Origin of the sequence: Pseudanabaena sp. lw0831 (assembly GCF_016584665.1) — a bacterium.
Taxonomy (GTDB): Bacteria; Cyanobacteriota; Cyanobacteriia; order Pseudanabaenales; family Pseudanabaenaceae; genus Pseudanabaena.
The window spans coordinates 1-47,416 of sequence record NZ_BBJB01000113.1 but is presented as its reverse complement, the minus strand read 5'-3'; the positions used below and the strand labels follow the sequence as shown (position 1 = coordinate 47,416).

The following is a 47,416-nucleotide window of genomic DNA, read 5'->3' as shown; positions in this document are numbered from 1 at the left end:
CCGCAACTCTCTTTTAGGTTTTATATCTTAACTTGAGTGACTACAGCTATAGTAAATAGGGCTTGCTGAAAAAGTCTACAGAGCGAATTTAAAGGCAATACAGCTTTAAAAATAGTATTCTGTCGCATATTTCCAAAATTTACCCAGCGATTTTCCACGGAAGTGCAAGGGTTTTGAGCCTCTAGACGCTATAACCTTGCACTTGTTATGGCAAAAAAGCTTAAAGTCCTTATGTAGCGAGCTTTTGTACTTTTTCAGGAAGCCCTAAATACTTTCAGGAATTTGTATAAATCAACTCGAACTAACACTCACGATAAAAAAGCAACGCCATTCCTATTCGGGAATGGCGTTGCTTTTTTACATTAAGCTTCACTACAATTTTTTAGAATCTATAGCAAAAGATCGGAGTTCAAAGTTACTGCTAGGTCAGTATTGGGATTGACAGAAGCAAGGGTGACACTATTACGACCTAAAAATAGACCGATCAATGCGGCAACACCAGCACCACCAAGTACTTCCTCAGTAGCGATCGCGCGATCGCCTGTTACCGCAGAGATCGCAGCAGCAGCAGCAGCACCAAGGGCAGCATTTTGCAGAAGTCCCCCAACGTTTACGCCTTTATCAACTTTCTCGGTTGTAGTAACAACTTTAGAAGTTGCATTGATCGCTTTTCTCTGACCATTGGCAAACACAAGTTCGCTGGCAAAAAACTGTGCACCACCAGATACAGTTCGCAATTCACCCACAACTTGAGTACCAGCAGGTATCAAAATGGTGCCCTGGGAATTAGCAATATTTTGTGACACATTGAGCACAAGAGGAACTTTTTCATCAGGCCCAAGCAAAATCTTGTCTTTGGAATACTGCACAGCGATTACATTGCCTGCGGGAATTCTGACTTGGTTTTGCACTGGAGGAGTCGTAGTTGTCTGCCCCACTATGTAAGGAGAAGCGATCGCATTGGCTTGTCCTGAGCGCACCAAAGATTGATAGATAAACGCGGCAACTTCTGCTCTAGTTGCTGTTTGATTAGGGTTTAGGAACTGCACATTGGGATAATTAACCACCAATCGATTCTCAGTAGCTGCCGCTACGCTATTTCTAGCATAGTTAGGGATGCCAGAAGCATCAGCATAGGTTTGGAGAATTGTTTCAGGCGATTGACTAGCAGAATAATTTAAGCCATTAGCAAGGGAAACTAAAACCTGTACACGAGGAATATTTTGGGTAGGTTCAAAAACATTGCCTGGGTAGCCAGACATAAAACCAGTTGTGTATGAAGTTTGAATGGCAGAAGCTGCCCAATAACTTGAAGCAACATCAACAAAAGTGACACCACCTCGAATAGGCGCTTTGTTTACTGCTTTGCTAAGCATCGCTGCAAATTGCGCTCTAGTTACTGGATCGTTTGGACGAAATCCCCCATCAGGAAAGCCTTTGATAATATCTCTAGAGGCTAACTCTTGAATAAAAGTCTGCGCCCAATAACCTGTAGGCACATCATTAAACGTGGTCTGAGCAAATGCAGAGGTTGCGCTGAATAAAGGAATTGCAGAGCTACCAATAAAGCTAACAGCAACAAGTAATGCAGTGCTATAACGTCTAGTTTGATTTGTCATTTTGAGTTTTTCTCCTATACATATTTATGTATATTTGCGAATGACTGTATATCTAAACTAAATGTTCCTAAAAGTTTGTGGGATATAGCAATGTCATATTCAAAATGTTTGCGCAACTTGTGTTTGTAAAAACAATAAGTTATACAAATCAAACATTAAGGTTCGTTAAATTAAGGTTTGATTCATTAAGTTAATTAAATAAATCAAGCAAATCAAACATTTAATTTATTTGGTAAATTTTTAAAAATGCATCAAATAATAATTTGCATAAAATCTGATGAATATAGCAAACCATTTAATCTCACAAATGAATTTTGATGTCTCAACGGATGCGGGAGCTATATCAACAACATAGTGAGGGCTTTGCCTCTCTCTTTGTTTTCTGGGTTAAGCAATATAGAGATTGCTATATGATGGATATAAATAGCTTGAAGCCCTGACAGTAAGCCTTGACTAAGTTTCAATTTGACTCTATTCCCGATGCTCTTAATGACCTCAAATCTGGTCGTCTCATTGTCGTTGTCGATGATGAAAACCGTGAAAACGAAGGCGATCTGATTGGGGCAGCCCAATTTGCCACCCCTGAAATGGTTAATTTTATGGCGGTGAAAGCGCGAGGTCTGATCTGTCTAGCGATGACAGGCGATCGCCTTGATCGCCTAGATCTGCCACTGATGGTTGATCGCAATACTGATAGTCAGCAAACCGCCTTCACCGTCAGCATTGATGCGGTAGAAGGTACATCAACAGGAATTTCGGCAGAGGATCGATCTCGTACAATTCAAGCGGCGATTAACCCCAATACACGCCCTAACGATCTGCGCCGTCCTGGACACATTTTCCCTCTCAGGGCAAAGGATGGCGGCGTACTCAAGCGCGCTGGACATACTGAAGCAGCGGTGGATCTGGCGCAAATGTCAGGACTATATCCCGCAGGGGTGATTTGCGAGATCCAAAATGATGATGGCTCAATGGCGCGTCTGCCTGAACTAATTGAATATGCAAAGTTGCATAACCTGAAATTAATTAGCATTGCCGACTTGATTAGTTATCGTCTGGCGCACGATCGCTTTGTGCAGAGAGAAGCGATCGCAAATTTACCATCGTTATTTGGCGACTTTAAAGTTTATGCCTATTGCAATACCCTCGACAATACGGAGCATCTTGCGATCGTTAAAGGCGATCTCCACGACTTTCCTGAACATGAAGTTTTGGTGCGCGTACATTCTGAATGTCTGACAGGCGACGCGCTTGGCTCTCTCCGTTGTGATTGTCGGGGACAGTTGCAAAGTGCTTTAAAAATGATCGAGTTTGCCAATTGGGGCGTAGTCGTTTATTTGCGACAAGAAGGGCGTGGCATCGGGCTAATTAATAAAATCAAAGCCTATAACCTTCAAGATGGCGGATTAGATACGGTCGAAGCTAACGAAAAGCTAGGATTTGGGGCTGATCTGCGTACTTATGGAGTTGGGGCGCAAATTTTACACGATCTAGGCATTAAGAAAATGCGCTTAATTACTAATAACCCTCGCAAACTAGCGGGACTTAAAGGGTTTGATATTGAAGTTGTTGGGCGATTGCCTTTACTCATTGAAACCAATGAGCATAATTTACGCTATCTCGAAACCAAGGCGGAAAAGCTAGGGCATTTGCTCTTGAAGACTAAACTCATCACCCTTGGGATTCGCTGGACCGATCATAAACCACCTGAATGGTTCGATCAATTACGGGAAGTTACTTCAGCTAACGATCTATTACTACAAGAGGAAACCTCTATAGCTTTTGCGAGTTTATTTGCCAATGCTGATACGCAAGATCCAAACCTATTAGCAAAAGAGTTTTCCAACAAGCTCTCGATTGTCCATTTAGGATTTGATCGCTCCAATGAAATTTCTAATGATTGGTATGAACAACCAAATCATCCCTATCGTCAGGCGATCGTGTGCGTATTCAAACATTTAAAACAATGGGAACAGGTTGCGACCTTTAGATTTTGCGTGGCGATCAATGATGATGATTTGCCTGAAAATTTTGTAGAAACAATCAACTTAGGTTTAGCGTGGCACACGCCTTGGTTGGAAGATCGGATGTATGAGTGGTTTAACTTTTTCCTCCGCGACGGCGACGATCTTGCCATTCTAGATAAGTGAGATAGCCAACGCCACTAGTGGCGATCGCCATTAGTACAATGGCAGACCAGAAGAAGGTATTGAGAAGAACGGTTTCTGACATAAAACTTGATTGATTTTTGCTAATTGATCATAATTTATCAAGTGTATCGTGATCGTCTTATCTGTTGACTGCAAATGCAAAAACGAGAGGTAGCGCTTTGCGCTACCTCTCGTTTTTGCATTTGCGGAATATCATTTATGGCAATTTGGGATATTGGCGAAAATTGGGTTTGCGTTTTTCGAGAAATGCTTGCTTACCCTCTTGTGCTTCCTGAGTCATGTAGAACAACATTGTTGCATTACCCGCCAACTCTTGAATACCCGCTTGTCCATCACAATCAGCATTAAAGGCAGACTTGAGACAACGAATTGCCAAGGGACTTTTATCTAAAATTTCCTGCGCCCATTGGATGCCTTCAGCTTCCAACTGCCCCACTGGTACAACCTTATTCACTAAGCCCATATCAAGAGCTTCTTGAGCATCATATTGACGACATAGATACCAAATTTCCCTTGCTTTTTTCTGTCCAACTAATCTCGCCAAATAGGAAGCCCCAAAACCACCATCAAAGCTACCAACCATTGGGCCAGTCTGCCCAAAAACAGCATTATCGGCAGCAATAGTTAGGTCGCAGACAACGTGCAACACATGACCACCACCGATCGCATAACCAGCAACTAATGCAATTACAGGTTGAGGCATTGTCCGAATTAAACGCTGCAAATCGAGTACATTTAAGCGCGGTACGCCAGACTCAGAGATGTAACCACCATCTCCACGCACTTTCTGATCGCCCCCTGAACAAAAAGCGTATTTACCATCGGTTGTAGGTCCTGCACCAGTTAGCAAAACTACACCTATCTCTACATCTTCTCGCGCGTCAGCAAAGGCAGCGATCATTTCTGTAATCGTTTTAGGACGAAAAGCATTACGAACTTGGGGACGATTAATTGTAATTTTTGCCATTCCATCGGCTTTGTGATAGAGAATGTCTTCAAATTCGGCGGCGATTTGCCAATCGGTCATGGTTTTGGGATCAAAAAGTACAGATACTCATTTTATCATCGGCTAAAGCTGCCTCATCTTTTTTATTCCAAATGCCATCAAAACCAATTTTGGGGTTTTCAGTGCCTGCGACGCTGAAAACCCCAAAATTGGTTTCACAAGTGAATTACTGGTTCTGGGCTTGCTGTTTTTGAACTTCTCCAAACCCGTGTTTTAAAACAGCTAGATAATGGAAAGCGCGTTCTTAAACATGAGTTTTAGGGAACAAATTAATTTGTTTCATCGTCTATGATCGATTGTTAATTTTTGTCAGCAATCGCACAGTTACTTTATAAAGTAATAAGCTATAAATATTATGTACAGTACAGCTAGAATTCTGTATTCAGGAGAAAAGCAAAATGATTATTGTTTGGAATAGCTTTTTCTTAGGAGTTATTTCCGCTTTTGCCTGCTCTAGCTTAGCGTTGTGGGTAATGGTTACGCTTTCATTGGGGAAATCCCCTTTGCAGTTTAAATAATTATTGGCTATCGAAATGTCTATAAAGCTAAAGAAGAAGCATCGCAATAATTGCGATGCTTCTTCTTTTTAGGTTTGATTTTTATATTATCGAAAGTGCGACTACATTCAGCAATTCTCATTATGAAACCGATTTTGGAGTTTCCAGCGCCTTTTGCGCTGGAAACTCCAAAATCGGTTTTTTGAAAGCCCGCCATAGGTGGGCTTTCAAAAAACCGATTTTGATAACGAGAATTGCTGGACTACATTTTCGAGAATTGGTATTAGTGATGCCGATTGCTATAATTAAGTTCGCAAACATTTTCAAAAATTTTAAGTAAGGGCAAATAATGGCGACTCCTCATAGGACAAAACAGGTAAATCTTCGTTTTCCTCTGCCTTTATTGAGCCAAATCAAAACAAAAGCTGATGCCAAACAACAGGCGATCGCTGATTGGATTTTAACAGTGGTCAGCCGCGAGTTTGAGCCTGAGACAATACCAGAAAAGCTACCAGAGCCATCTCCGTTCATTTTACATCCTGAGCTTTTGACATATGTCGAGAAATGTCTAGCTCCGTTACATGCTCAAATTAGCGAGATGAGAATGCAACTGGGGGAGTCCAAAGCCTGATTGACAATGGGAAATCTAGTCAGGCAAATGTCTCTATCCCCAAGGTCGCTAATGACCATAGTCAAGACGCTAATAGTGCTAGTGGCTTTAGTTCAACACCAAACTTGAAGCCATTGTTTAATTCGTTAGCAGGATTTGCGTTAGAAGTTGGCGATCGCTTAATAATTAATGACGAGGAAGTCATTTTTAAAGGATGGGTTGATCAGTCTCAGACGGCGATCGAGGTGAAGGCGATCGCAGGCGATCAGTCATCAGTTAGACAAATTCGGGCAAGGGCGATTAAAAGTCTATCGCGATCGCAGGATGCCTTCGCAGATTCGGCAACATCGAAGGATGTTGCTAGCAAATCTCGCGATGATGAAGATAGACCAAAGCCATCACCATCTAAATTTGAGGATCAGAGTAATGATCCTATTCGTGATAGCCAAAAGTCTACAGATCATGACGATCATGCTGAAATATTTTCTGAGCCTGAAGAAATCATTGAAACGCCCAAAGAGCCTGAATACAATGCTTGGGAAGTATGGACATATCTAGAGCGACAACGTCTAAAAACGCTCAAATTGATCAACACATTTCAAGCAGAATGGGAAGCTAATCGATTTGTGCGAGAAGCTGAACGCAGTGCTCCTGCAAATCTGCGAGTTCATTACGAGATTCGCCCAGTTTGGTTAGACGAGGCTGAAGTTATGGAATCTTATCAAAATGAGCAAGATTCTCATAAATCTAAGGATAGTCAAGCTAAGCGTGAGCAAGAAGATTATGCCGATGCGATCGATGTAGAAATCTTGTGATTTTTGTTAGCGCCTGCGGCGGTAACAAAAACAAAAATCAGTTTTGATGTAAGTCCGTCGGCGGCGGACTTGCATCAAAACTGATTTTTATACCGAATCTTTATGCGGTAAAATTTCTAAAGCAATACTATATTAATTTTTAAAAAGAGAACATCATGGGAGAAATGGTTAACGCAATGGTCTTATCGATGGTACTAATTCCTGTTGGTATTGCCTTCGGCTACTTCTTGCTAAAACTGCAAGGCGAAGAACAAGAAGAAGCATAAATAAATAAAAAGCGGCGCGATGCGCCGCTTTTTATTTATTTATGCGAGCCACCAGAAGGGTTGCAGGGCAAAGCCCCACAATGGGTTTTATATTCTGATTTATGGTAATAACAAAGCAGGTGACATGTAGTGTCACCTGCTTTGTTATTACAGTTCGGTAAACCACACTATAGCCATTGCAACCATTTCGGTTAAATTAGCACTCAGTCACCTAGAGTGCTAAACAACTCTAGACAAAGCCAAAAAATGCTAGTCAAATGAGTGAATACAAATGGCAACAACGACATTAAACGTAACTACCGTAAAGCCTTTAGCCGATCGCGTATTTATTAAAGTAAGCGCTAAAGAAGAAAAAACCGCTGGTGGAATTTTCTTACCTGAAACGGCAAAGGAAAAGCCTCAAGTCGGCGAAATTGCTGCAGTAGGACCTGGCAAACTCGACGACAAAGGCGAGCGCCAAGCCCTCGAAGTCAAAGTTGGAGACAAAGTTCTGTACTCCAAATATGCTGGCACTGACATCAAACTTGGCACAGACGAATATGTGCTGCTAGCAGAAAAAGATATTTTAGCGATCGTTTCATAGTCTCTTTGTAGAGTGCAAAGCACTCTACAAACTATTCACCAATCACCAACTTAAAAATATTATGGCTAAGAGAATAATTTATAACGAAGATGCTCGTCGCGCCCTTGAGCGTGGTATGGACATCTTGGCTGAAGCAGTCGCCGTCACCCTTGGACCTAAGGGACGTAACGTAGTTCTTGAGAAGAAATTTGGTTCTCCTCAAATCGTTAATGATGGGGTCACCATCGCTAAAGAAATCGAACTAGAAGATAATGTTGAAAATACCGGCGTAGCTTTGATTCGTCAAGCTGCTTCTAAAACTAATGACGCTGCTGGTGATGGAACCACTACCGCAACGGTTTTGGCTCACGCAATGGTCAAAGAAGGTTTGCGTAATGTTGCGGCTGGTGCTAACTCGATCGCCCTCAAGCGCGGCATCGACAAAGCAACTGCCTTCTTGGTTGGCAAGATCAAGGATCATGCTAAACCCATTGAAGATTCTAAAGCGATCGCTCAAGTTGGAACCATCTCTGCTGGTAATGACGAAGAAGTTGGCGCAATGATCGCCCAAGCAATGGATAAAGTCGGTAAAGAAGGTGTGATTTCCCTCGAAGAAGGCAAATCCATGTTCACCGAATTGGAAATTACTGAAGGTATGCGCTTTGAAAAGGGCTATATCTCTCCTTACTTCGTGACTGATACAGAACGCATGGAAGCTTCTTTTGAAGAACCAGTTCTGTTGATCACAGATAAGAAGATTGCCCTAGTTCAAGAACTCGTTCCAGTTCTAGAGCAAGTTGCTCGTTCTGGTCGTCCCTTGATCATCATCGCCGAAGATATCGAAAAGGAAGCTTTGGCAACCCTCGTTGTAAACCGTCTACGTGGCGTTCTCAACGTTGCAGCGATCAAATCTCCAGGTTTTGGCGATCGCCGTAAAGCGATGCTCGAAGATTTGGCAACTCTCACAGGTGCACAAGTGATCACCGAAGATGCTGGTCTGCGTCTTGATGCAGTTAAGCTCGATCAACTCGGCAAAGCACGCCGCGTGATCATCACCAAAGACAGCACCACCATCGTTGCTGACGGTAACGAAGCCGCAGTGAAGACTCGCGTTGAACAAATCCGTCGTCAAATTGAAGAAACCGAATCTTCCTACGACAAAGAGAAGCTGCAAGAGCGCTTGGCTAAGCTCTCTGGTGGCGTAGCTGTCATCAAGGTTGGTGCTGCAACTGAAACCGAAATGAAGGATCGCAAACTTCGTCTCGAAGATGCCATCAACGCAACTAAAGCTGCTGTTGAAGAGGGTATTGTTCCTGGTGGTGGTACAACCTATGTTCACCTCGCGCCTGAACTGCACGCATGGGCAACTGCAAACCTCAAAGGTGAAGAACTAACTGGCGCGATCATCGTAGCCAAGTCTCTTTCTGCTCCTGTTAAGCGTATTGCTGCTAATGCTGGCTTCAACGGTGCTGTAATCGCTGAGAATGTTCGTGAAAAAGACTTCAACATTGGCTTCAATGCAATGACTGGCGAATTTGAAGATATGTTTGTCGCTGGTATTGTTGATCCTGCTAAGGTTACTCGTTCTGCGTTGCAAAATGCAGCTTCGATCGCTGGCATGATTCTAACTACCGAATGTATCGTTGTTGATAAGCCTGAAGGTGCTAGTGCTGGCGGCGGCGGCGCAATGGGTGCTGGCGGCGACTTCGATTATTAATCATTAATAAAGGTTTGCAGAGCAAATCTTTATTAAAAAAAGAAAGGGAGTGCACTGCACTCCCTTTCTTTTTTTACCAAAATATGTACCGTCCGCATAGCGGGCGGTACATATTTTGGTTTTTGGGTTTTAATTGTGCCTAGCTATTAAAATTGTGATTACGCAAATGTGTAAGGTGAATGGATGCTCTGGAAATCGGCAGACAATGATGAGTTGCGCTTAGAGTGGAATTGGTTGCAAAGCGTTGCTATTTTTATGGTGATTAGCAATATTTTCATGCCAATTTTTATGGCAATACTGGCTTTGAGAGTTCTGATTTGCTATGGATGGAGAGCGATCGCAGCACCAGTTAATCAAGCTTATTTCGGGTTGTCGCTATGGATGATTTTCACTACCATCATCGCTTTCAACCCAGCAACTGCCGCAGGAGGACTAGCTAATTTCTTGCCATATTTTCTCTTGGCTGCTACTACTAGCTACATCATCCGTACCCCTACTCAATTTATTCATTTTCTCTGGCTACTAGTGCTGAGTTCCATAATGGTAAGTGGATTTGGTCTATTACAAGCCGTTCTTGATCGCCCCGATTTAATCTTTCCGAAAGTGATTTTTGATAGCTATCCGATCCCCATGGGATTTAGTCCCGATCGCCGCATTCAGTCATTTTTCGGGCATTTCAATGAAACGGCTGCTTACTTCTTAATGATATTACCGATCTCTTTTCATTTTGCTCTTGGCAAAGTCAAAAGTATTTCTAAATCCCAACAGATAATCGCTGCTATAGCTCTAGCATTAGGAACTTGTGTACTGATTCTGACTAGTTCGCGCAATGCTTGGGGACTGGCTATATTCGGCGCTGTCGCCCTAGCCCTCTACTACCGTCAATGGAAACTTGTCGCAGGATTTGGACTTGTTTTGACAATCATTGCGTGGGGAGTGTTCGGGCAAAAATTTGGTTTGGGTGGCGAAGCGGTGCGATCGCTATTACCAGAAGGATTCGTCAATCGCTTAGTTAGTAGCATCGATCCGCAATTAGGTGACTATGCATCCACGGCTGGTCGCCTAAATGTTTGGCAATTTGCGCTCTCTCTAATATCTCAACATCCGCTCCAAGGTTGGGGTTTACGTAATTTTCCACTGGTCGCCCAGTCTATCGGCTATGACTTGCGAGGGCTACCCCATGAGCATAATTTGTTTTTAGCGATCGCTGTTGCTTCGGGAATTCCTGCGCTGTTAGGATTTGTCGGCATCATCGGTTGGACAATCTGGACATCTCTCAAATCTGCGATCGCTAAAGATACAGACGGAATGATAGTCGTAGTCGTGATCAGCGTGATGCTTTTTTTGATGTCAGGGTGGTTAGACTTAGTACTCTATGAGCCACGACTGAGTATGTTGTTATGGTTTTTGCTCGGTGGCATGTATGGCTTAAGACCCAAATAAAGAAAAGCGGCGCTTTGCGCCGCTTTTCTTTATTTTTAGTAGGGTGGGCAATGCCCACCTAAAACCAAAACAAATAAAGGCGGCGCGATGCGCCGCCTTTATTTGTTTTAGCCTAGTGCAGGGATAACTCTGGGTAGCTCAAGGCGCTGTTGAGCCGCAGGACGACGAGTACGACCTGAGAGACGGAAACTAAGGCTTTGCAGCTCAATATGCAATTGGCGGTTTTCTTTTTGCAGTGCTTCGATCTTTTGTTTGATCGGAACAATCCGTTCGGCAAACTTTGCCCGATAAATATTTGGCAACTCCTGTACGACTTGCTCTAGCATCCGATTGCGATCGCTCATTTCTTGGATGGTGTGACGCAATTCTAAGGCTTCGCGATCGCGATCTTGGATTAGGGCTTGAGACAAAATTAATTGATTTTCGACCATAGCAAGCTTTTCTGCCAAACAGCGCATCTCTTCTGAATGATGCTCATGTACCTCAGCATTTGGCAAAAAGGCTGTATTTCCCTTTACCAAACGAAAAAGCTCTTCAGAAAGCTGCTGTACTAACAGATCCTTTTGTTCTAGATCAACCTTAAGTAAATTAATTTCCTTCTGAAGGTTGGCTGTCATGTCTTCTGAGGTATTCGCGAGGGCATTTACTGTGGCATTCATAGGTGCAATTCATTTAGGGAATTTAGGCTAAGATATATATCACAGAAGTACTCAATTGGCAATTTATATTTGTAGTAGCCAGAAATTTTTATGATAAAAATTGGTTTCATATCAAAAGCCAAAAGATGAGAGGCGGCGCGAAGCGCCGCCTCTCATCTTTTGGCTTTTGATATGTGTTAATCCAAGCGGTTATAGCTATATTATGAGATTTGCTATTTTTATATGCAAATAATGATTTTTGTGTAATAATTTTCAGTAAAATGCATAAAAAGCTTTTCTTGTGAGCTTGATATATGAACATATGGCAATTTAAAGATCAAATTTCGAGCTTAGTGAGCAAGTATAAATCTCATGTCGATTTTTTTGCGATTCGGTTAGAGCGAGATCAAGGGGCGGATATTTTTTTACGTAGTGGTAAAGTTGAAACTTTGAGTACGGGTATTTCGATTGGTGGACAGGTCAGAGCTTGTCATCGGGGCGGATGGGGATTTGCGAGTTTTAATGATCTACATAGTTTGGAAGCCAAACTCGAAGAAGCGATCGCATCGGCAAAATGGGTTGGCAATGCAGAAACTGTGCTTGCCAAAGTTGAGCCTGTCCAAGCGAAGGTATCGCTGATTAAAGAAAATCTGCATCAAATTGAACTCATTGACAAAAAGAATTTGTGCGCCCATTACACAGATATTTTGCGATCGGTTTCCGATCGCGTGGTTAGCACCGCAGTCCGCTATGGAGACTGCACGCAGCAAGTTGTATTTGCGACATCTGAAGGCACAATGATTGAGCAAGAATGGGCTGACTGGGAATTGCGATGTTCCGCGATCTCAAGGGATGGGGAAACGATCCAAACTGGTCGCGAAACTTTCGGATCAAGAATGGCTTATAAGGATTTGCTCAATTTGGATCGACAAGTACTTGGCGCGGCTCAACGTGCTGTTAGTGCGCTAGACTTACCCACGGTGCAAGGTAATACTTACACAGTAGTCATCGATCCGATTTTGGCAGGATTGTTTGTGCATGAAGCATTTGGGCATCTCTCGGAAGCGGATATGCTCTATGAAAATCCCGATATGTTAGAAACGATGAGCATTGGTAGAAGATTTGGCTCGACTGATCTACAAATTTTTGACGGAGCTGCTACTGCTGACCATCGAGGTAGTTATCTCTATGATGATGAAGGTGTACCTGCGACGACAACTCAGTTAATCGAAGATGGTGTATTAGTTGGGAGATTACATTCGCGGGAGACAGCAGGTAAATTGGGTGAAAAAGTAACTGGTAATGCGCGATGTTTGGATTATCATTACCCACCAATCGTAAGGATGACAAATACTTGGATTGGTCGCGGTCAAACACCTGTTGCCGATTTGTTTAACGATATTCCTATTGGTGTTTATGCCAAAAACTGGCAAGGCGGTATGACTAATGGTGAGATGTTTACCTTTACCGCAGGTGAAGCTTGGATGATTCGCAATGGTCAAATTGCTGAGCCTGTTAAGGATGTGACGCTCTCAGGAAATGCTTTTGAGACTTTGCAGGATATTGAGGCGATCGGCAATGACTTTGAGTGGGACGATTCAGGTGGTTGCGGCAAAGGAGGACAAAGTGGACTAGCGGTTGGTTGTGGTTCGCCAAGCTTAAGAATTAAGAATGCGATCGTAGGAGGTGATGCTCATGGCTAAAGTAAGGACAGAACTCAAAGAAGTTAACCTGCAATTAGTACAAACGATCGCGGATCAACAACTATCTGAAGATCGCTTGAATTTGCAGCTCAATCGCTTAAGGCTGATGTACGACTTTGTATCAGCGTTAAATGCTGCACAATCAGTTAATGAAATTTATCAAATTGCGATAAATGGAATCTGTACTGCTCTAAGAACTTCGCGTTCGGCCGTGATTACAACTAAAGCTAATCATTGTTTAAAATATCAAGAATCTGTAGGAATTAGTCAAGGTTACAGGCAATCTATTGAAGCATTCTTTGAAGATTCATCTCATCAAATTGAACTCAAATTCAGGACTTTTCCTTACTGTGCGATATTGCCTAGCGATCGCAGTTTACAAAGTATATGCCTAGCTGAAAGCATTGGAGCCTTGGCAGTATTTCCGCTACAGTACGAACGCCGACACTTAGGGGATATTGTTGCGTATTTTGATGCGCCAAGGCAATTTACGGAAGAAGAAGTCCAATTAACACAGACAATTGTTACTTATATTGCGATCTCGTTAACCCGTAAACAGACTGAACAAGCTCTCAAAAGCAGTCAACAATTTATTCAACGGATTGCCGATACTACTCCCAGCATTCTCTATATTTACGATATCGAAGAACATCGTAATATTTACTGCAATCAAGCTATTACACATCTTCTGGGATATACACCATCAGAAATTCAAGCAATGGGTGACTTACTACTGCATAAGGTCATTCATCCTGATGATCTAGAAAAAGTAAAAGATCATTACGAGCTTATTCGCAACAAAGAACCTGAAGAGAATCCTGAAGATTTATTTGTCTTTGAATATCGCATGAGAGATATTCATGGCAAATGGAAATGGTTTTATAGTCAAGAAACTGTTTTTTTCTGTAATGCTGATGGCACTGTTAAGCAGACAATTGGCGCAGCATCTGACATCACAAAGTTAAAAGAAGTTGAATCAAGGCTGCAATCATCACTTGCGGACAAGGAAGTTCTATTAAGAGAAGTACATCATCGGGTTAAAAATAATCTTAGTGTGGTTGATAGCTTGCTGTCGATGCAAGCTCGTTATATAAGTGATGCAGAAGCGTTGAGAGCGATTTCCGATAGTCAACGACGGATTCATACAATGTCGCTAATTCATGAGCAATTATATCAATCTCATGATGTGGATAAGGTTGATTTTTGTGAATACCTACAGCGTCTAGTCGGTAATCTCTATAGTTCCACAAGTTTTAATACTAGCCAAGTTGAATTAAAATTAGATATTAAGCCAACTCAATTGAATGTTGATACGGCCATTTCTATGGGATTAATCGTGAATGAACTATTAACAAATGCTTTTAAGTATGCATTCCCAAATAATAATGTGGGCTTAATTGAAGTAATTTTATATAAGTCGCTGGATGACGAAAACTTACATTTAATCATTCGTGATAATGGGATAGGGATTCCTGAAAATATTGACTTTAAAGCAACTGCTTCACTTGGTTTAAGACTGGTACGTATTATGACTCAACAATTGCGAGCTAGTTTAGATTTATCTTGTTTAGCTGGCACAAGTTTTCATTTTACTTTGAACCCCAATCTCTGCAAAACCTAAAACATATCAACGCAAACATAATTTCCGCACCAAAGTTTAATAGGATCGATAATATAGCTATCCTCGGCAGATTGTGAGAGTGTGCCCCAGAGGGTCATACTCTCACAATCTGCTATATCTCAATTACAGAATTAGAAATAACAACGTATGTTATCAGCCTACCGTAACCATGTTGCCGAACGCGCCCAGCAAGGGATTCCCCCTTTGCCCTTGAATGCCCAGCAAGCTTCGGCACTTTGCGATTTATTGCAAAAGCCTCCAGCAGGTGAAGAAGAATTTTTACTATCGTTACTACGCGATCGCATTCCCCCAGGAGTCGATCAGGCTGCCTATGTCAAAGCAGGATGGCTAACTGCGATCGCTAAGGGTGAATTGACATCACCATTGGTTACACCGTCAAGAGCAGTGGAATTGCTTGGCACGATGGTCGGTGGCTATAACGTGCATACTCTAATCGATTTGCTAGAAAATGATGATTTAGGCGATCTTGCTGCAACTGCTCTCAAGAAAACGCTCCTAGTATTTGATGCCTTCAATCAAGTTTTGGAATTATCTAAAACTAACGCTAGAGCCAGAGGCGTAATCGAGTCATGGGCAGCAGCCGAATGGTTTACCAGTCGCCCCGTATTGCCTGAGACTGTTACTGTTACTGTTTTTAAAGTAACAGGTGAAATCAATACCGATGACTTTTCACCTGCCTCTCAAGCTTTCTCACGTCCTGACATTCCCCTCCATGCGCTCTGCATGTTGGAATCAATGATGCCCACTGGTCTAAAAACCATTGCTGAACTTAAGAAAAAAGGTCATCCTGTCGCCTTTGTTGGTGATGTTGTAGGAACTGGGTCTTCGCGAAAATCGGCGATTAACTCGGTACTGTGGCATATAGGCAATGATATTCCGTTCATTCCTAATAAGCGATCAGGCGGGGTAATTCTCGGTAGCACGATCGCCCCAATTTTCTTTAACACGGCTGAAGATGCAGGCGCATTACCGATTCAGTGCGATGTCTCTAAATTGGAAATGGGTGATGTGATTACGATCCACACTCGCGAAGGTAAGATTACAAACGCAGCTGGTGAAACTATTTCCACCTTTAGCCTCACCCCTGATACGATCGCTGATGAAGTTCGTGCAGGTGGTCGCATTCCTCTCTTGATCGGTCGCAGTCTCACTGCCAAAACTCGCCATGCGATTGGTTTACCTGCTAGCGATATCTTCATCCTTCCATCTGTCCCAACCGACACAGGCAAAGGCTACACTCTCGCTCAAAAGATGGTCGGCAAAGCTTGCGGCGTGACTGGTGTGCGTCCCTATACTTCTTGCGAACCCTTGATGACGACCGTTGGTTCCCAAGATACAACTGGCCCCATGACTCGCGATGAGTTGCAAGAACTTGCCTGTTTAGGATTTAGCGCTGACTTAGTGCTTCAGAGCTTCTGTCATACCGCCGCCTATCCCAAACCTACGGACATCAAAACCCATAAGGAACTTCCCGATTTCTTTTCTACTCGCGCAGGCGTGGCGCTCCGTCCCAATGATGGCATTATCCACTCTTGGCTAAACAGAATGCTATTACCCGATACTGTCGGTACTGGCGGTGATTCCCATACTCGTTTTCCTCTTGGCATTTCATTTCCCGCAGGTTCAGGACTAGTCGCCTTCGCTGCCGCATTGGGAATTATGCCCTTGGACATGCCTGAATCCGTATTAGTACGCTTCACAGGTGAGTTGCAAGCTGGTGTCACCCTGCGGGATGTCGTGAATGCGATTCCCTATATTGCCATTCAAAAAGGATTGCTGACAGTTGAGAAGAAGAATAAAAAGAATGTCTTCGCAGGTCGAATCATGGAAATTGAAGGTTTACCCGATCTAAAAGTGGAACAAGCCTTTGAACTCACCGATGCCACCGCTGAGCGTTCCTGCTCAGGCAGTACGATTAAGCTTAGCACTGAGACAGTTGCCGAATACTTGCGATCGAATGTCGCTTTGATGAAAAACATGATCGCTCGCGGTTACAGCGATGCCAAAACACTGCTCCGCCGCATTGCCAAAATGGAAGAATGGCTCGCGAATCCTGTTCTCATGGAAGCCGATCCCGATGCCGAATATGCAGAAATCATCGAGATCGATCTCAATGAAATTAAAGAGCCAATCGTTGCTGCACCGAACGATCCTGACAATGTGAAGTTGCTCTCAGAAGTTGCAGGCGATCGCGTAGATGAAGTATTTATCGGCTCCTGCATGACTAATATCGGACATTACCGCGCCGCCGCCAAGGTTCTCGAAAAAGAACCTCCAGTCAAAACCCGTCTCTGGATAGCGCCACCCACGCGCATGGATGAGTTCCAACTCAAAGAAGAAGGGATCTACAGTACTTTCGGTGTCGCTGGAGCCAGAACGGAAGTTCCAGGATGTTCGCTCTGCATGGGTAATCAAGCCCGTGTTGCCGATGGCGCGACGGTATTCTCGACTTCCACTCGTAACTTCAATAATCGCATGGGCAAAGATGCTCAAGTCTATCTCGGTTCGGCGGAACTAGCATCCGTCTGTGCCTTGCTAGGTAAGATTCCTACGGTGGATGAATATCAAGCGATCGTCACGAGAAAGATCGATCCTTTTGCCAGTGAGCTTTATCGCTATCTCAACTTCGATCAGATCTCCAATTTTGAAGATCAAGGTCGGGTGATTGCATTAGAGGATATGCCGCGTATTGAGGACATTTTGGGTATGCCTATAGCAGCGAAGTAGTTAGTTGATTTGCTTATAATGTTAAGGTGAGTCTATAAACGACTCACCTTAACATTATTTATGATTTTTCTAATTTAAGGATAAGGTACAATGATTGACTTTCATCTATCTGTTCAGCCGCAAACAGAAAAAAGACTTAGAAAAATTTTAAGTCAGGTGCAAGATACGGAGATATTTGCAAGAACTATTATTTCCTATCAAATTTCAGAATTACAAAAAGGTGTCTTAAACTTGCGATTGGATCTAAAGGAATTTGAACAAAAACATCAAATGACTTCTGAAGACTTTCAAGAGAGATTCTCTCAAGGTATTTTAGGGGATGATGCAGATTTTATGGTTTGGTCAGGTTTGTACGAAATGCTTTGTCACAATCAGATGCAGCTTAGCGAATTGAGATGATTGAGACTTATTTTATCGAAATTGAGCAAACGATTCGGGATTTCCCAAATGTCCGTTTTGTCTCACTGACTAAGAAAATCTACAATGTTACCCAAGGTTATATTGGCGGCTCGATTATCTTTGAAAATAATCATCGTTTGGATTTTGTTGAGGTTAAAAATACTGAAATTCAACGGAAGTTAAAATATCGATATCATTACATGAATGAAAATCAAGTCATGATTTTTCGCTATGATAATGCCCCCCATCATGTTGAAATTTTTACATTTCCTCATCACAAGCATGAAGGGGATGATGTTAGGGAATCTCCTGAAATCATTTTGTATCAGGTACTTTTAGAAATTGCTCAAAAACAGAGATAATGAGTAAAAAATAGCGATCGCCTCTTGCTTATTGATAGGTTTATGAGCTTAGTGGTGCAGAAAAGTCTGGGAACCAGCATTATGTCCTAATCTTAACTTAAGATAGATTTTTAAAAGCCTTGATATAAAGCCTTGTAAATAGGCTATTCCAAGATGCTAATTTACCAAAACTAAGTCTCAAATAAGACCTCAAAAAGTTTTCTGCACCACTAGAGCTAAATATGATAAATTACTGAAATAGATAGCGATCGCTATTTGTGGGGAATTGAATTTGTATACGTTATCTTTGACAAATGATTAGAGAGAGTTACTAGTAAACTAAAGGAAACTTATATGGATTTCAGTGCAGCCTTACCGATTTTTGCGATTACTTTACGCGAAGGTGTTGAAGCCGCCCTTGTGGTGGGCATCGTGATGGCATATCTCAAAAAAGCTGATCGCAGTTCGCTTAACCCTTGGGTATTTGGCGGCATTGGTACAGGTATCTTGGCTAGCTTTGTGATGGGGATATTACTGAATTGGTTTCTCAAACAGGTCGAAAGTACTGACCCAGACCAAGCAGCTTTTTATGGGCAATTATGGCAAGGGCTTTTGGGAATTACTGCGATCGCCATGTTGAGTTGGATGTTGGTATGGATGACTGAAAATGCTAAAGCGCTGAAGGGTGAAATCGAAGGGCGAATTGGCAAGGCGATCTCGAATGAAAAGAATGCAGGCTTTGCCGTATTCACGCTGATTTTAATCGCAGTTTTGCGCGAAGGTTTTGAGGTGGTGATTTTTATCTCGGCAAAGCTGCAAGGCGGACTTGTGCCAATTTTGGGTGCGATCGCAGGTTTAGTTGGTGCTGTAGGGATCGGGATTGCGCTGTTTCAGTTCGGGATTCGCATCAATCTTAAAGTATTTTTTCAAGCGATGGGTATATTTCTATTACTAATCGTTGGAGGTTTAGTAATTAGTGCGATCGGGCATCTTGACAAAGCCGTAGCAGCCTACGCTGAACTCTCGCAAGCTTCGCTTTGTTTCCCAACGGATGCAACAACTGGATTAACTTCTTGTCTTCTAGGTGGTTTAGTTTGGGATGTGCATGAGATTCTTCCTGACCAAGAATTCCCTGGGATCTTGCTCAAAGCTTTGTTTGGCTTTCGCGATCGCCTATTTCTAGGACAAGCGATCGCTTACTTCACGTTCCTGACCTCTGCGGGTTTGCTATATTTCCAAAGCCTTTCGGATAAGCCTATTAAAAGTATGACGAATAGTTGAGGCTGCCGTAAATCGGTAAAATAATTAATTGAAAACCCAAATTTGTAAGGTTGCGCCCCTGCGGAGCGCAACCTTACAAATTTGGGTAATTCCCTAAATCAGCACGTTTAATCTCTATGCACGACAACTTAAAGCAAATTCTGGAAACAGTAGCGAAAGGAGAACTTAGCCCAGAGAAAGCTTTAGAAGAATTGAAATATCTACACTATGAAACAGTTGGAGATTTTGCCAAAATCGATCACCATCGCACTTTACGAACAGGATTTCCTGAAGTGATTTTTGGTTTGGGTAAAACTCCTGAGCAGATTGTCCAGATTATGCGGGTGATGGAGTCCAAAAATCCATTAGTAATGGCAACCAAAATATCAACCGTAGTTTATGAACTGATTCAGCCATCTTTGCGCGGTTTGCGATATTACCCGATCGCCCAAATTTGCTGTCTCGGTGAATCAACTATGAAAAAGCAAGGCACGATGACAATCCTTACCGCAGGAACTGCCGATCTACCGATCGCAGAGGAAGCTGCTGTGACAGGTGAGCTATGTGGATTTACGGTGAAGCGGCTTTGGGATGTGGGTGTGGCAGGAATCCATCGCTTGCTCAGTCATCGTGATGCGATCGCGGATGCTGATGTGATTATTGTGGTCGCTGGCATGGAGGGAGCGCTGGCAAGTGTGGTTGCGGGTTTGGCGGATTGCCCGATTGTGGCTGTGCCGACGAGTATTGGTTATGGTGCTAGTTTTAATGGGCTTGCGCCTTTGCTGACGATGCTTAATTCCTGTGCAACTGGTGTGGGTGTGGTAAATATCGATAACGGCTTCGGAGCGGCGATGTTGGCAGGAAAAATTTTACGCTTAGCAAGCGATCAGCAAGATTTTTAAAAATGTAGTAAAACAAAGCTAGGACTTTTATAATTTTTATTATGTATTGGCACTGGTCAGCTAAAACGTGATCAACGTATTTGCGTCTTTTTTGTCGGCATGAAATGTGAATTTCAGCACCCATCCCTCATTAACTGACCAGTGCCATGTATTTAGATTCGGGAACTCGTTAGAGATTTATCGGGATCGGCAAATTATAGAATCGCAGATATAAACTAAACATATATATTTCAAAAAATCCTTTCAGGAAACCTCACTTATGTGGATTCATCAAATAGCTCTAAAAAATTTTAAATGCTTTAAAGAAGTAGATATTTCCTTCTCAAAAATAACTTTGCTTACAGGTGAAAATAGTAGCGGTAAAAGTTCTCTGATATATGGAATATTAGCGCCGATTCAAAGCGTAAATTTCCATATAGTTTCCTTCCCTTTGTATTTGTCATTCAATGGAAATTATGTAAATATGGGTGGATTTGGGGAGGTTTCCTTTAATCATGATTTAAAAAACCAAATTGGAATTGAAATGACACTATCTGCTGATTACTTTAATCCGGAATTAGTGAGAACAAAATGGTATTTTGATCCCAACAGTAAATCTCCAAAGTTAAGCAGTTTAAATATATCAAAAACAACTCCTCCTTTTAGTGAAATTGAAATCAAGCAAAAAGAAGACTTGTCTTACATTGCAAACTATTCTAATCATAATTATGGAAAGGATGTCAGAAATCTGATTATTCAGGATTTCGATGATGATATTGGTGGTTGGATTGCTCATATACATGGAGGTCTATATGATAGCTGGATTTTAAACCCCGGTTTTAACTTCATAAGTTCTTTTAGATCTCATCCTGATCGTACTTACTACCAATCATTAGCAACTGATAAAGTTGATAAGTTTGGAGGTGGCTATATAGACCAGATTTTAGAATGGAATGATAACGTGGCAGATGAGTTATATGAATTAGTTTCTATTCTTAGAGCCTTGAAAATATTACATGACATTAAGCTTCAAAGATTATCTGGGGGTAGGTTTGAATTAAAAGTTAAGGTTAAAGGCAAAAGTAAATGGGCATCTTTAGCTGATGTTGGTTTCGGAATTAGTCAGTTCTTACCTATTATTGTCGCTGATTTGCAGTTGTCTGATGATTCCACTCTAATAATGTCTCAACCAGAAATACATTTACATCCTTCTGTACAAGCCAACTTAGGTAATTATTTAGTTAAGCAAGTTAAAGAGAGAAATAAAAATTATATTGTTGAAACTCATAGTGAATATTTGCTCAATAGGATGAGGTTGCTAATTGTCACAGGAGAAATTAAACCAGAAGATGTAGCTGTTTATTATTTTGAAAACTCGATTAAAGATGGCAGCATTGCTCATAGGATTGAATTTACTAAAGATGGACAAATCTTAAATGCTCCCAAAGGATTCTTTGAGACATATATGATTGACACAATGGATATTGCTCTCAATGCTTGATAGGTTTAACTTTTAAAAATTTCTAATGACTAGAAAAGATATATTTATCGACACCAATATAGCTAAAAACTTCTCTAATCCTGTCGATCCTGAATACAAGAAACTGATTAAATGGCTAATAGAATTTAATTCTGATTCCAAAAAACATGATGATAACGCTCATTTAGTTGTTTCCCAAAAATTGATAGCCGAATATTACAGAACGATGGGTCATGCAGCATCAGGTAATAATATTGCTGTGATTATTAATCTCTTAACCCAGCAAGGTAGGTTAAATCGAATTAGCAATGAGCAGATAAAAGAATTTAAGCAAGAGCATTTTACAAAAAAAGTAGAAAGAAAGTTAGTTTCTAATAAAGAAGATCGCGAGCATATTCCCGTAGTTTTATTGTCCGATCGCAAATATGCCCTGACTTTAGACGAAAAATTTACTGCGGACTTAGTGAAATTTCCTAGCTTTACGGTAACGGTTGGGAAAAAGCCATCAGATATTCCCTACGATAAATAGATTTACACGGTACAGGGATGGGCGGCGCTTCGCGCCGCCCATCCCTCTCTTATAAGGTAAATTGTCAGATCGTGTAGTTTGTGACTTAAACCTATGACAGTTGCGTTAAACTAAAAAGCTTAGTCTCTTAATATGTAGTTGCTTTACGATGGAGTCAATTTTTTCTACTCAAGGCATCATGGTTATGCTCCTCGGTGCATACGCAGTTGCCATGTGGATGTTTCTCACCAGCGCACCGAAAGTACATACGATCATGGTTTCCAACCTCGATCAAGCGCGATATTTTTATGAAGGCGAAATGAAACTGCCGATCGCTGATATACCGCTACATTATTACTATGGCTATGAATACGGCATGGGCGCACCTGCCGATCCAATTTATATTCCTGCTGAAGCTAGACGCTCTCAGTCCAAATATTCAGCAGACATGGATGGCGCATGGTATCAGCTCAAGAAAAACGTCCAATTGCACATTGTCCCTGGAGCCAATGTCACCGACGCAAACAGAGGACGACATATTTGCTTTAATCGTGACTGTGTGGAGCAACTCTTGTTGCAGATTCAAGTCAAAGGTATTAAGCACAAGGTTCGTAGTGAAAAGCCGCTCAACTTTTTGGTCAAAGACCCAGATGGTCAAGTAATTGAAATCGCTGAAGTTCTTAGCTAAATCAAAAGAAGGCTTGCATTGCAAGCCTTCTTTTTTGATCTTGTGACCTAGATAACGTTTAGAATGTTCGCTAGTGTCCAAAATAAGTATCTGAATAGTGGACAGCAACGAACGAGTATTTGAAGATATGGCAACAAAGCAAGCAGCGATTTTGGTCTTGGCGGATGGTACTTGTTACCGTGGCTATGCGTTTGGCGCATCTGGAACTGCGATCGGCGAAGTAGTATTTAATACAGGTATGACTGGCTACCAAGAGGTAATGACCGATCCCAGCTACCGAGGTCAAATTGTAACTTTTACCTGCCCTGAACTTGGCAATACAGGCGTAACCCCCGAAGATGATGAGTCCGATCGCCCACAGGTTCGTGGTGTAATTGCGCGTAACATTACGGCTGTGCCTAGTAATTGGCGATCGCGTCAGTCTCTGCCTGATTACCTCAAGGCACATAATGTTGTCGGTATTGCAGGGATTGATACTCGCGCACTTACCCGCAAGTTGCGATCGCTGGGTGCAATGAATGGCGGTATCTCTACGGAAATTCTTGACCCTGAAGTCTTATTAGCGCAGGTAAAAGCGGCTCCTTCGATGCAAGGTCAAAACCTCGCTCAAGCAGCTTCGACTAATTGCATTTATGAATGGGCTGACAAAACCTTACCTGAATGGGAATTCATCGAGCCAACTAAGTTAACTGGGGAAGCGCTGACAGTAGTTGCGATCGACTTCGGTGTCAAGCGGAATATCTTGCGTCGTCTTGCTAGCTACGGCTGCCGCGTGATCGTCGTCCCAGCCGACACCCCCGCCGAAAAGATTCTCTCCTACAATCCTGATGGGATCTTTCTGTCTAATGGCCCTGGAGATCCCGCCGCCGTCACTCAAGGCATTGAAACCGCTAAAGCCCTGCTAGCTTCTGATAAACCCATGTTTGGTATTTGCTTAGGACATCAGATTCTTGGCTTATCCATGGGTGGCGACACCTTCAAGCTCAAGTTTGGACATCGTGGACTCAATCAACCTGCCCAAAACCAAGCCGAAAACGCCGATCGCCGCGTGGAAATCACTAGCCAAAATCATGGGTTTGCACTCACAGGTGAATCCTTTGATGAGTCTCCCGCGATGTTGACTCATATCAACCTCAACGATCGCACTGTAGCAGGGCTAGAACATAAAACCTTGCCAATCTTCTCGGTGCAATATCACCCAGAAGCTAGCCCAGGGCCACATGATGCTGATTATTTATTCGAGCGTTTTGTGAACTCGATGCGAGAACATAAAAACAATCACAAGCAAGTTGCAGCTTAAGAACCCATTTAAGAGTTGTAGTTTTTGCCCCCCTAGCCCCCCAATTCTGGGGGGAACCATATTTAAGTCCCCCAGAATTGGGGGATTTAGGGGGCTAGACACTTAGAGCTTTAAACAAAATTTTAAGTGTCATATAATTCTTGAATGGGTTCAAAACCATAGCCTGACTTGAGTGCAGGGTCATGGTCTTAGAACCCGTTGAAACAGGTTGAAACGAGTTGATTTTATTTAGTCATCTTTAGATGACTTGAGCTTTTAGCCAAAAACTTGGGTTCTTGGCTATTTGTGTGGCTGGGGGATCAAGCCTCTAAGGTGAGATGATATAAATGTTATATGGCAGAGCAATGCGATCGCTCTCATTTCTAATTTACTTCCAGTTACAACTATGCCAACCCCAGTAGCCACACTTCCCACCGACTCTGAAGGACTTTTAAAACTCTTACGCCATAAAGAGGGAACTTGGGTGCAGTGGGGAATTGCTTGCCAAATGCTGCAAAAAATGGGAGAGAATTCCCTTGCAATTTTTGAAAACACGGGTTTTGAGCCAGTTCAACAAAATCAGATTGTCGTTGCTTCACAAGTCTATGCCAGCCTACAGGCAGGCAATGCTGTTGATATTGTCCTTGCTCATTTTGAACAAAAGGGAAGTGACATCCTCAATGAGTTGCGTGTACTCAATCAAGCTGAGAGAGTGACAATGGCAACTTTTGCCCTTGAGAAGAATCTTGATGTTTTGGAAGCCAAAGATGTCGTCAAGGCGATTAAAGAAGCTTCCTCTGTGGCAAATTTGCCCGAAGGATTTACTCGCCACCCTGGGGATGCAGTGGTATTGCAAGTCCTGAAAGCTGCTCAGGGTAAAATCGATCCGCAGGAACGAACTAGATTGATTGCGAGAGGATTACGTTTTGCTCATAGTGAAAAGGCAAGATCGGCGATCGAACGTCTACTCACCGACATGGCAAACCCCACCAAAAAGAAAGCTCCCAAGCTGCCTAACTTCCGTTACGATGCCGAAGATAGTATCCCTCGCATTTTGCCTGTCGTTGGAACTTTGCCAATGTCAATTGATCAGTTCAAATCAGTTTCCTCTGCTAATGAGATTGAACCTTTTGGGATTGTGCATTCCTCTAGTGAATCCACATGGGCAACTCTCCCAGGATGGTTTGTAGTACATGAAGCGGAAGATGGCGTGATCGTTTCTTGTAATACAGATACTTTGCAAGCTGCGATCGCGCAAGAAGAAGTGGTTAGTTCAATTCGCGATCGCGCTGAAGATATTTTAGTACTAGTGGATCGCGCCCAACAGGATTGGGATGAAAATGGCTATTTTGCGATCGCTGATGAAGATGGGAACCTCAAGTTTGCATGGTTTGAATCTTCACCAGAGGTGAAGCTATTGGGCAAAATCACCCTAACGCTTCGCCCTAAACGCTTTTTCGACGAAGCCGCATCTCAAGATCGTTGGCAGTTTGAAGAATAATATCAATCCTCAAAATGGCAACGTCATTTTGAGGATTGGGATAAAACGTCTGGATCAGTTTGAACTCACTAGTTTGAATATCTGGTAAAATGTTGTTATGTATAGATATGGACAGATTTAAAGCCATATTTATCGGGAGAAGATAGCAAGTGACTGTAACTATTCCCATCAAATCTATTGATTTACGGCATGGAAGTGCAATTGCAATTCAATCTCTTAGTTGGAATGATTGCGAAAACATCCTTGATGAGCTAGGTGAAGATCGGCAAACGCGCATTGCGTATCACAATGGCACTTTAGAAATTATGTCACCATTAGCTAGACATGAACGTCCCCATCGTATTGCTGGCTATGTTGTAACCGCAATTCTAGATGCACAGGGAAAAGATTGGGAAGACTTTGGTTCAACGACTTTCCAAAAGCATGGGTTGGCGGATGTGGAACCTGATACTTGCTTTTATATTTCTAACTCTGCGGCTGTGCGAAACTGTGAAGGAAGGATTGATGTAGATATTTATCCTCCACCTGAACTAGCGATCGAGTCAGATGTGACTTCTAAGACATTACTTTCTGCTTATGAAGCGATCGCTGTCCCTGAGGTTTGGATTTATCGAGATGAGGACTTGAAGATTTTTCTGCTGACCGATGGACATTATCTTGAGTCTGATAGCAGTTTGCTTTTCCCAGATATGTCAATCAAGACGCTGATTCCGCAGCTTGTTAGTCGAGCGATTAAGATTGGCACAAGTTCGATGTTAAGGGAGTTTCGCAAATCGCTAAGTAATACTTATGGATTGACTTAAAAGCTAAAACCTCGAAAGAAGATTTAGCTTTAGGGCTAAAGAGACAAAATGAGTTTAGGAATAAAGCTAAGGATTAACAATGACTAATAATTTCCTATTTATCATTTTTCTTCAGCAACAGAGTCTTCAGTAAACTGGTCGATCGCTTCTAACATTCCTTCAGAATATGGCTCTAGTATCGTTGAGCAGACATGAAGCTCTGCAAGAGCATTGCAAAACTCATCGGATTCTGGATCAGTATTTTCTAAAATAGCGATCGCAGCGATCGCTCGTTTGAGTTGAGGTTGATATTCTGCCATATGACGCTTTAGGCGATCGATGGGTTGTTTGTATATATTGTTCATTTCTTAAGTCTCCGCTCTAATTTTGCAATTTGATTATGACAATTTGCTACTGTTTTCTCCCAATGAGCAATTAAGCCTAAATCTTGATTTTCAATTGGTTTCTCTCTTTCTTTAGCTAGTTTTTGGAGATGCTCGTCTAGTGCTTTGTATTGTCCTTCTAACTGGATACGATATTTTTTATTGTCAGTCATATTTTCTCAATTTTAGTCGATGATTATATATTGTTAGAACATAGATGATCTCCCAAAAGTTAAAAATTATCTAACCTCGCGCACCGATAACGGGTAAGCCCTGCTTTTCGCGTTCTGCTAGTTGCAGATTTAGCTCCAGCAATTTGCTGAGGATGTCGTCATCTTCGCTAAATCCGTAGGCTTGCATGACGAGTTTATCAAGTTTGGCATGGAGTTTGTAGAGTTGGCTGGCGGGTTCGTGGAAGTAGGCGTTATAGAGTTTGGTGATGCCCCATTGTTTGCTTTCCATTTGTTGACTGCGGTATTGATGGAGTTCTTGCATAGTGGTGCGAATTTTCTCAATGGATTGTTTTGCTTTGGTTGAGGTATTGGGATCGAGTTGTGGGAATGGGAAGGTTTCAAAACAAGAATTATGGGTGTAACGAGTTCGATCTTCTAATGTAGAACTTTGCACTTTTACCCATTGACGATGTACTTTTGACGTCAAAACTCCCAATTCATAAAAATCATTAGAGGCAACTACTTTAGTAGAGTTATTGGGTAGCCAAGTCGAGTCACAAGGCAGAAAAATAAACCACTTAGAATGAGCAGGAACAGCAAAATATATATTTAAAGGAGCTATAGCTGTTCTCAATGCTTCATGAGTTCTCTTAAAACGCCACCATTTTTCTCTGAGAATCTCTTCTCGATTATTTTCACGTTCAGGTTTAACAAATTTTTTAGTATGCTCAAATGGTAATAGGTACTCACTTGCCCCTTCTATTGGTAGATTTGAAAAATCAATAACCCATCTACTTGGATATCCATTAGGAGATCTAGCAAGATCGCCAGCATCAAGAAATGGTTTAACTACAGTTGTATTTTTAGGATCTGCTTTAATCCAATCATGAGACTGAACTTCAGTTATAACAAAACCTTTTGCATTAGGCTTCGCTCCTTCAAAACAAATATTTAGATTTGCTTTTAATCTTGAAGCATCACAAACACTAATAAGTTGGCTTAGAGATGAATTAATAGAACTGACAATTTGATTATCAAGATAAAGTTTATTTGGTTTGATATACGACCAATTTACAATGCTTACATAAACAGCAGCTTCTCCAGACCAAGACTGAGTAGAAACTGCATCATGAATAAATCCTCCATTTTGGACAATATAATCTAAAGAACAAACTCTACTATTTCCTTGGCTAATAGTATTAGTCGCAACTAAACCTGCCCTGCCATTTTTTGCAAGGTTATCATGTGCTAAGCGAAACCAATAGCTGCAAAAATCTACTTGTGATTTAACATCTGAGAATTTTTCAAAAACCCTTTTTGCATAATCATCTCCTAACTCAAGCCTGATACGATTTCCACCCAAAAATGGTGGATTCCCAATAATCGCGTCAGTCTTAACCCAATCCGTAAACAAAGCATCCGTACAAACTATATTCTGATCCAACGTATCCAAAGGCAAAGAAGACTCAGGCAGATTTAACTTCCTGATCGCCACACCACGCCCGATCATCAGCGTCACCTTCGCCAACTCCACCGCAAACGAATTAATATCCATTCCAAAAAATTGCTGTGGAGTCACCAAAGCCGTAAATTCTCGCGTCGGATCAAGTCCCTGCAAACGTTGCAACAAATCAAACTCCACCGACTTCAACTCCTGATAAGCCACATACAAGAAATTGCCCGAACCACAGGCAGGATCGAGAATCTTGTACTCGCTCAACTCCTCATGTAAAGATTGTAACTCCGTTAAAGTATTTGCCGAATTAATGCGATCGCGCCAATAATCTGCGATCGTTGGTAACACAATCCGCTTAATATCCCCCTCAGAAGTGAAATGAATCCCATGCGCGTGACGCTTTTTCTTGCCCTCATCAGACTGAAAAGCACCCTCAAAAATATTCCCAAAAATTGAAGGACGCACCTTTGACCAATCCGCACCCGCCGCAGTTTCTAAAATCCTTAACTCACCTATTTCCAATTCAATCGGATGGATTTCCTTAAACAAACCACCATTAAAATACTGCACATCCTGATAGCGACCCGCAGGCGTTACGCCCATCGTATTCATCGCCTGAAACAAGCCACCCAAAACATCAAAAGAACTCAGCTTATTGTCGATGCAATCCTTCACACATCGAGTAAACAAATTATCAGGCAACAGATCCAAATCTTCCGCAAACATCGCTAACACACATTGCAATACAAAACGTTGCGCCTGTAACTCTGAATATTCGCGCCATCGGCGATCGCTCCCTCGCTCAATCAAAGCATTATACAAATCCCCCAACCGCCGCGCCGCCTTCTCGGTCAGCAACGTTTGATTATTCCGAAATAGGGGCGTAGTCTTACTGCCACGCATAAATGTAAAAGCAGATTCGCATTTTGGTAATTCTTCTAAACGAATCACATCAACGGGTTCATCGGACTGATTATCAAAATCGTAAATATGAAACTCATCAAAATTGCAAAACATCACATAGCGCGGACGATTCTCCTTTTTTAAGCGCAAATAGTAACGCCCAGCTTGCTCCCAAATATTGCGATCGCGTAAGTCCACACCCCGACTCTTCATCTCGATCAAGATCCGCCCATCCCAAACCAAATCTGCAAAACCCGTTTTCCCTGTCTTGCTACTGTTTTTGATTACCTCCTCATACCGCGCCCCCGACTCCAACACGCCGCAATGACCAAACGCCTGAAAAAATCGATCTAAAAAAGTTTGCGCCTCACTTTTCTCGCTCCCCTTAATATTTGCCGTGACAAAAGCCACAAAGGCTGCCAAATTTTCAATGCGATCAGCCATTAGCTAAACCTTGTTAATGCCAAAAATTTATCTATATAAAATATTAGCAAACTTAGAAGCTTTAAAGCGAACAAGGGGCTTAAGCCCCTTGCCTGTTAGAGTTGTTAATGGTTTACTGCCTTGCTAGCAGTCTCTTTAAGATTGGCATTAAAGAACATTGGAATGAACTTCTCCACAAAAGAAGAAGGATCTTTATCCCATGCTTTTTTGAAGATATCGATTCTAGTCTTCTGTAACTCTGTCGAGAACAAAGTCTCAGGAAGTTGATTGAGCAAGTATTGAGGACGTTCCCATAGCGGAAGAGTCTCGGAAATCTTCAACAAATTTTCAAGACGGCGTACTTCTGCACCAGCAAGAACATCCATTCCTGACTCAAAAGCTGCTTGCTCGATCGCTACATATTTGCGCTTAGCCACCTCAACCTTAGTACGATGAGCTTCACTCTTTTTGCTAATCTCAGCTAGCTTGCGATTACCCCAACGTACATGAGCCGCCTCTTCAGGAAGAATCTTCTCAATGGTTTCGCGAATTTTGATGTTCTCGTCAGTCTGTTCCGCTTTCTTGAGAGAGCGAATATGAGCAGCGAAATATTCACAACCACGCTTTTCGGCAACATTAATTCCCGCCAAAGCATCGATGACAATATCTTCAGGATTTGCCGAAGGTTCATACTTACTCAAGCGAGTAAATTCATCGATATACAAATTCCCATCAGGTGTACCGATTTCTTCACCAAGCTCATAGAGCAAATCGGTCAACCACATCGCATGACGCGCTTCGTCAGAAACATGATGGGAAAGGTCTTGAATCAAATCGCGAGGCTTGCCATTCAGGAGTTCAATCAGTCCAGTCAAATCTTTGCAGCTACGTTGTTCGCTAAAGCGATAGCGATTTAATGTTGTCATGTGAACTTCGCGCTGACGTACAACATTGTCGAGAATGTCTTCAGCGCTCAGTTGACCGCGAAATTTATGGGGATAAGCAACTGTCATCTTTAAACCTAAATCATAAATAATAGATTGCGGGGATTAGTTAGCCTAAAGCTATTCAGATCCTATTAGTCAATTTTAAACTGATTTGTAAAGAAGTGTGAAGATTGAACCCATATCTACGCCCTACGACTGGCTCGATCGCTCTTTAGACTCGATTCATAAAGCTAACTGGTATCGCTCTACGCAAACTATAAGTAGCAAAGCAGGGACGATCGCCACCATTGATGGACGCGAGATGTTGATGTTTGCTAGTAATAACTATTTGGGGCTAGCAGGCGATCGCAGATTGATTGATGCTGCTATTGCCGCTACCGAAATGTACGGCACTGGCTCGACTGGATCGCGCTTAGTTACGGGTCATCTCGCTTTGCATGAAGAATTAGAAACGGCGATCGCAGATCTTAAGAATACAGAAGATGCCCTAGTTTTTAGCTCTGGTTATTTGGCTAATTTGGGCGCGATCGCGGCAATTGTGGGACAGCGAGATTTGATTTTGGGGGATGAATATAATCACTCTTGTTTGAAAAAGGGCGGCTTACTCAGTGGTGCAACTGCGATCGATTATCAACATTTGAATTTGACAGATCTCACCGCTAAACTACAAGCAAATCGTGCTAAATATCGCCGTTGTCTGATTACGACTGATAGCGTATTTAGTATGGATGGTGACTTGGCGACCTTGCGGGAAATCATGGACTTAGCCAACCAATATGACTGCATGGTATTAGTCGATGAAGCGCATGGCACGGGAGTATTTGGCGATCGCGGTGGTGGCTTAACTCAGGCGCTAGGAATTCAGCAGGATTTAATCCAAGTGGGAACTCTGAGCAAAGCTTTGGGAAGTTTGGGCGGCTATGTGGCGGGTTCGGCTAAACTCATTGATTTTTTACGCAATCGGGCGGCTACTTGGATTTATACTACGGGGCTTTCGCCTGCGGATACGGGCGCAGCGATCGCAGCGATTAACATCGTCAAGTCAGAAAACACTCTTCGTCAGCAGCTTTGGCAAATTGTGAGATTCTTTAAACAGGGTTTACAAAGTTTAGGTATTCAGGCGATCGCGTTTGATTCACCAATAATTGCGATCGAGATGGGTGATATTGCTCAAACTCTAAAAATGGCAACAAATTTACGCGAAAATGGAATCTTTGCTCCTGCGATCCGTCCGCCCACTGTCCCGACTCCGCGCATTCGGCTCACTCTGATGACAAGTCATACCCACGAACAAATCCAGTATTTGATGCAATGTTTACAAACTTGGTAAATTTTGATATTCAGACAATGACCTTCATGCTAGGTATTGATGCAACTTTGCAAGTATTAATACTAGGTTTCTTAAGCTTGTTAGTAAATCAATATCGGGGAATCAAAACCTACGCGATAGGCAGGGCTTTTACAACAACGGGCTTTCTAATCAGCTTAAGTAAGGGCTTCCCTCTCTCCTTCACATTAGTTCTAGCGGGTATTTTCCTTTTAGTTGGCACTTCCATTTCTTGTGTCGGTGTTTCTCAATTTACAGACAAAAAGATTAAACTCCATTACCTATTCATAATTAATCTTTTGTTTCTTGGTGTTCAGTTGTATTTCTTGATCTTCAAGGATGTTTTTGTCTTTAAAACTATTAATCAAACAGTTTTTCAAATAATTATCTATACAATATCCACTTACTGCTTACTGACTACGCCCCATAAGAGTTTTATTGGATCATCTAGATTCATGGCGAGTGTCACGATCGCTTTATCAATGTCATTAGTCGCCAGAATTGTCGGTTTAGTGAGAAATCCGCCAGAACAGCTATTTGCTTCTAATGATATAAATGCTTACACCTTGGTCGTGGCGTTTTTATTCACATTTTTATTGACGACTGGATTTATCATGATGGTCTGTCAGAGACTTTACTATGATTTGAAGGTTGCAGCGAATACTGATGTGTTGACGCATTTGCTCAATCGCCGAGCGATGATGCATCAGCTTGAGATTGCCATGAATCAGTTTTACCGTAGCGATCGCACATTTGCGATTATTTTGATTGATGTAGACTTCTTTAAGCGTGTTAATGATGTCTACGGGCATGATGGCGGTGATATGGTTCTCATCCATCTTGCCCAAATATTGCAAACCAAGATGCGGAAAGCTGATTCAGCCAGTCGTTGGGGAGGCGAAGAGTTTTTGATTTTGTTGCCCGATACGACGCTCGATCAAGCCCATGAGCTTGCTGAGCGATTACGCTCTTATGTAGAGACAAATCCCACGCCATCAAATATTCAAATCACAATTAGTTTAGGAATAGCAGTAATCCGTCAGCATGGGAATTCAGTGGAAAGCTTAATTACGGCTGCCGATCATGCACTATATGCAGCCAAGAAAAATGGTCGTAACTTAGTAGCGATCGCGAACTAGAAATGATTTTCCATATCTTATGAAGATTTTCATTTGACTATAGCAATGCAATATGACTATGTAGCTACTATTTTTGGTTTCAATTATGTCAAAATGTTAAGCGTGAGAGTAATATTTGACCCAACCCAAATTTCTCGTCCCACTGCGATCGCCCTTGGTAACTTTGATGGCGTACATGTGGGACACCGTCGTGTGATTGCGCCAATTTTGCCGATATCTTTGCGCGATCGCGATCGCAATTTAACAAGTACGGTCGTTTCCTTTTCGCCGCATCCCCAAGAATTTTTTAGCCAAAAATCGCGATCGCTACTCGCACCATTTGATGAAAAAGTAGCCTTGCTCAAGTCTCTCGGTGTCGAGCAGCTAGTCTTACTGCCCTTTAATGCCGATCTTGCCAAACTAACCGCCACCGAATTTATCCAGAAAATTTTAATTGACTCCCTCCAAGTCGAATTAATTAGCGTCGGTTTTGATTTTCACTTTGGGCAGAAACGTCAAGGCAATATCACCGATCTGCAAAATATTTGGGGCGATCGCCTGACGGTGATTCCAGAGCAAACGATGAGTTTCGGAGATCTAGATCAGCCGCCCGTGCGCATCAGTAGCTCGAATATTCGGACAGCCTTAGCTCAAGGTGAAATTGATTTAGCCAACTCGTTGCTTGGTCGTCCTTACAACCTTGTTGGCAGAGTTGTGCAAGGCAAGCAATTAGGCCGCACAATTGGGTTCCCGACTGCAAATTTAGAACTACCGACACAAAAGTGTTTGCCGCGTGATGGAGTTTATGCTGTCCAAGCAACTATCAATCATCCTGATGCAGCAACACAATCGCAAACGCAATCTCAAATACTAGGTGTAATGAATATTGGATTGCGTCCAACTGTGAATGGCGATCTGCGATCGGTCGAAGTACATTTATTTGACTGGCAAGGCGATCTCTACGATCTGGAACTAAGTGTAAACTTAATCAGATTTATTCGCCCTGAAAAGAAATTTGATTCTCTTGATGCTCTCAAATCTCAAATTCAGGCTGATTGTCAGACCGCAAGCAACTATCTTGCACCAAACCAACAGATACTAGCAAAAGCCCTGCACTCAAGTGCGGGCTAATGGCTAAAACCCGTTGAAACGGGTTAATTGAAATATTCTGTAGTCCACTGAAGTGGAATTGAGCTTTTAGCCAAGAACTCAAGTTCTTAGCTAAAAGCTCAATTCCTAACTAGTTACCCCCTTTTAATACCAAGCAAAAATATAACCATGACCTTTACCGATCGCCTGTCTATCTTAAAAAATTGGCTAGGGTTGGTTTTGAGCTTGTTGGTTTTGGCTGTAGGTCTATGGTTGCACTTTACATTTTCTCCCTACAGCATCAAAACTGAAACTATTCGTATTGACCTCGATCGCGATCGCGTCCTAGTGGGTAAACTTTTCCAGCCAGTGCAAACATCAACTCCCTACCCAACGATCATGTTATGGCATGGGGTGAGTTCTAGTAAGGAAATGATGGAACCTTTGGCGGTGGAGTTAGCCAGACATGGTATAGCTGCACTTACCTTTGATTCGGGTGGATTTGGTGAATCCTATCGGCGTAACCATAGTGAGGAGGAAAATCTGCAAGACGCTCAGGCAGTTATGGCGTATGTCAGTAAACATCCCGATCGCTTCGATCTGCAACGATTGGGGATTGGCGGACACTCGATGGGAGCAAGCACAGCGATCGCCTTGGCGATGAACAGCCCCAAAATTCGCGTCACTCTCGATTTGGGCATGAATGCAGATGTGACCAAGAGCTTACCCGCTAATTTGTTTATGGGTATTGGCTTGTATGAGGAGTTTCATACCCCTGCTGATATGCGCGAAATGTTACAACAAGCCACAGGAGAGACAATTTCAGAGTTCTCTATTAAAGGAGATTTCCTCAAGGGAACAGCAAGACAATTAGTGATTTCTGCAACTGCTGATCATTTAACCGAACCCTTCGATCCAACGCTGATTCAAGAAGCAGTGACTTGGGCAATACAGTCTTTACAAATTCCCAAACAAGCGATCTCCCTGACGATGCCACAGGTGATGCTCGGTTGGTTTTGCATTTTTGTCGGTAGTATCCTCACTGTGGGTTATGGACTGCGAGATGTATCGGGTTTGCGATCGCCTCGTTTACTGGCTTTTGGGGTAATTGCGATCGTGAGCATACTCATCTATTTGGGAGCAAATGGCAGCATTCCCTCCCGCACCGCGACCAGTAGCATTTTGCTCTGTGCTGTTCTTTTGCCAGTGGCAACCTATGCAGTTAGAGTCCAACGAGCGATCTCGTCTTTCTTTCGATCATTTGGACTATATATCGGTGCGTTTCTGATTGCCTATGCGATCGAGTCAGTAGTAATTCGGATTGGTGACTTACTGGTTCGTCCTAGCTATTTTCTGGGTCTACCCCAATTTATTGTCTACCTGCCGATTGCACTGACTTATTCCCGTGTACAAGAATTTAATGCGGCGATGTTTCCTGTGTATAGCAATGGTTTGGTTCCTAGTTGGCAACTCTCTCTCTTATTTCTACCTGAACTAATTTTTCCAAGTCTATTTTTGCATTGGGGAACGCGAGGCGGTCGCTGGCTTGTGCATTGGTTGCGTCAGCCTTTGCGTTTGAATTGGCAAAAGCCAAATGCAAAGACAATGACTGTTCTGATTGTTGCTGTATTGTCGCTAGTTGCGATCGTGTCCTATCAGGCAAGTTTAGGGCTGGTTTCTTTAACCTATGCTTTATTAGCGTTCCGAGTTCTTTTGCAACTATTTTTAATTCCTGCATTTTTGTTTATTGTCATTGTGCGATCGCGCCAGTTCCAAAGGTTAGAGAATTGGTTTGTTTAGTATCGAAACCAAAAGAGAGTTGTGGAGCGAAGCCCCACAACTCTCTTTTGGTTTAACAATGGCTATGGGTCTAAAATTGATGGTATGAAGCGAGGCTTCATACCATCAATTTTAGAATGGAAATGGAGTAATTTTATTCGCTAGAACTTCAACATTTTTACGCTGATATAGATTAATTTGTCTACGGCTTGAAAACCTTGATTTGATTGCGGGGTCTGCCAAAAGCTCTTCAACTTGACAAAGAGGAAGTTGCAAAATCACGGCTATATCTTCTCCAGAGAGCCATTGTTGCCCAAATAGATTCAAGATTTCATCATCCTTTGCCCTGAGTAGTTGAGTCAATAGCTTTTCTAGAAGTAACCAACAAGCGATCGCATCGGATTCGGCTCGATGCGACTTACCAACATTAAAGTCATAATGTTTGACTAACTTAGGCAGCGATCGCGATGGTAAATGTGGCAATAATAGCCTTGATAGCTTGACGGTGCAAAGTTGTTGAGGAGCGATAAATTCAGTGCCTAGTCTTTGATATTCAGCTTTGAGAAAAGAATAGTCAAAGCCAATATTGTGAGCAACAAGAACGCCAGATTGTAGCATTGGCAAATATTTGGGCAAAATCCGATCGCTGACATCAACATCAGCAACCATATCCTGCGAGATGCCTGTAAATCTGACTATTTGTTCAGGAATCTGGATTTGAGGATTGATTAGGTCAGTAGATATTTGCTGAATTCCGTCTTTGAGTGTGGCTTGAAGAACAGAAATTTCGATAATGCGATCGCGATCGCCTTTTCCTCCTGTTGTCTCTAAGTCAACTACCGTGAATAGCTCTGTACTAATCTGGCGATAGTAGGTAAGGAGTTCTATAGATAGATTGGCATTAATTTTCATTGATTCAAATCGCTTAAACTTCTCATGACATTGAAAGCTGCTTTTGACACAAGGCTTTTGGTGCAATTATAGCCTTAGCCAATTGCTATCAGCGATCGTCTATTCAACAGAGGCTAAAAATAAGGTGGATAAAATCTTAGCTATCTCATACAATTTAGCATTACAAATTATAAAAATTATTTGAGGCAAATCAAATGAATATAAATGAAATTTTGGCTGGATTTGAAATATATGATGGTGAATATAAGCACGAGCATGTTGAAGCTGCTTTAAGCAACAAAGAAGAAATCACTCCTCATCTCATTGCGATTCTTGAAAAAGTCAGAGAAGATCCACAAAAATATGCAGAAGATGTCGATTATTTTGCATATATCTATGCCTTGATGCTGCTGGGACATTTTAAAGAACCTAAAGCTCATCAGGTAATTGTTGATTTATTCAGTTTACCAGTTCCTCTTCCAAACGATCTGTTTGGCGATACAACCACAGAAGATTTGCCAGTCATTTTACTGCGAACTTGTGGAGGCTCGCTTGAAGGAATTAAAAGTCTTATTCAAAACAAAAATGCCTATGAATTTAGTCGTGGTTCAGCACTGACTGCAATGGTATATGCAGTAGTTGAAGGCATGATTACTAGAGAAGATGCATTGTCTTTCTTTGGTGGATTGCTTACGGGTGATGAGGCTCCTGAAGATTCATCTTTTCATAGCCAACTAGTTTGTGACATCTGCGACCTTTATCCTGAAGAGTTGATGGATAAGATTAAGGAGGCTTTTGACAAGGGACTAATTGAAGAGATGTGGACTGATCTTGAAACAATTGAGAAGATATTGGAGGAAGACGATGTAGAAACATGTCTTGCTCGGCTCAGAGAAAATCTATCTAGAAAATCATTAGATAATATCCATAAAAATATGTCATGGTGGGCTTGTTTTAACCCAGAAGAAATCGAGGAATCAGTTTCATCTAAGCCATATACACCTCAATTTTGGGAGCAGCCAAAAACTAAATCCAAAAAGAAAAAAGCTTTTTGGGAGCTATAGCAACAATCCAAACTAATTTGTAAGCGATCGCTTACAAATTAGTTTGCTTGTCATTTGCTCGATCTATTATTGGAACTATCTTACAGCAGTTATCGATCGAACCAACCACAAAAAGGGTCGCAGGGCAAAGTCCAGCAATGGGTTTTATATGCTTATTTGTGGCGAGTTTGAAAGCAAATGGCTGTAGATTTGAACTAAGCCCCAAAGGAGCATATATATCAATGCATAAAGGTAGATTAGAAGCATTTAGTGATGGTGTGATTGCTATTATTATTACCATCATGGTGTTGGAATTGAAAGTGCCACATGAAGCAGACTTAGCTGCATTACGTCCATTAATTCCAGTATTTCTGAGCTATGTACTCAGCTTTATTTATCTAGGAATCTATTGGAACAATCACCACCACATGTTACAGGCAGTTAGACAAGTCAATGGGAAGATATTGTGGGCTAACATGCATCTGCTATTCTGGCTATCGCTAATTCCCTTTGTCACCGCATGGACAGGTGAAAATTTCTTTGCCCCTGTGACTGTTGCGTTCTATGGGATCGTGCTTTTAATGTCAGCGATCGCTTATTACATTCTTAGTCGTGTGCTTATTTCTCATCATGGTAAAGAATCCACACTAGCGATCGCGATCGGTAGAGATTTTAAAGGCAAGATATCGCTGGTGATTTATGCTGTAGCGGTTCTACTTTCCATAGTGAATTCATGGTTAGCTTTCTTGTTGTATGTCGCAGTGGCGATCATGTGGCTGATACCCGATCGCCGTATTGAGAAGACGATGAGTTCCTAAATAAATCAATAAGAAGTAGTGCTTTGCACTACTTCTTATTGATTTATTTTGCTTCCATCCAATTTTTACCTGTGTGAATGTCCACTTCCAGCTTTACCGAAAGCTCTACAGCTAATTCCATCGCTGCTTTGATTTTGGGCTGTAATTCGGCAACTTCATCAGGTGGTACTTCAAATACAAGTTCATCATGGACTTGTAATAGCAATCGCGCTTGATAGCCTCGCAAAAGATCATCCACATGCAACATTGCAATTTTAATGATATCGGCACTAGTTCCCTGTATGGGCGCATTAACAGCCGATCGCAATAGAGCCGCCTTCTGATATCCACCGCTCTGACTAAGCCCGCCGAAATAACGCCGCCTACCTAATATTGTTTTCACATAGCCATCACGTTCTGCTTCAAACTCTACATCCTGCATGTAAGCAGAAATCCTCGCGTAGCGCTGATTGAATTTGTCAATAAATTGCTTGGCAACTTTTACTGGCACACCGATATCACGGCTAAATTTCTGCGCTCCCATGCCATAAATCACACCATAATTAATGATTTTCGCTAGACGACGCTCATCGCTAGTTACTTCTTCTTTCTCTAAGAGCAGTTGCGCCGTGACAGTATGCACATCTTCACCAGCATTAAAAGCCCTCATCAATTCAGGCTCTTGACTCAAGTGAGCAAGAATTCGCAGTTCAATTTGCGAATAATCCGCTGCCATTAATATCCAATCTTCTTTTGGCAAAAAGCCAGCTCTAATCCGCTTACTAAAAGCTGTACGAATGGGAATATTTTGCAAGTTAGGATTAGAACTACTCAAACGTCCTGTTGAGGCAACAGTTTGATTAAAATCTGTATGTACGCGCCCAGTTTTTGGCTGAATCAGCGATGGCAAAGCATCAACATAGGTGGATTTGAGCTTGGCAAGTGTACGGTTTTCGAGAATCGTGTCAATGAGTGGATGATCGCCTTCTAATTTATTGAGAACTGCCACATCAGTAGAATAGCCTGTGGCACTTTTACGCGATTTCTTGATAAATTTCTCGCCTAATAATTCGAGTAAAATTTCGCTCAATTGCTTAGGTGAATTGAGGTTAAATTCTTTGCCAGCTTGGGCATAGGCTGCGATCGCTAAAGTATCTAAATCCTTTTCTAATTCCTGCGAGAAAACACTCAAATATTCTTTGTCGATCCTAATACCACGCCATTCCATTTTCGCAAGGATTGGCTCTAGAGGCATCTCGACATTTTGGAATAAATCCCACAGTTCGGGAACCGCAGTTAATTGCTCTTGCAGAATCGGTCTAATGTGATAAGTAAGATAGGTATCCATCCCGCAATATTGAGCAACCAAAGGAATGGCAACTTCTGCGATCGATTTGCGCTTACCGACTAGCGTTTTATAACTAACAGTGCGAATCTGGAGTAAGTTCATCGCCATATCATCGAGCTTATGACTTGCTTCTGGATCGATGACATAACTAGCAATCATCGTATCGAATACCACACCTGCTAGCTCAATTCCCGCCGCCTTAAACATTAAGCGATCAAACTTGGCATTCTGTAAATATTTCGGATAACTAGCATCTTCAAGAATGGGTCGAAGAATCTCTCTAACCTCTTCCCATTTGAGATTTTGTCCTTCACTATGACTTAAAGGAATATAGGCAACCTCACTAATTGAATCTCCCCAACAACAACCAATTCCTACTAATTCGGCTTCAAAGGGATTTAGTGCCGAGGTTTCCGTATCCCAAGCCACAGGCTGTTTAGTGCTGCGAAGATTTTCCACTAAGTGCTCTAACTTTGCGATCGCATCAATAATCTGTACATCCAACTTTAACGATGCAGAAGCGGAGATCGCCCGATCTGCCTCTTGCTTAGCAAAGTCAAACCACAACTCCTCATCTTCGCCATTATCCTGCTTTTGAGAAGTCTTACTCCCCTCTCCCAGAGGGAGAGGGGCTGGGGGTGAGGGTTTCTTCTCATAATTTCCCGACAACTTTGCCTGAATCTGATCGACTCTATTCACAAAAGCTTTAAGCTCAAGCTCTTCTAATAAAGGGATTAACTCGGCAGTATCAAAACCCGTCAATTTACAATCAGAGATCGCCATCGGCAGCGGTACATCGGTTTTGATCGTCGCCATAAATTGCGAATGTTTTGCCGCTTCAATTCCTTGCTCTAGCTTAGTTTTAACGGCTCCCTTCATCCTTGGTACAGCCGCTAAAACATTCTCTAAACTGCCATATTCCTCTATTAATTTAATCGCCGTTTTTTCGCCAATCCCCCGCACTCCAGGGATATTGTCAGAAGCATCACCACAGAGAGCTTTATAGTCCACGACTTGCGTAGGTAAAACCCCTAACCGCTCTTTTACTTGATCGGCATGATATTCAACAATCTTATCTTTTTGTCCGATGTTCAGCACTGAAATGCGCTTATCAATATCGATTAATTGAAACAAATCGCGATCGCCACTTAATATCTTGACGGTATAGCCCTCAGCACTCGCCGCCTGTGATAGAGTTCCCAATACATCATCCGCCTCAAAACCTGCTTGGGTAATCGCTGGCAGATTCATCGCTGCTAAAACCCTTTGTAAGTTCTGCATATCGGGAATAAAACTTTCAGGGGTTTCCAAACGATTTGCCTTATAAGTATCGTCAATCTCATGACGAAATGTGGGTGCTGCGAGGTCAAAGGCGATCGCAACAGCAGCAGGTTTTTCGCGATCTAGCATCTCGATCAATGCTTTCAAGAAGCCAAAACAAATACTCGTGGGGATTCCTGTCGAGGTGCGCAAGCCGCCTTCTGGGTGTTTACCAAAGGCATAAAAGGCTCTGAAGGCAAGGGAATGTCCATCAACGAGTAAAAATGTGGGGTGAGTTTGTGCGCTTGAAGTCATGATGCTCGTTTTAAAGTTTTGGCGATCGCTAATCTTAGGTTAACCGATTGCTATGACATTGACATTAATCTGTACCTCCCCATGTCCATGTCGGATTACCATCTTTCACACCCTTATTCAAAATCACAGGCGTTAACCCATTCGCATCACTCATCCCTGTCATATCCAAAATCAAATAAACCTTGTCATTAACAAACCTCATCCGCAAATATGAATGCCCTTCAAACGTCTCACCGTTATACTTAGTGATTCCAGCAGTAGCCTTACAGTTGTGATACTTGATCTGCAACTTCGCCACCCAAGTCACACTAAACTCATCACTTTTCTCAACCCGAAACTCCCTTGCAAACCAACCCAGCGACGCTGAGCCATCGGTAGTATAACCACCCTCAGCATAGGGACGCGGTGTTTGAGTAAGACTCACCTGAGTAGGACAAATTGGAAAAGCTCCACGCGAATCCGTCGGATGAACGTTAAGTGTGATATTGTTCGGCGCGGCAAAACTGGGATTTGTAAATAGAGATAATTGCGCGATCGCAGCACCCCCAACGCCCAAACATATTTGCTTAAAAATTTGACCGAAAGCCTTAACCCTAGAATTTTTCATGTAATTTTTTACTGATACAGTAACCCAGTCTATGCATTTTGGATCTACAAAACTTAGAAGTCAAAAGAGCTTTTGTAGTTCCCTCAGCCTTCTGGATTTGGTTACAGCAATTTTCGATAGCAAAGAACTAAAAAATTTAAAAGTGGTGCGAAGCATCACTTTTAAATTTTTTAGTTCTTTGCTTTGAGTGCAAAGCGCTGCAAGCACGTAGCACCATGAATCATAATATTGAATAGATCTTAAAAAACGCTATATTGATCTGCCTAGGCTAAAAGCGACAACTAACCCATGACCACTTCCGTTTTATCCGATTTAAAGATACGTTTTTCTAAGGCGATCGCAGCCGCCTTTGGTGCGGAATATACTAGCCACGATCCAGCCGTCGCCCCATCCAAAGATGCCAAATTTGGCGATTATCAATGCAATGCGGCTCTAGGCTTAACCAAAAAGCTCAAACAAAAGCCCCAAGATGTCGCAGCACAGATAATTGCAAATTTACAAGTTGACGATATGTTCGAGGCTCCGACGATCGCAGGAGCAGGATTTATTAACTTAAAACTGAAACTTAGCTACCTAGAATCACAATTAGCGAAAATGCAAAAAAGCGATCGCCTCGCGATCGCCAAGGTCGAGAAGCCCGATCGCGTCATCGTCGATTTCTCAAGTCCGAATATTGCCAAGGAAATGCATGTCGGACATTTGCGATCGACGATTATCGGTGACAGCATTGCGCGGATTCTAGAATTTCAAGGACATGAAGTCCTGCGCCTCAACCATGTCGGTGACTGGGGGACTCAATTTGGGATGTTAATTACCTATTTGCGCGAAGTGTATCCAGATGCGTTGACGAAAGCTGATGCGATCGCGATCGGCGACTTAGTAGAACTCTATCGCGCCGCCAAAAAACGCTTTGATGAAGACGCAGAATTTAAAGAGATTTCTCGCGCTGCGGTAGTGGAACTGCAAGCAGGAGGATCTGAAGCCAAACTGGCATGGCAACTGCTTTGCGAACAATCACGCCGTGAGTTCCAAAAGATCTATGACACCCTCAATATTCAATTAGAAGAACGCGGCGAATCTTTTTATAATCAGTTCTTGTCTGATGTCGTCACAGATTTACGCAAAACTGGCTTACTCCAAGAAGATCAAGGCGCATTATGTGTTTTCTTAGAAGGATTCAGTAACAAAGATGGTCAGCCCTTGCCCCTGATCGTTCAGAAAACTGATGGCGGCTATAACTATGCGACCACCGACCTCGCCGCCCTGCGTTATCGCATTCGTGAAGACAGAGCCACGCGCATCATTTATGTGACAGATATCGGTCAGTCGGGACATTTCGCCCAAGTCTTCCAAGTTGCTAAGCGAGCGAATTGGATTCCTGAAACTGTGCAGACTACTCATGTTCCATTTGGATTGGTGATGGGTGACGATGGCAAAAAATTTAAAACGCGATCGGGTGACACGATCGCTCTCAAGAGTCTCTTAGAAGAAGCGGTCACCCGTGCACGGGCTGATATCGAAACCCGCAACCCTGAAGCATCTGATGAATTCAAGCAAGATGTCGCTGAAGCCGTCGGACTTGGTGCAGTGAAGTACGCCGACCTGTCGCAAAATCGCACTAGCAACTATATCTTCAGCTTTGATAAGATGTTAGCCCTACAAGGCAACACAGCACCTTATATGCTCTATGCCTATGTGCGGGTGCAGGGAATCGGGCGTAAAGGCGAGATTGATTTTGCTAGTTTGGATGCTGATGCGATCAAGCTCACGCAAGAGCCAGAGATTGTCTTAGCTAAGCATTTGTTGCAATTTGCCGAAGCGATCGATGCTGTTTCTGAAGAACTATTCCCAAATCGTCTTTGTCAATATCTCTTTGAACTCAGCCAGAAGTTCAATCAATTTTTTGAGCAATGCCCTGTATTGCAAGCTGAGGAATCAGAGAGAATCTCACGACTAAGTCTGTGTGATATCACTGCCAAAACTCTCAAGCTTGGTTTAAATCTCCTCGGTATTCGCGTGTTAGAACGGATGTAAAAAAAGGTCGTGCTTCGCACGACCTTTTCTAAAATATAGGAATCAAAAAAATGTCTTTAGAAAAACCTGATAGCGTCTGGAATCATAAGCCTTGGTGGTGTCAACCTTGGACAATTATCTTAACTGGAATCTCGATTATTAGTGGTAGTTGGCTATTGTTTAAAATAGTCTGGTTATCGATTCTTGTCGCGATTCCCATATCTGCATGGATGGGATTCTTTGTGATTCTATTTCCCAAGTTAGCGCTTCAAGAAGTTAATCAGGAGATTAAGTAGGTAAAACAAACAGACTATTAGTCGTCATACACCTTACTGCGATGAGCAATGAGCGTAACAGATACCACTTTTGAGTCTTCGTCAACTAGATACACTATTCGATAGTCACCAATGCGATAACGATAGCGTCCTGTTAAATTTCCTCTCAAAGCAGTAATGTTTGGGTGTTGTATGGAGTTTGTTCGAGAATTAGCAGACACTTATTAATCTTTTTGACAGTTGCAAGTGAGGTCTTGTTGTAAAAATTCTGGGCTTCAGGAGACAGGCGGACTTCATACATCTCTGCGAATGTCTCTCCAGTTACGATAGCTACCTGTGGAAACTTTAGCTTCTGCTTTTTCTAAAGAGTCCATAAATCTAGGAATCCTCAGTAGTTCGTCAGTTGCTTCTTGGCTTTCACGTTCTGCCAGATATGCCAAAAAATCTACAGCTACTCTGAGCCGTTCAGGGGATAGGCTATCGATGTATTCATCAATTTGATGGCGAAGTTCTACTGTGGTCATAAGCTTGATAGTTATTCAAAATTTATAACTTACTAATAACGCTATTGTAGGCGATTGCCTAACTAATCACCCCAAAATTAATCGTCATGCTAATTGAAATTGATAAATGTCTCAAGATTTTGTTCGATATTTAAGAAGATTCAAATCATAAAAATCTTGGAAAAAGCTGTGAGTAGATGAAATATTTACCAATCAAGCTATGAAGATTATGAGAATAAAGCGATATAATCGATCGCAATAACTTTCAAGAATTAGAAGAACTCATGACTGATTTGCCAGAAGACAATCTCGAAATTATTTTGGTGGATTTTAAGGGAAGTGGCGGATCTGTAGGTCAAGTCAGCCGATCGCTATCACCTCAAGAGATAACTGCGCAAGTAGTAGCTCAGTCTCAGCACGCTGTAAATGCGGCGATGGGGACAATTCGGTTAATGGCAAATCGCACGATCGCAACGCTTGATACGATGGCAAATAAGCCGTCTCAGGTGGAGGTGGAGTTTGCGGTGAAGCTGGATGCTAAGGCGGGTGCGTTTTTGGCGAGTGCTGGGGCTGAGGGCAGTATTAAGGTGAGGCTGGTCTGGAATCGGGACAAGGATAAGTAAAGATGCAGAGATTTAAGATCCCCGACTTTTTCTTTGCAGTCAGAGATTACCTGTGCTAATCACACAAAAAGTCGGGGATCTAGGCATTTTCTAGTTTTCTTTTGCTTACAGATATTTGATACTCATGACAAACATTCAAATCCAAAATCCCCGTGAGTTTACGCTGCAAATTCATCGCTCTGTGAGTAATGAAGAGATTATTGGCACTGGGTTTGTGATTTCAGAAAATGGCTTGGCGGTGACTTGCGTGCATGTGGTGAAGGCGGCGGCTGGGAGCGTTTGTCAAGGTATGGAAATAGGAGCGTACTTCGCGCCATCGCGTCAAAAATGGCTGGCACGGGTAATCGGCTGCTTTGAGGATTGCGATGATGATGTGGTGTTGCTGCAATTGGGTGATGAGAATGCTCCATTTTTCTTGCCAGACAAGATGCAACCTGCGCGAATTGATGGGGCAGATGAATCAACAGGGAATCGCTTTCGGAGTTATGGCTATCGTCCGTTAGAGAAATATTCAGGCGGGTTTGCGAAAGGCGAAATTTTAGGGGATGTGGAACCGCCAAATGGTTATGTTTTACAACTCGATCCGATTCAGTTGGAGTCGAGTCAGATCAATAGTGGCATGAGTGGTGCTGCGGTGCTGGATTTGGAGCGCGATCGCGTGGTGGGGATTGTCTCAGAGACTTGGTTTCCTGACGAGACAGGGAAGGATCGGGATACGGCTTGGGCGGTGAATGTGCGGGTGTTGGCTTTGCCACCGATCTCATTGCCCTTAAATACAGTAACTGCTGTAGCAATCGCACCGATCGCTACAGCACCAATGACGAATAATATTGCCATGCCTACTCTCAAGGAAAAACTGGTAAATGCGCCGCCGCTTTTGGATGAATGGGTCGGACGGGTGGAATTGTTGCAAGCTTTGGATGGGGATTGGGGCGATCCTGCGCGGCGGATTGTGGAATTGATTGGGTTTGGGGGTGAGGGTAAGAGTAGTGTGGCGCGGCGGTGGGTGGCGAATGTGTTGTCATCAAATCGCAAACCGCAAGCGGTTTTCTGGTGGGGATTTTATGAGAATGGCGGTATTGATGAGTTTTTTGAAGCGTTAGCTAACTTCGTTGTAGGGGATTTGAATGCTCTAAGTCTATGTAAATCTGCAAGCGAGAAGATTTTCCTGATTAATTTAGTCTTGCGGAAGGGTGGGCGCTATCTGTTTGTTTTGGATGGTTTGGAGGAGTTGCAGCATGAGAGCGGTGATGATTATGGCTTACTGAAAAGTCCCGATCTGCGGGAGTGGTTGCGAACTTTGGCTAAGGGAGAGAATGAGGCGTTTTGTGTGGTGACCAGTCGTGCGCCGTTGTTCGATCTGATCGATCTGACGACGTTTGTGCATCGGGATGTGGAACGGTTGACGGATGGGGAGGGGTGTGAGTTGTTGCAAAAGTTGAGTGTGCGGGGTGAGGCGGCGGCGCTAAGGCAGGTGGTGCGCGATTGGGATGGATATGCGTTGGTGTTGAGTTTGTTGGGAACTTATCTGGTGGAGAGGTTTGCGGGGGATGTTGGAGCCATTGGAGAGATTGCGGTTCCGTTGGCGCGGGAGGCGAGGTATGACCG

The 47,416-nt window shown here is 42.6% G+C and carries 44 protein-coding genes; 30 read left to right on the top strand and 14 right to left on the bottom strand.

The features are described 5' to 3' along the window. Positions 1–389: 389 nt before the first annotated feature. The gene (locus APA_RS23150) at positions 390–1,619 is read right to left on the bottom strand and encodes an S-layer homology domain-containing protein (protein ID WP_201324583.1); all 1,230 of its coding nucleotides are present in this window, start codon (positions 1,617–1,619) and stop codon (positions 390–392) included. Positions 1,620–2,068: 449 nt separating this feature from the next. Here APA_RS23150 and ribBA point away from each other — a divergent pair, with 449 nt between their 5' ends. Continuing rightward, positions 2,069–3,769, top strand: a complete 1,701-nt coding sequence (gene ribBA / locus APA_RS23145) for a bifunctional 3,4-dihydroxy-2-butanone-4-phosphate synthase/GTP cyclohydrolase II (RefSeq protein WP_201324582.1) — start codon at positions 2,069–2,071, stop codon at positions 3,767–3,769. On the opposite strand, the gene APA_RS25535 is transcribed toward ribBA, so the two are convergent. The 3 genes from APA_RS25535 to APA_RS23135 all read right to left on the bottom strand — a co-directional run bounded on the left by APA_RS25535 (position 3,720) and on the right by APA_RS23135 (position 5,510). Beyond that, a complete protein-coding gene (locus tag APA_RS25535) occupies positions 3,720–3,851 on the bottom strand; it encodes a hypothetical protein (protein WP_268962210.1) in 132 nt (43 codons plus the stop codon). The two genes, ribBA and APA_RS25535, sit on opposite strands and share 50 nt — an antisense overlap. Before the next feature lie 135 nt (positions 3,852–3,986). Further along, positions 3,987–4,817, bottom strand: a complete 831-nt coding sequence (gene menB / locus APA_RS23140) for a 1,4-dihydroxy-2-naphthoyl-CoA synthase (RefSeq protein ID WP_201324581.1) — start codon at positions 4,815–4,817, stop codon at positions 3,987–3,989. 516 nt (positions 4,818–5,333) lie between these two features. Next, positions 5,334–5,510, bottom strand: a complete 177-nt coding sequence (locus APA_RS23135; RefSeq protein WP_201324580.1) for a hypothetical protein — start codon at positions 5,508–5,510, stop codon at positions 5,334–5,336. A gap of 132 nt (positions 5,511–5,642) precedes the next feature. Here APA_RS23135 and APA_RS23130 point away from each other — a divergent pair, with 132 nt between their 5' ends. The 6 genes from APA_RS23130 (at position 5,643) to APA_RS23105 (ending at position 10,706) form a co-directional block, all read left to right on the top strand. After that, positions 5,643–5,924, top strand: coding sequence for a hypothetical protein (locus APA_RS23130; RefSeq protein ID WP_201324579.1), 282 nt, complete (start codon positions 5,643–5,645; stop codon positions 5,922–5,924). A 113-nt stretch (positions 5,925–6,037) separates the two neighbouring features. Next, complete coding sequence (locus APA_RS23125; RefSeq protein ID WP_201324578.1) at positions 6,038–6,718, top strand: hypothetical protein; 681 nt, start codon at positions 6,038–6,040, stop codon at positions 6,716–6,718. Between the two features lie 155 nt (positions 6,719–6,873). Then, on the top strand, positions 6,874–6,984 hold the full coding sequence (locus APA_RS23120; protein WP_190303551.1) for a PetM family cytochrome b6-f complex subunit 7: 111 nt from the start codon (positions 6,874–6,876) through the stop codon (positions 6,982–6,984). A 271-nt stretch (positions 6,985–7,255) separates the two neighbouring features. Next, positions 7,256–7,567, top strand: coding sequence for a co-chaperone GroES (gene groES / locus APA_RS23115; RefSeq protein WP_009629538.1), 312 nt, complete (start codon positions 7,256–7,258; stop codon positions 7,565–7,567). Positions 7,568–7,628: 61 nt separating this feature from the next. Further along, positions 7,629–9,263, top strand: a complete 1,635-nt coding sequence (groL, locus tag APA_RS23110) for a chaperonin GroEL (RefSeq protein ID WP_201324577.1) — start codon at positions 7,629–7,631, stop codon at positions 9,261–9,263. Positions 9,264–9,446: 183 nt separating this feature from the next. Continuing rightward, on the top strand, positions 9,447–10,706 hold the full coding sequence (locus tag APA_RS23105; RefSeq protein ID WP_201324576.1) for an O-antigen ligase: 1,260 nt from the start codon (positions 9,447–9,449) through the stop codon (positions 10,704–10,706). 107 nt (positions 10,707–10,813) lie between these two features. On the opposite strand, the gene APA_RS23100 is transcribed toward APA_RS23105, so the two are convergent. Beyond that, positions 10,814–11,365, bottom strand: a complete 552-nt coding sequence (locus APA_RS23100; RefSeq protein WP_201324575.1) for an Npun_F5560 family protein — start codon at positions 11,363–11,365, stop codon at positions 10,814–10,816. 293 nt (positions 11,366–11,658) lie between these two features. Here APA_RS23100 and APA_RS23095 point away from each other — a divergent pair, with 293 nt between their 5' ends. The 13 genes from APA_RS23095 (at position 11,659) to APA_RS23035 (ending at position 26,556) form a co-directional block, all read left to right on the top strand. Next, the gene (locus APA_RS23095; RefSeq protein WP_201324574.1) at positions 11,659–13,047 is read left to right on the top strand and encodes a TldD/PmbA family protein; all 1,389 of its coding nucleotides are present in this window, start codon (positions 11,659–11,661) and stop codon (positions 13,045–13,047) included. Then, positions 13,040–14,668 carry a sensor histidine kinase gene (locus APA_RS23090; RefSeq protein WP_201324573.1) on the top strand — a complete coding sequence of 543 codons (1,629 nt, stop codon included), beginning with the start codon at positions 13,040–13,042 and terminating at the stop codon, positions 14,666–14,668. Before APA_RS23095 ends, APA_RS23090 begins: the two co-directional genes overlap by 8 nt. A gap of 147 nt (positions 14,669–14,815) precedes the next feature. After that, positions 14,816–17,416, top strand: a complete 2,601-nt coding sequence (acnB, locus tag APA_RS23085; RefSeq protein WP_201324572.1) for a bifunctional aconitate hydratase 2/2-methylisocitrate dehydratase — start codon at positions 14,816–14,818, stop codon at positions 17,414–17,416. Between the two features lie 90 nt (positions 17,417–17,506). Next, positions 17,507–17,815 (top strand): hypothetical protein, encoded by a 309-nt coding sequence (locus APA_RS23080; RefSeq protein WP_201324571.1) that lies wholly within the window; start codon positions 17,507–17,509, stop codon positions 17,813–17,815. Next, on the top strand, positions 17,812–18,177 hold the full coding sequence (locus APA_RS23075) for a DUF6516 family protein (RefSeq protein ID WP_201324570.1): 366 nt from the start codon (positions 17,812–17,814) through the stop codon (positions 18,175–18,177). Before APA_RS23080 ends, APA_RS23075 begins: the two co-directional genes overlap by 4 nt. A gap of 333 nt (positions 18,178–18,510) precedes the next feature. Further along, entirely contained in the window at positions 18,511–19,437 is a 927-nt protein-coding gene (locus APA_RS23070) for an FTR1 family protein (RefSeq protein ID WP_201324569.1), read from the top strand. Positions 19,438–19,553: 116 nt separating this feature from the next. After that, entirely contained in the window at positions 19,554–20,318 is a 765-nt protein-coding gene (gene larB / locus APA_RS23065; RefSeq protein ID WP_201324568.1) for a nickel pincer cofactor biosynthesis protein LarB, read from the top strand. A 259-nt stretch (positions 20,319–20,577) separates the two neighbouring features. Beyond that, positions 20,578–21,798, top strand: coding sequence for a DUF3696 domain-containing protein (locus APA_RS23060; RefSeq protein WP_201324567.1), 1,221 nt, complete (start codon positions 20,578–20,580; stop codon positions 21,796–21,798). 25 nt (positions 21,799–21,823) lie between these two features. Continuing rightward, a complete protein-coding gene (locus APA_RS23055) occupies positions 21,824–22,306 on the top strand; it encodes a hypothetical protein (protein ID WP_201324566.1) in 483 nt (160 codons plus the stop codon). 148 nt (positions 22,307–22,454) lie between these two features. Continuing rightward, entirely contained in the window at positions 22,455–22,973 is a 519-nt protein-coding gene (locus APA_RS23050) for a glyoxalase-like domain protein (RefSeq protein ID WP_201324565.1), read from the top strand. Between the two features lie 127 nt (positions 22,974–23,100). Beyond that, complete coding sequence (carA, locus tag APA_RS23045) at positions 23,101–24,273, top strand: glutamine-hydrolyzing carbamoyl-phosphate synthase small subunit (RefSeq protein WP_201324564.1); 1,173 nt, start codon at positions 23,101–23,103, stop codon at positions 24,271–24,273. A gap of 385 nt (positions 24,274–24,658) precedes the next feature. After that, positions 24,659–25,753: a RuBisCO accumulation factor 1 gene (locus tag APA_RS23040; RefSeq protein WP_201324563.1), complete on the top strand. Its 1,095-nt coding sequence runs from the start codon at positions 24,659–24,661 to the stop codon at positions 25,751–25,753. Between the two features lie 149 nt (positions 25,754–25,902). After that, a complete protein-coding gene (locus tag APA_RS23035; RefSeq protein WP_201324562.1) occupies positions 25,903–26,556 on the top strand; it encodes a Uma2 family endonuclease in 654 nt (217 codons plus the stop codon). Positions 26,557–26,657: 101 nt separating this feature from the next. On the opposite strand, the gene APA_RS23030 is transcribed toward APA_RS23035, so the two are convergent. The 4 genes from APA_RS23030 to APA_RS23015 all read right to left on the bottom strand — a co-directional run bounded on the left by APA_RS23030 (position 26,658) and on the right by APA_RS23015 (position 30,886). Further along, positions 26,658–26,900: a hypothetical protein gene (locus APA_RS23030; RefSeq protein ID WP_201324561.1), complete on the bottom strand. Its 243-nt coding sequence runs from the start codon at positions 26,898–26,900 to the stop codon at positions 26,658–26,660. Next, complete coding sequence (locus tag APA_RS23025) at positions 26,897–27,091, bottom strand: hypothetical protein (protein ID WP_201324560.1); 195 nt, start codon at positions 27,089–27,091, stop codon at positions 26,897–26,899. Before APA_RS23025 ends, APA_RS23030 begins: the two co-directional genes overlap by 4 nt. Positions 27,092–27,161: 70 nt before the next feature. After that, positions 27,162–29,894, bottom strand: a complete 2,733-nt coding sequence (locus APA_RS23020) for a DNA methyltransferase (RefSeq protein WP_201324559.1) — start codon at positions 29,892–29,894, stop codon at positions 27,162–27,164. Positions 29,895–29,998: 104 nt separating this feature from the next. Continuing rightward, positions 29,999–30,886: a DUF455 domain-containing protein gene (locus APA_RS23015; protein ID WP_201324558.1), complete on the bottom strand. Its 888-nt coding sequence runs from the start codon at positions 30,884–30,886 to the stop codon at positions 29,999–30,001. 112 nt (positions 30,887–30,998) lie between these two features. Between APA_RS23015 and bioF the strand changes: the two genes are divergently transcribed. The 4 genes from bioF (at position 30,999) to APA_RS22995 (ending at position 36,154) form a co-directional block, all read left to right on the top strand. Then, complete coding sequence (gene bioF, locus APA_RS23010; RefSeq protein ID WP_201324585.1) at positions 30,999–32,150, top strand: 8-amino-7-oxononanoate synthase; 1,152 nt, start codon at positions 30,999–31,001, stop codon at positions 32,148–32,150. After that, positions 32,132–33,286: a GGDEF domain-containing protein gene (locus APA_RS23005; protein WP_201324557.1), complete on the top strand. Its 1,155-nt coding sequence runs from the start codon at positions 32,132–32,134 to the stop codon at positions 33,284–33,286. Before bioF ends, APA_RS23005 begins: the two co-directional genes overlap by 19 nt. Positions 33,287–33,331: 45 nt before the next feature. Beyond that, the gene (locus tag APA_RS23000; RefSeq protein ID WP_236579998.1) at positions 33,332–34,396 is read left to right on the top strand and encodes a bifunctional riboflavin kinase/FAD synthetase; all 1,065 of its coding nucleotides are present in this window, start codon (positions 33,332–33,334) and stop codon (positions 34,394–34,396) included. A 147-nt stretch (positions 34,397–34,543) separates the two neighbouring features. Further along, on the top strand, positions 34,544–36,154 hold the full coding sequence (locus tag APA_RS22995) for an alpha/beta hydrolase (protein ID WP_201324556.1): 1,611 nt from the start codon (positions 34,544–34,546) through the stop codon (positions 36,152–36,154). A gap of 111 nt (positions 36,155–36,265) precedes the next feature. On the opposite strand, the gene APA_RS22990 is transcribed toward APA_RS22995, so the two are convergent. After that, a complete protein-coding gene (locus APA_RS22990; RefSeq protein ID WP_201324555.1) occupies positions 36,266–37,045 on the bottom strand; it encodes a PolC-type DNA polymerase III in 780 nt (259 codons plus the stop codon). A 194-nt stretch (positions 37,046–37,239) separates the two neighbouring features. Between APA_RS22990 and APA_RS22985 the strand changes: the two genes are divergently transcribed. Together APA_RS22985 and APA_RS22980 are read left to right on the top strand one after the other, a co-directional pair. Continuing rightward, complete coding sequence (locus tag APA_RS22985) at positions 37,240–38,088, top strand: DUF1186 domain-containing protein (protein ID WP_201324554.1); 849 nt, start codon at positions 37,240–37,242, stop codon at positions 38,086–38,088. A gap of 221 nt (positions 38,089–38,309) precedes the next feature. After that, on the top strand, positions 38,310–38,885 hold the full coding sequence (locus tag APA_RS22980) for a TMEM175 family protein (RefSeq protein ID WP_201324553.1): 576 nt from the start codon (positions 38,310–38,312) through the stop codon (positions 38,883–38,885). A 43-nt stretch (positions 38,886–38,928) separates the two neighbouring features. Here the strand turns inward: APA_RS22980 and polA are convergent, their stop codons facing one another. Both polA and APA_RS22970 read right to left on the bottom strand, forming a co-directional pair. Then, positions 38,929–41,787, bottom strand: coding sequence for a DNA polymerase I (polA, locus tag APA_RS22975; RefSeq protein WP_201324552.1), 2,859 nt, complete (start codon positions 41,785–41,787; stop codon positions 38,929–38,931). A gap of 64 nt (positions 41,788–41,851) precedes the next feature. Beyond that, positions 41,852–42,394 (bottom strand): hypothetical protein, encoded by a 543-nt coding sequence (locus tag APA_RS22970; RefSeq protein WP_201324551.1) that lies wholly within the window; start codon positions 42,392–42,394, stop codon positions 41,852–41,854. 288 nt (positions 42,395–42,682) lie between these two features. Between APA_RS22970 and argS the strand changes: the two genes are divergently transcribed. Both argS and APA_RS22960 read left to right on the top strand, forming a co-directional pair. Further along, positions 42,683–44,428: an arginine--tRNA ligase gene (gene argS, locus APA_RS22965; protein ID WP_201324550.1), complete on the top strand. Its 1,746-nt coding sequence runs from the start codon at positions 42,683–42,685 to the stop codon at positions 44,426–44,428. Between the two features lie 50 nt (positions 44,429–44,478). Next, positions 44,479–44,703: a DUF6737 family protein gene (locus APA_RS22960; RefSeq protein WP_201324549.1), complete on the top strand. Its 225-nt coding sequence runs from the start codon at positions 44,479–44,481 to the stop codon at positions 44,701–44,703. 17 nt (positions 44,704–44,720) lie between these two features. Here the strand turns inward: APA_RS22960 and APA_RS22955 are convergent, their stop codons facing one another. Beyond that, on the bottom strand, positions 44,721–44,903 hold the full coding sequence (locus APA_RS22955) for a type II toxin-antitoxin system RelE/ParE family toxin (protein WP_201324548.1): 183 nt from the start codon (positions 44,901–44,903) through the stop codon (positions 44,721–44,723). 72 nt (positions 44,904–44,975) lie between these two features. Continuing rightward, positions 44,976–45,206: a hypothetical protein gene (locus APA_RS22950; protein WP_201324547.1), complete on the bottom strand. Its 231-nt coding sequence runs from the start codon at positions 45,204–45,206 to the stop codon at positions 44,976–44,978. 263 nt (positions 45,207–45,469) lie between these two features. On the opposite strand from APA_RS22950, the gene APA_RS22945 reads away from it, so the two are divergent. Further along, positions 45,470–45,808 (top strand): CU044_2847 family protein, encoded by a 339-nt coding sequence (locus APA_RS22945; protein ID WP_201324546.1) that lies wholly within the window; start codon positions 45,470–45,472, stop codon positions 45,806–45,808. A gap of 124 nt (positions 45,809–45,932) precedes the next feature. Beyond that, on the top strand, positions 45,933–47,416 hold a 1,484-nt coding region (locus APA_RS22940; RefSeq protein WP_201324545.1), incomplete at its 3' end, for a serine protease.

Coding starts and splice junctions, on each gene's coding strand:
- APA_RS23150 (WP_201324583.1), bottom strand. CDS start 1,619: ATGACAAATCAAACTAGACGTTATAGCACTGCATTACTTGTTGCTGTT.
- APA_RS25535 (WP_268962210.1), bottom strand. CDS start 3,851: ATGTCAGAAACCGTTCTTCTCAATACCTTCTTCTGGTCTGCCATTGTA.
- menB (WP_201324581.1), bottom strand. CDS start 4,817: ATGACCGATTGGCAAATCGCCGCCGAATTTGAAGACATTCTCTATCAC.
- APA_RS23135 (WP_201324580.1), bottom strand. CDS start 5,510: ATGGCGGGCTTTCAAAAAACCGATTTTGGAGTTTCCAGCGCAAAAGGC.
- APA_RS23130 (WP_201324579.1), top strand. CDS start 5,643: ATGGCGACTCCTCATAGGACAAAACAGGTAAATCTTCGTTTTCCTCTG.
- APA_RS23120 (WP_190303551.1), top strand. CDS start 6,874: ATGGGAGAAATGGTTAACGCAATGGTCTTATCGATGGTACTAATTCCT.
- groES (WP_009629538.1), top strand. CDS start 7,256: ATGGCAACAACGACATTAAACGTAACTACCGTAAAGCCTTTAGCCGAT.
- groL (WP_201324577.1), top strand. CDS start 7,629: ATGGCTAAGAGAATAATTTATAACGAAGATGCTCGTCGCGCCCTTGAG.
- APA_RS23105 (WP_201324576.1), top strand. CDS start 9,447: ATGCTCTGGAAATCGGCAGACAATGATGAGTTGCGCTTAGAGTGGAAT.
- APA_RS23100 (WP_201324575.1), bottom strand. CDS start 11,365: ATGAATGCCACAGTAAATGCCCTCGCGAATACCTCAGAAGACATGACA.
- APA_RS23095 (WP_201324574.1), top strand. CDS start 11,659: ATGAACATATGGCAATTTAAAGATCAAATTTCGAGCTTAGTGAGCAAG.
- APA_RS23090 (WP_201324573.1), top strand. CDS start 13,040: ATGGCTAAAGTAAGGACAGAACTCAAAGAAGTTAACCTGCAATTAGTA.
- acnB (WP_201324572.1), top strand. CDS start 14,816: ATGTTATCAGCCTACCGTAACCATGTTGCCGAACGCGCCCAGCAAGGG.
- APA_RS23080 (WP_201324571.1), top strand. CDS start 17,507: ATGATTGACTTTCATCTATCTGTTCAGCCGCAAACAGAAAAAAGACTT.
- APA_RS23075 (WP_201324570.1), top strand. CDS start 17,812: ATGATTGAGACTTATTTTATCGAAATTGAGCAAACGATTCGGGATTTC.
- APA_RS23070 (WP_201324569.1), top strand. CDS start 18,511: ATGGATTTCAGTGCAGCCTTACCGATTTTTGCGATTACTTTACGCGAA.
- larB (WP_201324568.1), top strand. CDS start 19,554: ATGCACGACAACTTAAAGCAAATTCTGGAAACAGTAGCGAAAGGAGAA.
- APA_RS23060 (WP_201324567.1), top strand. CDS start 20,578: ATGTGGATTCATCAAATAGCTCTAAAAAATTTTAAATGCTTTAAAGAA.
- APA_RS23055 (WP_201324566.1), top strand. CDS start 21,824: ATGACTAGAAAAGATATATTTATCGACACCAATATAGCTAAAAACTTC.
- APA_RS23050 (WP_201324565.1), top strand. CDS start 22,455: ATGGAGTCAATTTTTTCTACTCAAGGCATCATGGTTATGCTCCTCGGT.
- carA (WP_201324564.1), top strand. CDS start 23,101: ATGGCAACAAAGCAAGCAGCGATTTTGGTCTTGGCGGATGGTACTTGT.
- APA_RS23040 (WP_201324563.1), top strand. CDS start 24,659: ATGCCAACCCCAGTAGCCACACTTCCCACCGACTCTGAAGGACTTTTA.
- APA_RS23030 (WP_201324561.1), bottom strand. CDS start 26,900: ATGAACAATATATACAAACAACCCATCGATCGCCTAAAGCGTCATATG.
- APA_RS23025 (WP_201324560.1), bottom strand. CDS start 27,091: ATGACTGACAATAAAAAATATCGTATCCAGTTAGAAGGACAATACAAA.
- APA_RS23020 (WP_201324559.1), bottom strand. CDS start 29,894: ATGGCTGATCGCATTGAAAATTTGGCAGCCTTTGTGGCTTTTGTCACG.
- APA_RS23015 (WP_201324558.1), bottom strand. CDS start 30,886: ATGACAGTTGCTTATCCCCATAAATTTCGCGGTCAACTGAGCGCTGAA.
- APA_RS23005 (WP_201324557.1), top strand. CDS start 32,132: ATGTTTACAAACTTGGTAAATTTTGATATTCAGACAATGACCTTCATG.
- APA_RS23000 (WP_236579998.1), top strand. CDS start 33,332: ATGCAATATGACTATGTAGCTACTATTTTTGGTTTCAATTATGTCAAA.
- APA_RS22995 (WP_201324556.1), top strand. CDS start 34,544: ATGACCTTTACCGATCGCCTGTCTATCTTAAAAAATTGGCTAGGGTTG.
- APA_RS22990 (WP_201324555.1), bottom strand. CDS start 37,045: ATGAAAATTAATGCCAATCTATCTATAGAACTCCTTACCTACTATCGC.
- APA_RS22985 (WP_201324554.1), top strand. CDS start 37,240: ATGAATATAAATGAAATTTTGGCTGGATTTGAAATATATGATGGTGAA.
- APA_RS22980 (WP_201324553.1), top strand. CDS start 38,310: ATGCATAAAGGTAGATTAGAAGCATTTAGTGATGGTGTGATTGCTATT.
- polA (WP_201324552.1), bottom strand. CDS start 41,787: ATGACTTCAAGCGCACAAACTCACCCCACATTTTTACTCGTTGATGGA.
- APA_RS22970 (WP_201324551.1), bottom strand. CDS start 42,394: ATGAAAAATTCTAGGGTTAAGGCTTTCGGTCAAATTTTTAAGCAAATA.
- argS (WP_201324550.1), top strand. CDS start 42,683: ATGACCACTTCCGTTTTATCCGATTTAAAGATACGTTTTTCTAAGGCG.
- APA_RS22960 (WP_201324549.1), top strand. CDS start 44,479: ATGTCTTTAGAAAAACCTGATAGCGTCTGGAATCATAAGCCTTGGTGG.
- APA_RS22950 (WP_201324547.1), bottom strand. CDS start 45,206: ATGACCACAGTAGAACTTCGCCATCAAATTGATGAATACATCGATAGC.
- APA_RS22945 (WP_201324546.1), top strand. CDS start 45,470: ATGACTGATTTGCCAGAAGACAATCTCGAAATTATTTTGGTGGATTTT.